Raw genomic sequence first — 57,671 nt, forward strand, 5'->3', positions numbered from 1 at the left:
TCGCTCCTTCCAATATGTCTTTTGCTGCCTGTGAGGTACAATAGGTAATTCCGGTAGCATTTAAAGTGATACTCACTGGGATTGTTTCTGATCCTCCATTATCATCCGCCCAGCCAATCAGTGTTGCATCATAGTTTCCAGTCGAAAGTCCGGAATTATCAAGCATCCCATTCATAAACTGTACCATGCCAATGTCCCAATTTCCTAAAGACTGATTGAATGATGTCGCATTATTGAACAGATTAGTCATATCAACAATAGAACTTACATCCCAACTACTCAAGTCCTGGTTGAAGGCAACTGCCCCTTCAAACATTTGACGAAAAGCGCTTACACCACTGATGTCCCAGTTACTAATATTTCCATTAAAATTTCCAGTTGCGGCAAACATGAGTTCCATATTGCCAACTGTGCTCACGTTCCACGCGTCACCTCCACCATTTCCGGCACCTGCCTGAAAGATTAAATCTTGGTTAAAATTTGATGCACCCCAAAACATGCGATTCATTGTGTTAACTATGGAGACATCCCATAAACCAATGTCCTGATTAAAGGCACTCGCATCTCGAAACATCTCTGACATATCAGTAACAAGACTTGTTTCCCAGGATGTAATATTTCCATTGAAGTCTGTAGCACCGTTAAACATTCCCGCCATATTATTCACAGTACTGACATCCCATGAATTCAGGTTTTGATTGAACGCAGAAGCAAGTGCAAACATGTTGGACATATCTTGTACAAGACTGGTATTCGTGCTCCAGGAGTCAATGGGTTGATCAAATGCAATAGCACCCTGAAACATGCCGGTCATAGTGTTTACGTTTGAAACATCCCAGTTCGTTATATTACCATTGAATTGTGTAGCTCCGGAAAATGTGTTCGCCATATTAGTGACGCTACTTACATCCCAGGCGATTCCTCCATTGTTACCTCCACCAGGTGTTGTAATAAGATCTCTATTGAATGGTGATCCAGAGAAGGTGCCAGCCAGGGTATTTACATTCGAAGTTTCCCAACCGCTGATATCCTGATCAAAAGCCAATGCCGACAAAAACAAGTTCGACATATCAGTCACAGTGCTGACATCCCAGGAAGAAATGTTTCCATCGAAAATGATAGCCTCTCGAAACATTCCACTCATATTATCAAGTACCCCGAATGTCCAGCCGTTTAGCGATTGATTGAGGGCATAGGCTTGATAAAAAGTTTCAACAGCTGTAGTAAGATTTGGCATATTCCATCCATCAATGTTTCCATTGAATGAGATGGCTGTCTGGAACATCCGGCTGATATCGGTCACCGCCGTAGGTGTCCAAGTGTTCAAATGTTGATTGAAGCTTTGAGCACCCCAGAACATACCGAACATGGTAGTTACATTGCTCACATCCCACATATCCACGTTTCCATTGAACGCTGTGCTGAACGCAAATACCTGGGTCATGTTCTGCACATTGCTGACATTCCAGTTATTGAAATTCTCAGTAGTTAAAGCCGGACATGACTGGAACATGGATGTCATATCAATCACGTTGGACAGATCGGGTGCATCTGTTGCAGGTACAGTGAGATTGTCGCAAGACAGAAATGCCTGAGCCATGGAAGTCCATGCAACATCACCCCATTGCTCAACGGTTTGAATTTTTAATCGCTCCGTACCCGCATTAAAATAAATTCTAGGGAAGGCTCCAGAAATTTCAACCTGATAGGTATCGCCATTTTGTAGTCCGGTAATATTGTAAGGCACATCAGACATCACCGTTGCTGAACCATCACCTAGGCCGCCATTGTCCAGGTTGGTCCAGGTTATACTATAGTTATACGTCTCTCCTGCAAAAGTTGGAATGGTTATTTCTCCAGTTGCATCTACGAGCCATGTGGTGACAAAAGGACAATTACTTCCCGCATCAGTTATAGTCCAGTTGTAGGTCGCTCCTTCCAATATGTCTTTTGCAGCCTGTGATGTACAATAAGTAAGTCCTGTAGCATTTAAAGTGATACCTGATGGGATTGTCTCCAATCCTCCATTATCATCCGCCCATCCAATTAACGTTCCATCGTAATTGTCGGTAGATAAACCTGAATTATCAAGCATGAAGGCCATATTGCCAACACTTCCGATATCCCAACTTCCTAAATCCTGATTGAAGACAGTCGCTCCGGAAAACATCTCCTGCATAATAGTTACTCCGCTTACATTCCAACCTGATATGTCCTGATTGAAGCTAGTTGCCCCGGCGAAAGTCCCTTGCATGAAATCCACTTCAGCGACATTCCATCCGGTAATATCGCTATTGAATGAGGTCGCATTTTCGAACATATAGGACATTCGATCCAGACTAGTAAGCGTCCATGAGGAGATGTCTCCGGTAAAATCTGTTGCTCCCGAAAACATCCACTCCATGTTTGTCACATTCGAAACATCCCAACTTAGATTCTGATTAAAATCAGCAGCATTTTGAAACATGCGGGTCATTGTATTGACATTGGAAGTGGTCCACGAACCGATATTCGAATTGAACAATGCCGCATTCTGAAACATCGAATTCATCTCAGTGACATTTCCCACCTGCCAGGAACTCAAGTCTCCGGTAAATACCGATGCAGCCATAAACATATTGCTCATATCTGTAACCTGACTCACGTTCCATCCGCTGATATCTCCGTTGAATGAGGAGGCTCCATTGAACATTCCCTCCATCGTCACCGGCACGGAAGAATTGATCGTCCAAGCCAAATTCTGATTGAAGCTATTAGCTCCGGCAAACATGTTGGTGAAGTTGGTGACTGTGGAAACATCCCATGTAGAATTGAGGGTGGTCAACGAGGTGGCATTTCCAAACATAAAACTCAGGTCCGTTACTGCACTCAAGTCAGGGGAATCAGTTGCAGTTATTGTCAAATTTGTGCAACCAGAGAACGCATTTGCCATGCTGGTCCACGCAATATCTCCCCATTGCTCTACAGTTTGAATCTTTAGACGATCCCCTCCTCCATTAAAGTAAATTCTTGGAAAAATTCCCGAGATTTCGACACGATATGTTTGGCCATCGGTTAGGCCAGTAAGTACTGCATCTCCAGTTTGATTAATAAGGGAACCATTGTCTAAAGTGTTCAATGTATTTTCCCAGTAAACATCATAATTATATGTTCCGGTTGTGGTTGGGATGGTGATTAGACCTGTTCCATCAGCTAGCCACGTGGTAATGAAAGGACACGCTTGTCCAGCATCATTGATGTTCCAGGTATGATTGTCAATCAAGTCCTGCCGACCAGTATCGTCACAGTAATTGACCCCAGTAGCATTCATAGTAACATTAGCAGGGATGGCGGTTTCTAAACCTGTAATTTGAGACCAGCCCAAAAGGGTAGCATCATAGTTTGATGCCGACATGCGGGTATTAGTAAAGATGGACCCAATTCCTCCAGAAGTAACGCTACTAAGGTCCCATGCTCCAAGATTCTGATTGAATGCAGAGGCATCTTGGAACATATTACCCATGTTCGTAACTGTTGACACATCCCAGGATCCAATCGGCTGATTGAACGCATCTGCAAAGGCGAACATGTTGAAAAGGTTGGTTATGCCTGTCAGTGTCCATGAACTAATGTCCTGATTGAAATCTTGTGACTGGTAGAACATTGAGGATAAGTTTGCCGATGGATTTAGGTTCCACGTATCTAAAGGCTGATTGAACAATTCCGTCCAGCTGAACATACCAGAGAGATTTGTGACTGTGCTCACATCCCAGCTATTCAAATTTTGGTTAAATGCATCAGCATTCTCAAACATGCTTTGCATAGACGTCACCGTGGTGAAGTCCCATGAACTGATATTGGAATTGAAAAGGCTGGCATCTTTAAACATTGATGACATGGTGATTGAACTGCTACTAAACGTACCTGTCCAAGAAGAAAGATCTCCCTGAAAGGCTGAAGCGCCTTCGAACATGCCACTGAAAGTCGTAGCGCTTGACACGTTCCAATTCAGGTCTTGATTGAAGGATGTGGCTAAGCGAAACATACCACTCAGATTTACCACATTAGAAACGTTCCAGTTGGTAATGTTTCCATTGAAGGCATCATTCAGGCTAAACATTAATGTCATATTCGTTACATTATCCGTATCCCAAGCACTAATGTCTCCTGTGAACGAATCTGCATTGGAAAAAAGGCGGGCCATATTCGTAACACCGATCACATTCCAGGAACTGATGTTCCCATTGAAAGCAGAAGCAGTATTGAACATGCTCTCCATATTCACTCCGGGAGTGGTGTTGATCGTCCAGGAATTAAGATCCTGATTGAAAATATCCGTATTCTGGAACATTCCAAAGAAGCTGGTGATGGTGCTTACATCCCAATGATCCATGGGATTATTCAATGCATCACAGTTATAAAACATGCTTTGCAGGCTGGTTACCCCGGATAAATCTGGAGCATCTGTTGCTGGTACAGTTAGATTTGGACAATTGTAAAAGGCTTCATGCATGCTTGCCCAGGCTATATCACCCCATTGCTCCACCGATAAGATCTTCTCTCTTTCAGCAGCTCCATCTGCCCTGGCCCAGAACCTTGGAAAAGTACCTGTTATTTCTACTCGGTAGGTTTGTCCATCCGTCAATCCTGTTAATAGCGCTCCTCCTGTTTGACTACTCAACGAACCATTGTCTAGAGCATTCAGCGTATTTTCCCAGTATACATCGTAATTATAAGTTCCGGTTGCAATTGGAATGGTAATTTGACCGGATGCATCAGCTAGCCATGTGGTGATGAAAGCACCTAATGACGGTTGTGACGATGGATTATCGGTAGCACTTGATGTTAAATATTCTTCGAGACCCTGAATACCATTGTATTCATAAACCATCACATGGTAAGTTGTACTATGATCCAATCCGGTTAGACTGACGCTAGACCCTGTCCCATTGTAAACCACATAGTTACCTGTTCCAATTTCAGATCCTGCTCCAAACAGCGTATTGGCGGTATAAGTTGTTGTATTTACCGGGTTAGCATCAACGATACTTCCCTCCTTCACCACCACAAGTCGTGCTGAACCATCGCCGTTAGTCCAGCTTATATCCATGTCAAAGAAATCTACATTGGAAAAGTTGATATTAGATGCCTGAGTAGTAGGAACAGAAAAGGTTAGTGGCGAAGTAGCAAACTCAGATGAGTTATTAGAAGCAGTCTGATTAACTGAGATATTAAACAGCCCTGATCCGATAGTATTCACGTCTACCTGATGACTATAAGTGCCTCCACCAGTCACTGTTGTAGATGCGAGGTATTGTTCTCCCTCATCGGCAACATCAGCAAAAATCTGAATCGTGGCACCAGCTGTGCCTGTTCCAGTAATAAGTCCGTCTAGTGTTGAAGTTATGGTTGGAGGTAAAACACCATTTTGGGCGCCATTCGTTATTAGAATTGCTTCTCCCGTATTGGTGTGAATGGAATTCTGGGAAAGGCTATTATTTATAATTCCACCGGCAAAGGGATCTCCCATTTCTACACCATCCGATGTATTAAAAGCTATTGTGTTGCTCATCAGTGAGGTTCCATTAGCTCCTCCCTCGATTTTGATACCATTGGCACCATTCCCAAGTGCAGAAGTGCCATTAGCTTGTATACCGATCAGATTGCTATTGACGTTGTTGCCTGTAGTTGTTCCTCCCTCTATAAGTATTCCATCCAATGTGTTTCCAGAAATGACATTGTTGGTAATGCTAGTGCCGGTACCAACACTCAGTCGTATTCCTTCATTGTCATTTGGTATTGCAGATGTACCAGCAGCATTTGTCCCGATGTAATTTTCTGTTATCGTAAAGCCGCCAACACTGACACCTATTCCGTAGCTATTGCCAGAAATAACGTTTCCCAGTCCGGAACCTCCTATAGTTCCTGAGCCTCCTGCCAGACTAATTCCGGCACCTCCATTACCTCTATCCAAATTACCTGCTGCGTCGGTTCCGATGTAATTGTCAACGATGGTGGTGTTTGCAGCTGAAACAAGTATGCCTGCACTTGATGCACCTCCGGCCGCTGAAATTACATTCGGGGGATTGGTACCTGTTACATCTCCTATCCTAGTATTGTTGGAAGTGCCCTGAACCCTAATGTTTGGATTTCCGTTTGTTCCATTCGCAATTGCTGTGGACCCGTCTGACCCCAAGCTTAAATAGTTTCCTGTAATTGTGACACTGTTTGAGTTATTTACATCAATCCCATATCCTGTATTTCCAGATATAATGTTTCGAGCTGTAACATTTCCCCCAATCGTAACACCAGTGCTCGCATTTCCAACTTCAATTCCAAATCCATTTCCTCTATCTAGAAGACCTGTAATGTCAACGCCAATATAGTTGTTAAGAATATCTGTATTTGTGGCTGCACTTAAACGAATTCCCTCACTACTGTTGTTTGAAATAACATTTACAAGATCCCCACTAACACCTATCGTGGTTCCATCACTATTTAGGACATCAATTCCAATTGAATTGGCAACAGCTGAAGATCCATCCAAACCAATACCAATTCTATTTCCAGAAATAATTGTGTTATCGGATGAATTATTAATTCTGATTCCGAAAGAATTTCCTCCAATTATGTTAGCTCCGGAAAGTGTGCCATCTCCGATGATCGTGCCTGTAGCTCCATTATTAATTGAAATACCCGAATAATTGGCTACATCCGTAGCATTACCATTTGGTGCGACCCCTAGTTTACAACCATAGATTTCATTGTTTGTAGCACCTGAGCCATCTACTAAGATTGCCGCATTAGGAGAACCTGAAAATCCACGCATATGTAGTCCTCGAATAACACAGCTTCCACCATTAATCTCTATCCCAGAGATGGCATTACCAGTTTGAATTGTTATGTCTGGCTCAAAGTCACCATCAATGTCGCCATTTATGGTTGTAGCATTTCCATCTCCGCTGGTTAATACCAGACTATTGTCAATCGTAATTATCCCACCATCAATTGACGGGTCAAAAGTAATACTATTAGCTCCTGCAGTGTTATTGGCATTGTCAATACACCAGCGAAGAGAACCAACTCCTGTATCATTTGTATTGGTAACAGTATAGGTATCAACAACGTTGGACAGGACACCAATATCTGTGGAGGTTAAAGCCCGATTATAGATTCTTACCTCATCAATTATACCGGTAAAATAACTATTTAAGTCTGGCCAGTAACCAATCCTAACCCCGGTGTTACTCGTATTTAGTGTCCGAGCAGTATTATCGGTTTGTACACCATCAAAATATGTAATGACGTTAGTTCCTGTGTAAACGACTGCAATATGGTGCCAACTAGATGTCTGTGGAGTGAAAGCCCCACTTATATCGCATCCTCCACTACTTCCTAGCTGTATAGAGCCATTCCCCATAGCAGCAAACTCATTGCAAGAGCCTAAAGAGCCTGTATGAAAAATTGTTCTGTGAGTTGTATTTGTTTGATTCACCCAAGCCGATATAGTTCTTTGTTGTGCGCCATTAATGGCTGAGGCATCCGACAACAGATCAATTCTTGCATTTGTCCCATTAAAGAAATATGCACTATTTGCACTTCCTGACTGATCTGTAGTCAGCGTTGCGTTAAAGACCGTTCCATTATTGTTATTTCCTGAGACATCATTAGCATTACCAGAAAAGGGGTAATAAGCAATTAGGTTTGAGCTAATATCTTGACCAATCGAGACCAGAGTAAACCCGCAAAGGAAGATTGCTAAAGCAAGATTTTTCATATAAAAAATGATTGGTGGTGAATAAGATTATTGTAGGGAATAAATCTTTCTTGCAACTAACCATTCAAGATACAAAAAAGTACTGTAATATTCCAAAACTAAACACCACTTATCGATGAATCGAAAATATGAAACTATATATCTACTAGTCCACCAAAAAACCCTATTTTCGAGGGTTCGAGAACTAACCCAAAATGACAACAAAACGCGAACCCACTTTATTCGAATCTCTTATTCCCATCATTTTCCTTATTCTACTCCTCGTAATAAACGTTGGAATTTTTGGTAGTGAGGCATTAGGAGGATCCAACCAAATCGTACTCATCCTTTCAGCAGGTGTAGCTGCCATTGTAGCCTTTAAGGTCGGGAATAAATGGGAAGACATTCAGAATGGAATCGTCAAGAGCATCAGTTCAGCTATGGCTTCCATTCTTATACTTTTATTGATTGGATCGCTTGCGGGTACCTGGATGCTCAGCGGAGTAGTTCCTGCCATGATCTATTATGGATTGCAAATTCTCAATCCCACTATCTTTTTGGTGGCAGCCTGTATTGTATGTTCCATCGTTTCAGTCGCGACCGGTAGTTCCTGGACAACAGCAGCGACTGTTGGTATTGCTTTGATTGGCATAGGTCAGGCGCTAGGAATCTCAGAGGGACTTGTTGCGGGCGCTATACTTTCAGGGGCATACTTCGGAGATAAAATGTCTCCACTTTCTGACACAACCAACCTGGCACCAGCCATGGCAGGAACGGATCTGTTTACACACATTCGATACATGACGATCACCACCGTGCCATCAATTTTGTTGTCGCTCACTATCTTCCTTATCATCGGCTTATCCAACTCTTCAGATGGTGCTATAGAAGGAAAAGAAGCTATCCTATCTGCCATTGATGGTGCATTCAATATTAATGGGTGGTTATTCATAGTTCCCGTTGTTGTAGTGGTGCTAATCGTTAAAAAAATGCCGGCACTTCCGGCTTTACTAATTGGGACCTTACTGGGTGCTGTCTTCGCACTCATCTTCCAGCCAGATTTAGTAGCACTGGTTGCTGCAACTGCTAGCAGAGATGGCGAGCTTTATAAATATTTACCACGAGGATTCAGCAACCCCTTTATCGGCACCATGCAGGCCATGTTTGGTGACATATCTTTTACCACTGGGAATGCGGTACTGGATGATCAAGGATTATTAAGTGCCTCGGGCATGGCCGGAATGCTTGGCACCATTTGGCTGATTATTTCGGCCATGATTTTTGGTGGAGTAATGGAAGGAGCCGGTATGTTGAAAAGAATAGCATCAGCAATAATATCCAAAGTAAACTCTACAGGCTCTCTTGTTACATCCACTGTTGGAACATGTATCTTCTTTAATGGGACAGCTTCAGATCAGTACCTGGCCCTCGTTGTACCCGGTAGAATGTATGCAGACACCTACAAAAAGAAAGGCCTTGCTCCTGAGAATCTCAGTCGTACACTGGAAGATTCAGGAACTGTAACATCCGTATTGATTCCATGGAATACATGTGGTGCTTATCACGCCAGTGTTTTAGGTGTGGCCACAGGTACTTATTTTATGTATTGTTTTTTCAATATCATTAGCCCATTTATGACTATCCTGGTAGCGTATACCGGATACAAAATCAAGAAACTGAAAGGAAAAGGTGAATAGCCGATTTGCGGAACATATCACTAAGGAAGACATGCGTGCGCTTCCGTTGCTTGCATTTGAAGGCAAAATCCATGTCATTGACACAAAGGAAGAATGCATCAAAGCAGTAGATGAACTGCGGAAATTTGATGTATTGGGGTTTGATACAGAAAAGAAACCCACCTTCGTTAAAGGCGAGTACAACCACACAGCAATGGTACAGCTATCCACCATGGAGGATGCCTACCTTTTCCGACTGAATAACATGGGGTACCCTACTTCTCTCTTCGACTTTATGGCTGATCCATCTATTCTAAAATTAGGCATTAGCATTGACGATGACCTGAAGGATTTGATTCGTGCAAGAAAGTTCAAACCAAAGAATTTTACAGACCTTAATGATGTCGTTCGAGAGCTGGGAGTAAAGCACATGGGTGTGAAGAAGCTTGCGGCAGTTTTTCTTGAATCTCGCATCTCCAAAAACCAGCAGGTATCAAACTGGGAGGCAGAAACACTCTCACCACCCCAGCAAAAGTATGCGGCCACAGATGCATGGATTTGTCTGGCTATCCATGAGGAAATGAAACGAAAGGGGTATATCTAATCTCCAATTTTCCTACCTTTCAATATGGCGCAAAGCATCTGAAGAAACACTTCGGCTTTATTCCGAATTACTGGCTACTGTGGGGCTAGAGCAAAAGGGCAAAAACATGCCCTACACATCCATGAATGGCAACATGTATTCCTTTGTAGCAAAAGAAGGATATGTGGCCATCCGGCTTCCTGAGGAAGAAAAGCAAGCGTTTATGGATACGTACAATGCAGGACCAGCCATCTCCTATGGAGCTACCATGCAAGGCTATGTGCATGTCCCTGAAGATGTTTTGAAAAACACGAAAGAACTTGCTGCGTATATGAATAAGAGTCATGAATTTGCCAAGACTTTAAAACCAAAACCAACCAAGAAAAAATGAGATTTTTTATCATATTACTGCTTTCTTTCGCGTGCGCTACACAACCAGAACGAACTTTTTCAGAGCAGGACAAAAGTTCTATTAATCAAATCAGAGAAAATTATGTCTCAGGATGGCTCGCTAGGGATAGTGAAACGATTCTTGGACTTTTTTCAAAGGATGCGACCATCATTCCAGATGGAATGTCGCCAATTAATGGCCTGAAAGCCATAGAAGGATACTGGTTTCCTAATGACAGTTCAAGTACCACGATTCACTCCTATGAAGTAGAGCTACTTGATTTAGCCGGAACGGAAACTATGGCCTATTCATTAGAAAAGGGCACCTTGAATTTCACTTATACGAAAGGTGATTTCACAATGACCAAATCATCAACTTCACATGCATCCACTATTTACCAGAAAGGTAATGATGGATCATGGAAAATTATTTCTAGAATGTGGACCCAACTCAAATGATATTTTTAGCTACAATAATTCCAAAATAAAGGCGATTTGTTAATCAAATCGCCTTTTTTATTTCAAAATCATTTAATTACTGCGCAGGCCAGTTGCCTTCGGCTGTCACATTGCCTTCACTATCATAGTAAATATACGTGCCAGCAGTTCCAGTAGCGTTCCAGGTTGCTTCATAGCTGAGATTACCACTTACGACGTAATCTAATGATCCGGACTGGTCACTATTCACATTGATAGTTAGCTGAAACTCTCCGCTATTATCTGTCACAATAAACTCGAAAGTACCGTCAGTGCTTTCCTCCCAGGTATACTTGATGAACGGTGTACTTCCTGTTCCAGCATCTGATATATCTGCAGCGTATATTTCCATAAATCCTTGCCTTCGCTCACCTTTGGTTTCCTCCGCATACATGAACTCATTAAAATCAGATCCATTTTCTGAAATGAATAACTGGAAAATGTACTTATCGGAGGTTTCGCAAATTTGATATGCAATACTTATTGTTTGCCCTTCCACACTGGATGTATAGGTGTATACAAGTGCATCACCTCCACAAGAACCAATGGGTGTATTGGATTGTGCTGCATTCGGCTGTGATTGAAAAAATCCAAGGTAAGCAGTCATGGCGTTGGCAGTACTCAAATGACTACCAATAGTAATTCCATTGTTATCATTAGAACCAAGAAGATTATTAATAATCTCCTGATCGATAGGTGGATTTGACGCATCAAATGAAAATTCTACATCGCTTAAGTCAACTGTAACTTCTTCACTACTTCCACATGAAAGGACAAAGAGCAGTGAGGAAAATGAGAGCAGTAGGAAAATGTTTTTTAGGTGTTTCATAATAATTTCCATTAAAAGTCTAAGAATTTATGACTATAATCCAAAAATAAAAATCTAATAGCTCAAAATTGCATTTTTAGCTACTTTCGAATATGGAAGTCGATGAAATACGTAAAAAGATCGAAGAGGAAATAAGTAAAACCACTCAACTAATCACCGATTACAAAGACCAATCAAAACCTATCACATTAGACAACTCTATAGGAAGAATTTCTCGAATGGATGCAATTAACAATAAAAGCATCACTGAGTCAGCACTACGGCAAGCTGAATCCAAGCTTTCTAAGCTTCATCAGGCAATGGATAACATTGGAAAACCAGACTTTGGATTGTGTATCAAATGCAAGCAACAAATACCCATAGGAAGAATTTTGTTGATGCCGGAAAGTAACAAATGTGTGAACTGTGCCAGATAAGACTGCATTCTTTTGGAGCTCGGGTAAAGATTCGGCATTTGCACTTCATCAAATTCTCAATAACACAGCATATAAAGTTGAACACCTGATCACCACCATCAACAAAGATCTGAATAGAGTGACCATGCACGGAACTCCCATTGAATTATTGAAGAAACAACTTGACTCCATAGGCCTACCCTATTCATTCATGAAGTTATCAACATCAGCAACCATGGAGGAATATGAAGCAATGATCCAGTCATCAATGCACATGATCAGTAACAAGGGAATAACCAATGCTGCATTCGGAGATATATTTCTGGAAGACTTGCGTGATTATCGGATAAACCAAATGAATAGTTTGGGATTCCAATCCCTGTTTCCTATCTGGAAACGTGATACAAAAGAATTGATCAATGAATTTATAAATCACGGCTTTAAGGCAGTAGTTGTTTGTGTAAACGAGGTGATGGGGCCGGACTTCCTTGGACGAGAAATCGATCATTCATTTTTGAAAGACCTGCCAAAAGGAATTGACCCATGTGGTGAGAATGGCGAGTTTCACACTTTTTGCTACGATGGCCCTATTTTCCGAGAACCCATCAATTTTCATTTGGGAGAGAAAGTAAAACGCTACTACCCTAACCCAACTGGTGAAGGTGAGGTTGACTTTTGGTTTCAGGATTTAATGGCATAAAGAACCATTTCATTAAATCTCAGGTTTAGCATTTCGATGAGCAAAAATAAAAATGTCACCTTTGCCTGGGCTGTCAGAAATATTATCTGGCCAAGACGCAAAACCATCCTTATCGGATTATTACTAATCGTCATAAGCAGACCGGCAGGTCTCGTTCTTCCTGCAGCCACCAAGTATCTCCTGGATGATGCAGTGCCCAACAAAGACTTTGAGATGTTGAAACTCATCGTGATTGTGATTGTAATCTCATTAGCAATTCAAGCCGTCTCCTCCTTCCTACTCACTCGCATACTTAGTGTTGAAGCTCAGTTCCTGATCTCGGAACTCCGTGTGAAAGTGCAGAAGAAGATCCTCTCCCTCCCAATCAATTTCTTTGACAATAACAAGTCAGGTGCACTGGTATCACGAATCATGACAGACGTGGAAGGGGTTAGAAATCTGGTGGGAACAGGTCTTGTTCAACTCATTGGAGGTACGATTACTTCTGTTTTGGCCCTGATCCTACTCATCAACATCAGCCCTTCTATGACCGTTTTCACCTTAGTACCTGTTGGGTTATTTGCTATTATCGCGTTAAAGGCATTCGGAAGGATTCGACCGATTTTCCGTGAGCGCGGAAAACTCAATGCAGAAGTGACCGGCCGATTGACAGAAACCCTAAATGGCGTACGAGTCATCAAAGGATTTAATGCGGAAGAATCCGAAAATAAGACATTTGAAGATGGAGCTAGGCGTCTTTATGAAAATGTAAAATCCAGTCTAACCGCCACCGCTGTGGTCACCAGCTCAGGCACATTTCTGATTGGTTTCGCCAGTGCTGGCATCCTGGCTATGGGCGGCTATTTCATGATTGAAAATGAACTGACCTCCGGTGAATTGATTTCATTCATTTCGCTTCTCGCTTTCATGATTGCTCCAATTGTGCAGATGAGCAACATTGGATCTCAACTAACAGAAGCTTTTGCAGGCCTGGACCGTACTGAGGAGATCATGAAAATGGATCCGGAAGATATGATGGATGATCGTCCGATAATGCTGGATGAGGTTAAAGGAGATATCAAATTCATCGATGTATCCTTTGCCTACGAAGAAGGGAAAGAAGTTCTCAAGAATATTTCCTTCCACGCCCCACCGGGTTCCGTTACTGCATTGGTGGGCAGCTCAGGTTCAGGCAAGTCAACCACCGCTAGTTTGGCAGCTACATTTTTAAGTGCTCAAAAGGGAATCGTTTCTATTGATGGATATGACATCACCAAAGTGAACCTTTCTAGCTATCGAAAGCATCTGGGCGTTGTGCTTCAGGATGACTTTCTGTTTGAAGGGACCATCCGTGAAAACATCCTTTTCCCCAGGCCTGATGCCACCGAAGCTGAATTGCTTGATGCCGTGAAAGGTGCTTATGTAAATGAATTCACGGACCGATTTGAGGACGGACTGGATACCGTGATTGGCGAACGTGGAGTGAAACTTTCCGGTGGACAAAAACAGCGTATCTCCATTGCACGAGCATTGTTAGCTAATCCAAAAGTCATAATCCTGGATGAGGCGACTTCCAACCTGGATACCGAAAGTGAAACGTACATTCAGAAGAGTTTAGATGGCCTGATGAAAGACCGAACCACTTTTGTGATTGCACACCGATTAAGTACCATCAAAAAAGCAGATCAGATTTTGGTTATTGAAGACGGTGAAATCGTCGAGCGAGGTACCCATGGTGAGTTGATTGCTAAAGAAGGACGCTACTTCGATCTATATACGTATCAAAGCAGGATTTAATTAGCTTCTGACCTGACATAAATCAGATTTTTAAATGCATTTCCTGTCTACGTTTGAATTGTGAACAGGGAGAAAATTGCAAAGCTTATCGGTGTATGCATTTTATGCGTCAGTATCGTTTATGGCATTACCCTGATCATAGAATTTTTATCTAACTAAACATCAATGAGATGAAAAAGAACATGGGATCAATGGATCGGATTATCAGAGTAATACTTGCCGCGATTATGGCATACCTCTACTTCACAAATGTAATCACAGGCACATTAGGCTTAGTATTGATCATATTGGCAGGCGTATTTGTGCTTACCAGCTTTATCAGTTTCTGCCCGTTATATGCTCCGTTTGGAATTAAAACCTGTAAGACACAGTAGAGATTAATTTGAAAATTTCTCTAAGACTTCCTTTCGATATGATGATCCTATCGGAATAGTCTTGTCACCTATCCGTAGTTGATGTGCCTCCACTTTATTCACTTTTGAAGTGGCTACCGCATAGGATCGGTGTGTTTGAATGAACCGATCGTCAACTTTGCTCAAAGCGTCTTTCATCGTGCACAAGACCATGATAGACTCCTTATCGGTCACAAACTTTGTGTAGTTGCCATCCGCTTCCAGGTACAAAAGATCATTCAGGTTAATCCGATGAATGGTGGTGCCACTTTTCACCGAGATCACTCTTTCTTGGTTTGCTATCTGATCTGTCGATGAGGATTCCATGCTCTTTCCACCAGTATCCGCTTTATTCACTGCCTTCAGAAATCGACTAAAGGATATCGGCTTCATCAGGTAATCCAGTGCATCTACTGAGTAGCTTTTCACTGCATATTCGCTGTAAGCGGTAGTAAAAATCACCTGTGGCTTTTGCGTGAGAGATTCCAATAATTCAAAGCCATTCAAACTCTGCATATTGATATCCAAAAAGATCAAATCCACCCGATTCTTTTCGAGGAAGTCAGCCGCCTGTACCGGGTCGGTAAACGTTGCTGCCATTTCCAGCTTCTCAACTTTTTCAGCATGCAACTCAATGACCTTGAGCGCATGTACTTCGTCATCTATGGCAACACACTTCATAATGAATTCAAAATAACTAATCTAACCCGAAATAAGTCATCGCTCTCGTTCACACTCAGTGAATGTTTATCATTGTAAATCAGGTTCAATCGCTTTTTCACATTACTCAATCCTACCCCACTGGAAGGGATCGTTTCTGTTCGCTCAGCCTTTTGATTCTTTACTTCAAACACAAAATGACCTTCCTCAAATGCGATTCGAATATCAATCGTGGTTTTGGCATGATTGGAAACACCATATTTAAAAGCATTCTCTACAAACGGAATCAATAGCATCGGTGCAATGTAAAAACTGGAAACGGTCTCAGGATGATCGAATTGAACCTTAACCTGCTTATTGAAGCGAAGCTGCTGCAGATAGATGTAATCACTGATGTATTGAACCTCTTCCTGTAGCGCAACCTTATCCTCTCCTGTTTTATCAAAAACATAGCGCATCATTTCGGACAATACGCTGATCCCTTCGGCAGTTTTCTCATCTCCCGCCTGTAGCGACATGGAGTAGAGGTTATTAAGTGCATTGAACAGAAAATGCGGATTGATCTGACTTTTCAATACATCCAATTCCGAACGCAGCTGATGTTCATTGATCTTTCGCTTGGTACGTTCATTGGCAAACCAGTCTTTGGAAAACCGATAGGCAAAAGCAACAATCACAACCAAAACATGTGTGAATAGCACCATCACCACCAACTCAGACCAAATACCACTATCTATCGAATTTCCACTTGAACGATAAAAAGTAGAGTCAATCAATACCTCCACTGTAGAAACGAATGAAAATAAAACGATCAGCCGGATGCTAAATATCCCAGTGCCCCTTTTCAATGTGATCGGTATCAGGTAGAACGCAATGCCATAGAATAGAATCAGATTAAACGCCGTACCCAAAACGGATGGCCACAGCAATGAGCCATCACCTGAGTTGAAGACACCAAACGTCAGGTCAAATGCAGGATAATTGAGGAGCAATAGTCCCAGTACAATCACCAGCGCATGGATTAGCCACTCAAACGGTTTGATTTCTTTCATTTCCAGCCAAAAATAAGCGGTATCTACTTCTGAATAGTCTTTGGTTGATCAGCACTTACTCACACTTGACGAACACCCTTAAAAACTACACGAACGCTTCTATCAATTCCTTTTCAATGTTCATCACGAATACTTGATGGCTGGTGTATCTCATTTTATTGGGTCAGGAATTCAACCGAACCTTGGATTAAACTCATAAAAACGATGAAAAAATCCATCCTATTCTTATTGCTCATTGCTTCACAGATGTTTCTACAGGCACAGTCTGATTTGGAAGCCATCCGTTCAGAATTTAAAGAGCGAATCACCAAAACCATGAAAAAAAGTAAAGTGGTTGGCGCCTCGGTTGCTGTAGTCTCCTCAGAAGGAATTCTTTGGATAGACAACTTCGGATATGAAGATGTCGAAGACGAAAAACCAGTCACTAGTGAAACCATCTTTGGAATTGGATCAGTAACCAAAGTATTGACTTCCGCTGCGGTCATGCAACTAGCTGAGCGTGATAAGCTTGACATTGACAACCCGCTAAGTCAGTACCTGCCTTCTTTCCAGATGCAGGATTACAGTGATGGAGTGACCCCACAAAATGTGATGACGCACCATTCCGGCCTACCGTCTGACATCTTCAAAGGTATGTTCAGTGAACAGCCGGAAGATTACAAGTGCCTGGTCAATTACATCAATGATGAGTACATGGCCGGAACACCCAACCAGATTCGGGCTTATTCCAATCCTGGTTATACCCTACTCGGGCATATGATTGCTGAGGTAAGTGGTATGGAGTATCCGAAATATATTGAAACAAACATCCTTCAACCGCTCGGAATGAACAACACCGAATTCAACGCATTGGAAAAAGCAAGCAAGACCTACGATGGCAAAGGAAAGTTCCAATCAGATGTGAATTTGAGGGACACACCTGCTGGTGGATTGTTCACTTCCTCAAAGGACCTTTCTAAATTCCTGCAGGCATTCCTGAGTCAATCTCAAGATTTGCTGAAGTCAAACACGTATCAACAGATTTTAGAGTATCAACACATCAACACCCCGTTGAATTTTGGTGATCGATATGCGCTCGGGTGGAGCATGACGAGCCGTCCTCATGCCGGTGACATCTATTACCACACAGGTACCACGCTTTACTTCAATGCCGCGATGGCGTTTTCTCCAAAAGCAGATGTAGGCGTCATCATTTTGACCAATTCTGCCAGAGGTAGAAGTGTATACAAAGAAGTTCACACCATCATTGATAAGGTGGCTGAGAGCAAAGGATTACCAAAAATTGAGAGCGAACAGGAAGAGGCCATGGGATCGAAAGACCGAATCAAAGTAGCTCCTGAATCATTGGATCAATACACAGGCATCTATGCTGCCCCAGGGGCTTACATTGATGTGTATCGCAAAAACAAAAAATTGTTTATGAAGCTTCAGGGTTTGCGGTTGGAGTTGATTCCTGTAGAGAACAACCAATTCATTCCGAAGGTAATTCTTCTGCATCTCATCCCAATTCGGTTGGGCGATCAGCGAGTGATGTTTGAGGAAGTGGACGGCTACCCGCTCATGACCAGCCTGGAAGAAGGTAATCCTAAAGAGCTGATTGCCGCTCGATTTGAAAAGCAAGAAATCCCCCAAGCATGGAAATCAAGAACCGGGGACTATGAAATCGTCAATCCACTGCCGGGCGAAATTCCATTTTTCGGAAGCTTCAGTATTACCGAGAAAGATGATTTACTGGTCTTCTCTTTCAAAACCACAACAGATGGTCAGAATATTGAAATGGTGATGGATTTCATCAATGATGATCGAGCGAAAGTAGCTGGGTTGGGGCGATATGGTGGGCAGTCTATCATCTATAAAGATGGAATCATCAATGCATTTGGAAACGAACTAAAGAAGATCAATGAATAAGCTTAAACAACTCAGTAATAAAGGATGGCAGTTTGTAGCGCTCACAGTGGTGCTATCTGCCATCCCCTACTTCTTCATCATCAGCGGTGGAGATACCGGCTCTAGTTGGACCCTGCTCCTAATGTGGATGCCCGGACTGGCAGCCATCATCCTTCGACTGGTTCATAAAGAAGGACTGTTTAGTAATTTGGTTTGGAATCCGTTGAAAGGATGGAAATGGATTCTACTAGCCGCATTCATTCCATTTACCATCGAGATTCTAACTATCGTACTCAGTGTGTTGACAGGTGTAGCTCAACTACAGGAAGGATTCATCACTATTGAAAATGGTCAGGTAGCTTTGAAGGGGATGGCCATGCTATTGGGGGCTTCCGGTCAACCCTGGTATATCTTTATTCCCAATTTCATCCTCTCCTATTTTGTAGGCATGCTTCTGTACAGCTTATTTATTGCCTTTGGTGAAGAGTTGGGTTGGAGAGGCTACCTGCAAAAAGAATGGGCATCTAATAACTCGTTATTTGGATTTCTAATGATCGGTGTAATCTGGGGCTGGTGGCACTTGCCAGGTATTCTGTTAGGGCATAATTACCCGGATTATCCGGTCCTTGGAGGAATCGTGCTGATGCCTATGGTGACGATCTTATTCTCGATCGCTTTTGGTGTGGCTTTCAATAAACAACGTGTGATCTGGGTACCGGTTATCTTCCATGGAGCTGTCAACATCAGCGCGGAGATTTCTAATGTTGGATTAGTAGAAGAAACCATGAACCGGCCATTGAACGATGTGATATGGACCGGACTTTGGGTAGTCGCTACATTAGTAGTTTGGGTTAAAAGGAGGTGACGGAGGTCACCTCTTTGATTTTCGGCAGTAAATTATTGCTATGTGTCGTTTGAAAATGTTCATTACATTATACGAAGTAAACTGGATAACAATTGTTATTCACTGATCATCCTTATGCAGAAATCAGTCCAGCTTTCATTAGATGGGTCAGAAAATATAGCAGGATTCTTGCCATAATAACAAACATTCTCAACACCCACTTCATCTGCTTTTTCCTTCAGTGCTCTTGCATGGAAAGGATGGTGATATAAAGACAAACCAGAAGTTAATGGGTGGTTTAAGCTCTCCAATGTATTATTTACCCAAAGAGGAGGATCATCGTGAGTCAATAATTCTAACATATCAACAGATTTGCGATATTCATCAATCTCGACAGTTTCATATTCTTCCATGTCTGAAACGCCATAAAATTTTAAAAACCTAAACCTGATTAAATTGAATATCTCATCAAAAGAAATGTCGTAATCACCAAAAACATCAAAAGTCCACCGATCTTCGATATTGAAACTAGCCTGCGTTTCTCTAACCACAACACCTTGAACACGAGTTGATTCTCTCAATATTTGATCATCACTATTTTCGTTGGCAGACTCATCATTCAAAGCAATCAACAATGAAATTGACGCGCCTGCTGAGTTACCAATTAAAACAACTCTGTTCTTGGCAAGATTTAGCAATTCATCATGATGTCTTATGAATTGCAACGCTCTCTGTACATCATTAATTGACTTCTTTATCCCCTCTGTTTCTACTGAGTCTAACAAGGAATACCTTATAGTAGCAAAAGCTATCTTATTTTTAAGTAGATAGCGAATATCTTTTGGCCAATCCCAAAGACCATTTTTCTTCGGACTGTAAACAGTACCCTTGTTTCCACTAGTAAAACCGCCCCCATGTGTATACAATACTAATCCGGTTGGCACATCTGATTCCGGAATCCAAATATCAAACTGAGTTCTGACTTTACTGTCATATGGAATTTCCTGATAAAACTTAGCTTGAACATCCCCAAGATCAAAGGGAGATTCTTTTCTAAACGAACTGAGAGCTAATGAGTCTGTAATCAATGAATCAATCGATGGAGGATCTATAGATGTATTTGTCAGGTTGGCTTCTTCACCACAGCCATATGCTGTATAAGCTAAAAATAGAAATGTGATGAATCTAAATAACTTATTAGAGATTATTAAGTTCAAATGCATCTTGTTTACAGATAATAGCACTAGTTAAAATAAAGTAGCTAGAATCCAATTTAAATCATAAAATCACATCCAAGCATCTTTAAGCCCTAAAGAAATAAGATGGATTTCCTTTTTCAAAAATGCAAAAATATCCAATATAGACATTGATAAAAATTTGTTTTGTTTCGAGAATTTAAGATTTAAAAAAGTAGCCGTTTCTCATTTTTTGAGTCAAAAAAAGCATTTAACAATCTAATCTATTCACATTACCAAAGCTTAGATTAAGCTTAGAAACACTACTTCAACTCACCTCTTTGCAGATGCTTTATGTTTAGCTAAGTATCGGATCAGGTAGCAGTAATATCCAGCTTTGTTCTCTTTCAATTAACTCTTGAAGCAATGATCAACTCTCCACCCATATCATTCAACCACATTGTAAGTGATGTAAAAGCCATTGCATCGTTTGTGCGGTAAGCCAGTTCCTAATTTATTTCGGATGATACTTCTTTAGTAATATTATGAGATTATCGCTGAATCAGACCTTATTGTACACTACTATAATATCGCAATCTTGTTCTTGCCAATAGGTAACGATGGTTAGCAAATCGTTATTTACTGTGTATTCAACTTCGGGATTGCAATTAGTATTGTTTTCATCACAGAACTGGAGTGTGGTGGCTGTAACTCGTAGTTCTCCATCCATGGAAGTTCCTTCTACATAATTATTGAACGAAAAGTCCGGATCATCCCTAATAGTCAATTGATAACAAGGAGTTCCTTCACAATTTAAAGTACCTTCATTTGCTGAATCAGAACAGTTAGTCGTCACTAAACTATATGATTCCCACGTTCCAACTAAAGGGGTTATAAAATCTTCAATATCAGGTTCTCCTTCTGAACAGGATAATATAATAACTAATAGCCCTATAGAACTAAATGCACATATGGTTTTAAGGGTTCGCACAATAGAATAGCATAGATATTAACATAAAAGTTACATATTATTTTATTTTTTTGCAAAGCCTCTTCAGAATTTCGGTTGGGTATTAAATAATCACCATTTTCCCTAGCCATGGTTTGTGTCCTCACGAAACAGATCATGTGCACCGAAGACAAACAATCCAATGATTTGCAAAGATTCTTCACCGCTGCGCTCCGTTCAGAATGACAAGTTCCATAAAATAAAAGAGTGCGTGTCATCCTGAGCCTGTCGAAGGGTTACTCATTCCTTATACTCTCCGTAGGATCAGAAATGGCAGCACCATAGGTTTTGAAAGCAACTGTGATCAACGCAATTACTACTGCCAGAACGCCTCCCACAACAAACACATACCAGTAGTCAAGGATATCAATGCGATACGCATATCCTCCTAACCACTGACTGATGAAGTACCAGGCTACCGGAATAGCTACCACAGAAGCAACAATCACCAACCAAACAAACTCTCTGGAAATCAAACCAATGATCTGTTGTGCAGTGGCACCAAGTACCTTCCTAATGCCTAGCTCCTTCTGTCTTCGCTGAGCTGAGTAGGTGGCCAGACCAAATATTCCAAGACAAGCAAGAAAGATCGAAAGCCCTGAAAATGTACTGAAGACCCGTGCTTGTTTCTGCTCATTTTCATACAATTCCGCTAATCGATCGTCCATAAACTGGTAGGACATAGGAAATCCGGATGCCAGCTCTTCAAATGTCTCGTCAATCAACAGCAACCCATCTTTGACGTTATGCATATTCATTTTCACCAGCATCTTCCGGTGAAATCCCCCAGACAAAATGGCTAATGGCTCTATTGCATCTTTCAATGTATTGAAATGATAGTCTGCGGCCACACCTATCACTGGAACATCAGTAATGTCCCAACCCGGCATGGTTATTTTTCTACCTATTACTTCTTCTGGTGAAATCCCCAACTCCTGCACAGCACGCTCATTGATGATCACTCTAAACTCCTCATCCGTAGCAAGTTCTTTTGAAAAATTTCGGCCGGCAATAATATCGATGTTAAGAAGATCAATATACTCCGTATCTGTAAACAGCGTTCGCATACGGGTAGGAGCATCAATACCAGTCACACGAAAGCTTGATGCATCATGAAAACCACCCGGCTCACCCGAAACCATGCTTGCTCCTATAATATTTGAATTTGCAAGTAATTTTTCTTTAAACCGTTCACGATTCTCGCGTATTTCACTGTTATTGAGATCTACCAGTACCAGCGCTTCTTTGTTAAAACCGAGATCCTTCGCATTGAGGTATTGGGTTTGAACCCCAATAAGAATGGACGCAACAATCAAAAAGATGGAAATAGAAAACTGCGTTACTACCAGCGCCTTTCTTAGCCCAACTCTCTTACCTGAAGAAAGCTTCCCTCCTCTTAGAATGCTTACAGGTTTAAACCCCGAAAGTAGCATGGCCGGATATACACCTGCGCACAGTAGAATAATAGATGTTAGACCCATGAAGAACAGAATGACATTTATATCGAACCATTGAAGTGTGACATCCAGTCCGAAGTAGCTATTAAAGACCGGGTTGAGCAGTTCGCATAATCCTACAGACAAAATCAGTGATAGCAGTAAAATCAAAAATGACTCGGACAAAAACTGTATGATCAATCGTGATTTACCACCTCCTAACACTTTCCTCACCCCTACTTCTTTGGCCCTCATAAATGACTGGGCAATGGAAAGGTTGACATAGTTGAAACAGGCAATGAACAAAATGGCAATGGCTACTGCTGCAAGCGTAAGAATAGATGAGAGATTCCCATGTCTGGCCGGATCATAGCGCGTCTCATCGTTGAAGTAGATTTCTGTGAGAGGTTCCAGTACCACGTCAATTCGCTTACCTGACCGGGCAAAATCCTCACCCATGTATTTATCAATGAATGGAACCAGATTGTTAGTTACATTTTGTGCTTGCTGAGGGGTTGGAATTTTAACATAGGTCATCAGGCCATTATTCCACCATCCATCAAACCATTCGAATCGTTCCATTAAACCAATGGAGAAAATCATACTAAAATCTATGTGGGTTTCTCCCGGCAACTCATCCATAATGCCGGATACAATAAACTCAAACTCATTATCAACTTCAATTACCTGTCCCATTGGGTCCTCATCCCCGAAGTATTTTTTAGCTGAAGCCTGTGTTAGAACCACTGCATTTACAGTCGAAAGAACCGTTTCCGGATTTCCTGTTTTCAACGGATAAGAAAAGAATTCAAAGAAGTTTTGATCAGCAAACAATAGATTGTCCTCAACAAATCGCTTTTCACCCACAACAACCAACCCATCTTCCGGTAAGGCCCGAGCGGTTGCTTCTATATCCGAAGGAAAATCCGTTTTCAATGCTTCAGCATAAGGCCCTGAAGTAACACCAATCCGATAAGGAGTGCCGTTCATTTCTGACACTCTCAAGACACGATAGATTTGATTCTTATTAGTATGGAAATCGTCTGTAGTCACCTCACCTGACAGATAGAAATACAGAAAAATGGTCGCGACCAGACCTAGTGTAAACCCGAAAATGCTGATTAGTGAGGTTGATTTATTTCGATAAAGGTTCCGAAATGTGAGAACGGGATTGAAAATAAACATAGATCCTGAGTTTGAGTTTTTGAATGATTTGAGAGTAGATGGTCGCAGGTAGTTCAATACCTGGTACCAGTATTTTAGTCCTTTAAAATTCGATTGGCTGTGAATTGCATAATACTCATGAAGGTTACCTTCCAGTTCCTCTACCAGCTCCTGTTTGCACAGCCATCGAACCAGTTTCAATGATAGTCTTGGTGGTAGATCCTTAGGCATGACTGAACTTTAAGTCTACAGCAGGTACCTGATTCCACAAACTGGCCCGCATTTCCTTTACTTCATTGAGCGCAGCTTTACCGTCTGCCGTCAGTTCATAAATGCGTTTTCTTCTGCCTCCTCTTTCATTGGTGGCTCCACCCATCTCTGATTTCAAGAAATCCTTTTGCTCAAGCCGAGCAAGCGTGGTGTGCAGTGCCCCCATAGAAATGGAGCGATCCACCTGATTTTTAATCTCATCCTTGATACGAAGCATGTAAGCCTCTTCTTGTAGGATCAGAACCACCAATAAAAGTAGCTCTTCAAATTCACCCAGATTAGTACCTTTCATTGTATTAGTTTCTATTTTGCAAACTAATATACGAGGAGGTGGTTTTATTTGTTTCGATAAAGTAGAAAGAAATAAGAAATCGCGAGAAAGAACTTAAAGTGAGGTAAGCATTTCCTTGATCGAATGAATGATGTATTGCATTTCTTCATCTGTCATCGTAGGATGAATGGAAAGTCTGACCCAGCCCGGTTTTTGAGTGACGTCTCCCTGGTCGATCAAGTCTGTGATACGTTTAGACTCTTTTCTGTCTATGTCAAGTAAGAAGTGTCCATAAGTACCGGCACATGAACAGCCTCCCCTTACCTGGATGCCATAATGATCATTGAGGTATTGAACTACATCGTTGTAATGAACACCCTCTATGTAAAAGGAAATAATTCCAAGTCGTTCACGTACATGATCTGCTAGTACTACCAGCTCAGACATATCATCTAAACCTTCCCAAAGGATCTCCATGAGCTCTTTTTCACGCTGCAACATCAATTCTGATCCCATTTGCTCTTTTAGCTCTACGGCCTTTGCTGCTCTGATGGTTTGAAGGATGGCAGGTGTCCCACCATCTTCCCTCGCTTCGATATCAGCTACATATTTTCGTCCGCCCCATGGATTGGTCCAATCAACCGTACCACCTCCACTCACGTCAGGGACGGCATTATTGATCAGTTTCTTATTGACAATTAAGATACCTGAAGCACCCGGACCACCTAAAAACTTGTGAGGTGAAAACATAATGGCATCCAAATATGACGCTTCATCAGGATGCATATCCATGTCAACATACGGAGCGGAACAAGCAAAATCCACAAAACAATATCCTCCACTCTCATGCATCAGCTTAGCGATTTCATGATAGGGTGTTTCAATCCCAGTTACATTGGAACATGCAGTAATAGAAGCAATCCGTACTCTTCCAGAAAATTGCTCGATGGCTTCTTTGAAATTATCAACCGATACACATCCGCATTCATCAGGAGGAACCACGATCACCTCACAAATCGTCTCCAGCCAGCTGGTATGATTGGAGTGATGCTCCATATGAGTAATAAAAACAACTGGAGGTTTATCAGTCACAGATTGTGTTACCCAGTGATTTGATTCAGGTATTCTTAATCCAAGAATTCTTTGCAGCTTGTTTATGCCATCTGTCATTCCGGACCCGGATGAGATCAGTACATCATCCTCATTGGCATTGACATGACGTTTGATTTGCTCTCGGGCCGATAAATACTGGTCAGTAATGTATGAACCCACATAATTGGTCTCTGTATGCGTATTTCCAATGAATGGGAGTACCTCACTTTGAATGCTATCTTCAATAGGCTTATAGCATCGGCCACTGGCCGTCCAGTCGGCGTATAGCATTTTTACGACCTTTTCATCCGTTTCGATGTATTGGTTTTGACCAATGATTCCTTTTCGAAAAGTTTCGAAATAAGATTCAAGTGAGGTCACTGTGGTAATAGGTGAATCTGCGATCAGCATCCTTTTCGAATTAATCCCCCGGAACGTTGTACTTTGGGCCAGGAGGCGCTGGACAGGTCTTTCTCATAATACTCCATCAAATCAGGATCATTTTCAAAATCCGAAAAGCCACCATAGAATTGACACAAGTCGTGAATTTGATTTACCAGCTTCTTGTTCTTAATCTCATTGCCAAACGGAAGCTTTGGATATAGTAACCGATCAAACCAGTCATGAACACCTCCGTACACAATGACAGTTCGACTTCTTATTGAATCAGGAAGCTCATTCCAAAGTCTCCGGGTCAACAAATCATCGCCCGAATAAACAATGGTTGGCTCCTTAATCGAGTTGGGGTCAAATTGATCCAATGGGGTATTTATTGCTGTTGGGATATGGAATTCTTCGAATGCCTCCTCATCTCTCAGGTCAACGATACGCATCTTTTCGCGATTCTTAATTTTCTGTGCCAGCTCAACCACTCCAATGAATTGAGGCTGCCTGTTGACTCCCTTGAGTCCGTCTGGAAAAGCCAGTGCCATCACCAGTCCTGCCAGAACTATTCCAAACCCAATCAAGGCCAGGCGTTTATTGATAGATATATCATTCATTTGATTGCATTTTTTGATTCGATCCATTCAGAAGCCCAAAAGCCTGCAAGTGCTGTAAGTACCAGGATAAACACCATCAGTCCGCTAGGCAAGCCGAAGTACTTGGGAAATGTGATCTGCCCCATACTTCCGGCCGTATAAAACCCTTCAATCCACGGGTATATTTCACCGAAGACAAGGATTCCCAACAACAGTCCAACCACATTCATCATGCCGTCCAGACTTCCGGTTGCCGATGCAACACATGAGGTTCCTGGACAATAACCACCCACGATAAAGCCCACACCGAAAACCAATCCTCCGATTACTTGGGGCCAAACGTAGGTGGGTGTCAGGTAGATCATGTCTGCATGCAGCATGCCAAACCAATTCAGCCAAAACACCCCAATCATTGCGGTAATGATGGCAGTAAACATCATCTTAAAGACCGTCATGTCTTTCAGATAAAACTGGGCAGAAAGTTTCTTGGCACTACCCAAACCAGCTCGTTCCAGGAAGAACCCAAAAGCAACACCAATGAATAAAGCAAAAGCTAAGCTTGCTTCTTCACCTATCCATCCAAAGTCATAAAATGGTCCATTCATATCCACAGTCGTTTTACAAATCCAGCCATCGCATAAGCTCCGGCAAACAAAGCAATCATAAAGAGCCAGCTACCAACATTCATCATCGCACCTCCGGTCAGTGCCTGACCACTGGTGCAGCCTCTTGCAAGCTTCGTCCCAAAAGCCATGATAATTCCACCAACAAAAGCGAATAGAAACCTTCGATTGTTTGTTATTAAAGGCCCTTTTTCAATTTTGATTTTGTTTCGACCAGCCAGCCTTCCCGAAATAAACCCTCCGATTAAAACACCTAAAACTTCGAAAACCAGCCAATCTTTCAGTGGGTGAACAGTCCCATCCCCCAGATACCCCATGTAGAAAGTGTTCGCTTCCGCATGAGATTTCGAGACGGTCTGCACTCCGGTAGCAACTACAGAGGTCATGGCTCCTGAGGCTCCTATCCCTCTGCCCATCACAAGAAATGTGGCAAGCAATACAAGTCCAAGTCCTATGCCACAGATGTATGGATTCCAGTAAGGTTTTGGATTATTAATCTGCTCTTTCATTAGTCCAATTCAATTGGTAAATCTTCGTTAGGTCCCCACTCATGGAATGAGCCGTCATACATTCGCACATCTTCGTACCCCAACAATTTAGCTGCCGTGTAAACCACCGTAAGCTGCATCCCAATGTGGCAGTAGAGAACCAGTGGCTCTTCTTTGTTTAGTCCTTGTGCTTTGAAAATGTTTCCTAGCTCTTCGATAGATTTGAATGTGTATGCACCAATATCAGATGGTTCGTATAAGCTTGTGTATGGGATATTTTTGGCTGTGGGGATTCTGCCCAACCTTGCGCCATGGGTTGGCTCAATACCTTTGTAGTAAACCTCTGATCGGCAATCGACAATGGTATTGTCTTCATTTTCAATGCTTGCCAACATATAATCCTCATCTGCAAGCATTGATTTATTAGGCTTTATTTTGAAATTTCCCTTTTCAGGAGTTACCACTTCGGTGCTTATATCACTTCCTCCATTTTTCCAGGCAACTATGCCACCATCTAATATGTAGGTTTTATGTCCATGCCCCAGGTAATCCAGGGTGAAGTACAAGCGAGTCACCAATGGAATCCAATTTGCAGGAGTATAAATGACGATATCCGTTTCATTACTTACACCATTTTTCTCCAGGAGTGACTGAAGATCTTCATTGGTCGGCAGGTCAAAAACAATGCTTCTATCCTCTGTTCCAATCGTGTAGTCATCTGAGCTCAGATAAATCGCTCCCGGAATGTGTTCTTCCTTAAAGTCCTTCTCCCTTCCGATGTGAAATATGACAAGGTTGTCCTCTTGCATTCGTTTCTCCAGCCACTCCGGCCCAACTAAAATGGAAGCGTTTTGAGCGACTCCCAAGCCGGGAAGGAGCACTAGAAATAAGATGAGTATTTTGAATTTTTGCATAATGATTGTGATTTTTCATGCAGTTTACAAAACACCCAGATATCATTGCGTTAAGTCCTCGTTAAAGAGACTTAAGCAAGTGTTAAAAGCGTTAAGAAAAAGTTAAAATCTCCGTAAAAAGTATCAATTAGGGTTAATTTCGACCAAGGTTTTGTCCTATGAAAATCAATAAATACACACTTGCGGCTCTTTTCATTGTGGTGCTTAGTTCCCTGGGAGTGCTACTGGTTATTCAATTTCAAATTCTTGAAAAAGACATCAAGAATAACCAAAACATGATGGGATTTGCTATTCCGGGTATTCTTTCAGACCTGTATGACAACATGATGTTTAATCGGGAACTGGACAGGCTGGTGAGAATCTATCAGGGAACCGAATCCTTCCAATTTTCATCTGATTCTAATCCTACAGACCCGCTTCAATTCGTATTAAAAAACGGTCTGGATGAAGTGATTTCATTAAACTATCCTGATCTAAAATACCAGGTAGATGGGTTCGTCTCCGATGAATATGGCTGTATGATCCACCGAGGACACAGGCCGGAATTACCTAAAGCACAAAAAGTGATGGACGCAGATAATCACATGTGTTTTTGCATGATCCTGCCTAACACACTGGACATCTCCATGACCTATACCAACAAGGAGGAAACGGTTTTAGGTGAATCGGCAAATATTTTAAAAGCCAGCTTTCTCCTTATAGCTATTATCCTGATTGCCTTCTGGTTTACGATCCGTACCATCGGCAAGCAAAAGAAGCTATCAGACTTAAAACGTGATTTCATTAATAACCTGACTCATGAATTCAAGACACCCATCTTTTCAATTTCTTTAGCTTCAAAATCGCTCAGAGGATTGGAAGAAGTAAAAAAGGCACCAAAAGCCGATTCTTATCTCAATCTCATCTCCAATGAGACCAAGCGACTTCAAACCCAGGTGGATAAAATCCTTCAAATGGCATTGCTTGATTCCGGCAATCTCACCTTAGATAAAAAAGTGATTGACCTGCATGAATCCATACAAAATGTTGCCGAAGGATTTCAAATGATTATTTCTGAAAAAGAAGGATCCATCAAGTTCAACCTGAATGCTACTAAACATCAAATTGTGGCTGATGAAACACACTTAAACAATGTGTTATTCAACCTGATTGATAATGCCCAAAAGTATTCGGACAAAAATCCAGAGATTGAGATTATCACTGAAGACGCAGAGAATAATGGGGTTATTCTAACGATCAAAGATCACGGCATTGGAATGGATCAGACAACCCAGAAGTATGTCTTCGATCAGTTTTATCGTGCCCAATCAGGCAATCTGCATACAGTCAAAGGATTTGGATTAGGCTTGAGTTACGTTAAAAAGATCATTGAATTCCATAAAGGAACGATTAGTCTAAACAGTGAGCCCGGCAAGGGCAGTATGTTTAAAATATTTTTACCTATCTCCTCATGAACCGAATCTTACTCGTAGAAGATGATGCAAACCTGGGGTACATTTTAAAAGAGTATCTCCAAATGAATGACTTGATCGTGGAGTGGGTCAAAGATGGAGAGGAAGGAATGAAGGTGTTTGAATCTTCGAAATTTGACCTATGCATCCTGGATATCATGATGCCTAAAAAAGATGGGTTTGAAGTTGCTCATGAGATAAAAGCTAAAAGCCCTGAAATCCCACTTATTTTCCTTACGGCTAAATCATTAAAGATTGATAAACTCAAAGGCTTCAAGGCCGGATGTGATGATTATATCGTAAAACCGGTGGATGAGGAAGAATTGATTGCCAGAATTCATGCAGTTCTGCGCAGAAGTAACAACCTGAGGGAGGTGAAGCAGCAATACAACATTGGAAGCTTCCATTTTGATCCTAAGATCCAAAAATTGGAAAGAGAGGGCAAATCCATTCATTTAACGCAGAAGGAATCCAGGGTATTACATATGCTATGTATCTCCTATGGGGAGTTGGTTGAGAGCGATCATATCCTGAAGGAGCTTTGGGGTCAAAATGACTACTTCAAACGCAGAAGCATGGATGTATTTATTTCTAAAATCCGTAAGTACCTGAGTGTTGATTCGTCTGTTCAAATTACCAACGTACATGGTAAAGGATACATATTAGAGGGATGACTTGCAGATAGCTTTTAGCCACACTACTTTAGGATTATGGATGTAATGGAAGTCGTAATCCGATCCGTATCACTTAATCTATTCCGGTACTTTGGAGTAGCAGGCTTTGCGTTTTTACTTTTCTATGTGATTTTTAAATCCAGATGGTCGTACTGGAAAATCCAGCAAACATTTCCAAAACCTAACGATTACTGGCGTGAGATCATCTTTTCGCTCATTACGGTTATCATCTTCATGATAGTCGCCGTTATCATCTTCGCCTCTCCACTTCGCAATTACACCCTGCTATATGAAAGTATTGATGTGTATGGAATGGGCTATTGGTGGCTAAGTATTTTCTTGATGATACTACTCCACGATACCTATTTCTATTGGATGCACCGGATGATGCATCATCCAAAGATTTTTAAGTGGGTACATCGAACGCACCATCAATCAACTAATCCATCACCCTGGGCAGCCTATGCCTTCCACCCGATTGAAGCCTTTGTTGAAGCAAGTATCATTTTTCCGATTGCGTTCATCATTCCTTTTCATCGCACCGCTCTGCTTGCATTCCTGGTGTTTATGATCGTTTACAATGTCTACGGGCATCTCGGGTATGAATTATACCCGAAGGGTTTCAATAAACATTGGCTTGGAAAATGGATTAATACCTCCGTGAATCACAATCAGCACCATAAACAATTCACGGGCAATTATGGACTGTATTTCTTGTTTTGGGATCGCATAATGGGTACCATTCGTTCAGATTATGATGATGCCTATCAGCATAGTGATAGTAGGCGAACGGGATCATGAAACCAACTTTAAGCAAGCTTAAGTCAGAAATTCAAATAGCAACAGCCAGAAGTGGAGGGCCGGGAGGACAGCATGTAAACAAAGTAGAAACGAAGGTCATTCTTCGATTGAATGTATTCCAATCGCAAGTTCTAACGGAATATCAAAAATCGATACTCAAAGAAAAACTGGCTGCTAAGCTCACTAATGACGGAGAGTTGCTTGTCAGTGCTGATAGCGCTCGTTCTCAGGTCAAGAACAAGGAATTAGCATTTAAAAAGCTGGATCGGATATTGACAAAAGCTTTTGCAAGGAAGAAAATGCGAAAGGAAACAAAACCTACCAAAGCCTCTAAAAAGAAAAGGCTGGACAGCAAGAAAAAGCAGGGAGAGAAGAAGAAATGGAGGCAAAAACCTATTTAGAAAAAATCATCAAATGATCGCTTAGGACAATTATTATCAATTGATAAGCATTTTACCTATCCAATTTTAGTACAATACACCAGCTAAATCACCTCAATTCCTGCCGTATCATTGTATTATAACAATTTAGTTATGATGACATTAATTTTCTCATTGATATTAGTTGCTGTATTTGTAGTCACAGAACAAGTATGGTTTAAACGTAAAAGCAAACGATTAGGGTGATTATTTGTAGAAATTGTTTTCGGTCCAGGTGGCCGAAAACTTTTCTGCAATTACATTTGAACCCTGATGAAAAATCTTCTCACAGCTTTTTTACTTCTCGCCAGTACAGCTACACAAGCTCAAAACTTTCTTTCGTGGCAATTTTCTGATCGATATTTTTCTTTCTCACTGGGAACCGGGACTTCAACCTATTTCGGTGAATTAAATGCAAATAACACGATCAGTGATGATCCTTCGCAGATCAGTCTTGGAATTGAAGCACGATTGCTAAACCGAATCGGAGCGAGAATCGAAGGCTCCTACTTCACGCTTAAAGGCAATGATGCAAATGCGCCTGATAGCTCTTTTCAACGCCAACGCAATCTATCATTTCAATCCAAAAATCTTCACGGCCAACTTCATATAATCTATTACCTCAAGCCTTACCAAGGCGATTACTATAAGCGCTGGACTTTTGATCCCTACTTATTCGGAGGAGTTGGATATATGAGATTTGAACCTACAACTGAGTTGGGTAGTGAACGATATTCTCTCAGAGAAGCGCAAACGGAAGGGGTAGAATATAAAAAATGGGTCACTACCATCCCTGCAGGAGTTGGTGGGAAGTTTAAAATCAATGAGTTTCTGAATGTAAACATTGAAGCATCCTATCATTTCGCATTTACTGACTATCTGGATGATGTCTCCAACACCTATGCGACTGAGTTTTCGAGCACGACAGCACGATTACTAAGTGATCGGAAAGATGAAATCGGGGTAACCAATCCTGATTTTTATGACCAGATCCAGCCAGGTGCATCAAGAGGAAATCCCAACAATAATGACAGTTTCTTACAACTAAGCGTTAAAGCAGAAATTTTCCTCCCTTCTGATCTATTTACGGGGAAAAATAAAGCGATCATAAAAAAGCCATCGGCTTATTGATCAAAGAATTGTTTAATTTTTTCAATGACCAATTCCTGCTGCTGGTAGCTTAAGCCCGTTCCGGATGGCAGGCAAATTCCTTTTTCATACATATCTTCACAAAGTCTACCTCCAACATATGGAGCTTCTGAAAAAGCACTATGCAAATGCAATGGCTTCCAGAATCGTCTTGATTCAATGTTTTCTTTTTCTAACCGATAAATCAAATCCATCACCTCTATATTTTCCCTAATCAACCCGGCTGTTAACCATCTATTACTAAAAATGCCTTTCGGTTCATCGGTAAAAGATATGTACTCACTTAAGGCCTCTTTATAGGTATCAAATATTTCACGCTTTCTTCGAATGAACTCATCAAGTTTTGAAAATTGTGCTATGCCAATTCCTGCCAGCACATTACTCATCCGATAGTTGTAGCCAGCTTCTTTGTGGTCGTATCTATGATCTCCTACGTTTGCCTGTGTTGCCAGATGAAGTCCCCTTTTCTTCATTTCCGGAGTGCAGATTAAAGCGCCTCCTGAACTTGTGGTGATTATTTTGTTTCCATTGAATGAAACGACACCAAAATCACCAAATGATCCGACGGGCTTACCATTCACTGTTGACCCAAGTGCTTCTGCAGCATCTTCAATTACGATAACGCCGTACTTCTTTGCTACTTCACACACCCGTTCGATCTGGGCAGGCATTCCATATATATGTGTTACAATTATCGCTTTTGGTATTTGGTCAGTGCTTTGCAAATACTCCACCAGCAAATCAGGATCAATATTTCCGGTGGTATTTTCACTATCAATGAAAATGGGAATAGCCCGTTCATACAGTACAACATTTGCGCAAGCTGCAAAGGTGTGATTCCCAACAATCACATGATCCCCATCCTTAACTCCACATAGAATCAAAGCCAGATGCAACGCTGAGGTTCCAGAATTAAGGGCTAGAACCTCACCATCAACATATGAAGAAAGTTGAGTTTCGAAGGCATCTATTGCAGGTCCTACCGGAGCAACCCACCCCGTATCCATAATTCCGGAAAGTCCATCCACTTCTTCCTTACCAGTATTGGGTGGCGATAGATATATGCGTTCGTTTTTCATCTTTTGGAGGCGTAATCGCTAAACTTAACAGTTCTTTCGTTTTTGTAGGTTGCTTTATCCCTTTTCAAAACTTCTATTATGGTTTTACAAAGGATTTTGCAGTCCAGCCAAAATGAAACATTTTCAACATAATAAAGGTCAAACTTCATTCGCTTTGCCCAATCAATTTGATTTCTACCATTAACCTGCGCCCAACCTGTGATGCCCGGCTTTACAAGATGTCTTTTTTTCTCTGCTGAATTATAAAATGAGAGATACTCTTTCAACAAAGGTCTTGGACCAACAATAGACATCTCTCCTCTTAGCACGTTGATGAGTTGAGGCAACTCATCCAATGAGCATGAGCGTAAGAATTTACCCAATCTAGATGTGCTACTTTCATCACCTTCCACTTTCATTGTCCTAAATTTTATTACCGAAAATAGATGCTCCTCTTTACCTGGCCTCTTTTGACTGAAAAGTGGATTTCCATAAAAGTGCGAAGTGATTATAAGACTTAAAATGAAAATTACAGGAAGCAGAATAATGAATAGAATGAAAGCAACAACACGGTCCCCAAGCGGTTTTACTACGTTCAAATAAAATTTACCTCCCCTCATTGCTTTAAAAATAGGCATTACCCTATTTATTTGATATTTTTCACCTCCAAATAAGTTTCATTATTCAATCAGCATTTGAAATAGCCGAAAAGGCTGTGATCAGCACATGAAAACCTTTCGCTTCGTCCTATCATTAAGCATTACTCTAGCGCTAGGTATTGCACTCAATTCCAAAATTGAATCGATACCCCCACTCGGTAAATTTCTTAGCCCATTTCATGGATTCTGGCAAAATGCTGAGAATGAAGCAATCGACATCCAATCCGCTTCGCAAGATAGTCTTACCGATAGCGTCAATGTATATTTTGATGAAATTCTCATCCCTCACGTATTTGCGAAAAATGAAAAAGACCTCTTCTTCACACAAGGATATGTCACGGCCTATCACAGATTATGGCAAATGGAGTTTCAGCTATATTCTGCAGCTGGCAGGCTGGCAGAAATCCTTGGACCAAGCATAGGCAATACAAGTCTTGTTGAAATTGACAGAAGAATGAGACGCATTGGATTGATGTATGGTGCCAAAAAATCTGAGGAGCTTTTCAAGAAAGAAGAGCCAGAAGTATATGCCCTTATAGAAGCATACACCGCTGGAGTGAATGCGTACATTCAATCGCTTGACTATAAAGATTATCCCATAGAGTATAAGCTGCTTGACTATAAACCGGAAGATTGGACAACACTAAAGTGTTTTCTCCTCATTTCCAATATGAATAATATGCTCTCACGAAGAGAGAGAGATTTGGAGCATACCAATGCAATAAAAAAATGGGGACGAGAAGTATTCAACACCTTGTATCCTGAACGGCCTGACACCATAGATCCTGTTATTCCAGCAGGCACTGAATTTAATTTTGAACCCATACAAGTTGAAAAACCGGATGTCACATTTCCGTTGGAATTTACAGAACCGCTTGTTGAAGGATCAAATGAGGATAATGGTAGCAATAGTTTTGTGGTCAATGGAGAAAAAACAGCGAATGGACGTGTTATACTCACCAATGAACCGGATCTTAGTTTGAACCTTCCAAGTATATGGTATGTAATGCACCTGAATAGTCCATCCCTAAATGTAATGGGAGCCACTTTACCAGGAGGACCAGGAGTAATCATAGGTTTTAATGATTCAATCGCCTGGGGAAATACGAATGCAAAAAGAGACTTGGTTGATTGGTACAAAATTCAATTTAAGGATCAATCACGCGAAGAGTACCTGTACAATGACAACTGGGTGCCTACGAAAAAAGTCATTGAGGAAATAAAGGTCAGGGGATCCTTTAGCTATTATGATACCATCGTTTACACTCATCATGGTCCGGTGGTTTACGATCGAAATTTAACTAGTGAAAAAAGTACGGCTACCAACCTTGCAATGAAGTGGACAGCACATGAAGGCAGTAAAGAGATTAAAGCATTGTATTTGGGCAATAAAGCTGAGAATTATGATGAATTTGTTGAAGCATTCAGTTACTTCAGTGGCCCACCCCAAAACTATTCATACGCATCTGTCAATGGCGATATCGCGCTGTGGATTAATGGAAAGTTTCCGGTGAAATGGGAAGAACAAGGTAAATTCTTAATGGATGGAAGTAATATCGATCATGAATGGAAAGCTTACATGCCGCAATCACACAACCTGCATGTAAAAAATCCACCTCAAAATTTTGTGAGCTCTGCCAACCAACACCCAGCTGACTCGCTGTACCCCTACTATCAGTACGACTATCATTATGAATATTATCGGGGCAGAAGAATCAATGACAGATTGAGAGTGATGGATAACATTGAGGTTCAGGATATGATGGATCTTCAGCATGATAATTTTAATTACAATGCATTCGAAGCACTTCCAATGATGATGGATAGTCTGGACTCATCGTCGTTCACCGATCTGGAATGGGAATATTATAAAAAACTAAATAACTGGGATTACTTTAATGAACCTGACCGACAAGCCCCAACCATCTATGAAGTTTGGTGGAAAAAACTAAACAATAAGTTGTGGGATGAAATCGATAGCAGTGATGTTGCTTTATATCGACCCAATTGGTTCAATACGGTTGAGATTCTAAAGAAGGAATCCGATTTCTTTATGATTGATAATCAATCGACCAGTATACGAGAAACGAGTGGAGACCTCTATAGGCTGACATTTAAAGAAACGATTGAATACCTTGAAGATTACCTTGAAACTGAGGGAAACACCCTGCTTTGGTACACATTTAAAAACACCACGATCAGACACCTACTTCGTATAAGTCCATTCAACAGAAACAAGGTTAAAATTGGCGGCAACAGATCGATTGTAAATGCCGCTTCCAGTAGTCATGGTCCATCCTGGCGGATGGTAGTTGAGCTGGGTGATGGTGAGGTTAATGCCTGGGGAATTTATCCGGGAAGTCAGTCAGGTAATCCAGGCAATCCAACGTATGGTCATATGATTGATGGCTGGGCTAGTGGAGTGTATCATCCACTACTCTTTGAACCCAAAATCGATCAGAAAAATGATAAAATCATTCATAATATCACTTTAAAACCAGCAAAATGAAACTAATCATCCGATTGATTGTCATAGGAGCATTGACCTATTTTCTGTCCCCATTTACCATGTGGTGGGTTGTTATGTTGATTGCTTTTTTAGTTTGTTATGTCTCTCCTTCTTCTGGTTTAAATGCCTTTGTTGCAGGTTTTCTGGGAGTAGGACTGGTGTGGATGGGACATGCATGGAATCTTGATGTACAGAATGACTCTGCCTTCAGTTCCATTACTGCTGAGATTATGCAAATTGGTGACCCAATACTTTTAGTTTTCGCAACAGGGTTGATTGGTGGTCTTGCAGGAGGTTTTGCTGCATTATCCGGAACAACCTTCCGTCAGCTGTTTATCAAACCAAAGCAGAGAAGCCTATACAGCTAGCTTTCTTTTATCAATACCCCTTTTGCCACGAATGAAATAGTTTTTCTCATGGATTCATCATATTCTTTGCCTCCATCCTCAGCATAATGCCGTGCTACATCTTCATCTAGTATTTCTTTGCTGGCCTCTCCTTCTATAACCACTTCCCTGCCATTCACATCTTTAGGTACAAAAAAACCATAATCCTTAAATGTGATCCGAATGTTTTCACCGGATTCATTTTTAAGTGTCATCCAGCATCCTTTCATCTGGCAAACCTCTTCTATTGTACCCTGAACTTTGAATGATTTTTTTTCTTCCCCTACCATTCCCAAAAATTCATCTGTAGAAATGGCATTTTCAGCACTTATTTCATCGCCGTGACTTGAAAACTTTTCACTAGGCGCTGCACATGCAATGGCCACAAGTAGTATGATAATGAACCGCATAATATTTTTCTTTTCTGCGAAGATAGTTCGCTACTAATTATTTCGATTAATCAATTGGTAAATAATTTGATTTATTGTCTATAACTGTATTAATATCAGACAATTAACTGCAATAAAATAAATAATAAAAAAAATCCTTTAGTTATGTGTAATTTAAAATAAATAACTATATTTGAATCATCATTAAAACCAGATTGAGTTATGAAAAGAAAACTATTTACAGCTCTTCTCTTAGTAGGAGCATTTGCGTTTACATCATGCCAGGAAGACGCAGCTATGGATGAAATTGTAGAAGATATTGAATTGAATCAGACATCTGATCCTGACGATCATACCGATCCCCCGGGTGGTGGTGGCTAAAATTGGTCAGTTCATCTAATTCATAAAGACGCCAGCATTAGTGTTGGCGTTTTTTTTTATATTGCAACAAGAAACAGTTAAGTTCTAATGCGGATAATCTCAACCGTTCTAATACTCCTATCATTTTTTGGAACTTCATCAGCTGCTGATAAGGTGGAAGAATCAATAAGTTCCATTATTGAGATAATGAAATCGCATACCGATTCAGCTATTACATTAAGTCATAAGCTTTTAGATGAGGCGAAATCTGATAATCACGAGTATGGTATTGTTCAGTCAAACTTCATTTTGGGATATATACATGATAAGTTGCAGGTGGATTACGGTAAAGCCATAGTTTATTATCTAGAAGCTATCCGATATGCAGAAGATTCATCGTATCCAGATGTGCAGAAAAATCTTATCTCGCTTTATAAAAATTGCGGTGTAATCTATAGAAAGTTCAAAGCCTTTGATTTATCAATAGAATATTATCAAAAAGGACTCGATCTTGCCAAGTATGTTGACAATCATAAACAGATTATTAGCATTTCATACAATATGGCAGGATTATTTAACGAAATGCGTAATGATGAAATGGCAATTAAACTTTTAAACCAGGTTTCTGAATTAGTTTCACCGGAACATCCATATTTTTTTGATATTAATAACAGGCTTTCTCAAATATACCTTGACAACAAAAAATATTCAGAAGCGTATGTTCTTGCTTTAAAAATTTTAAATCAAGGATCTCCATCTCAGAAAGAATTAATTGATACCTATCAGATTTTAGGCAGAGTAGAATTGTCTGCAAAAAATTTCACTAATGCTGACAAGTGGTTTAATCGGGCAATCGATACTGCTAAAACTATTAATGATAGGTTTTATAAAGAAAAAGCACTTTTTGAAACATTCGTAGATAAAGGAAATTTATATACAGCTCAAGAAAACACAAATGCTGCCTTAGCATTTTACCATCACGCAGAAGATTTAATCCCCCAGCTTGATCAAAAACCACAAACTTTTAGTGTCCTGAAATTAATAGCTAATTTATATTTTGATGAAGGCAATTATAATGTGTCAAAAAAATATGAAGATCTGTATTCTGCAAACCTCAACAACTACTTGAATCTACAAGAAGAAATCCAGAGCATTGACAAACGCTATAATATGGATTTGATTACCAAGCGCTATTTTGATGAGGTTGCTAAACAAGAAAAAATTGCTTCTATATTGTTTTATTCAAGACTAATTTCAGGTAGTCTCCTGGCCCTCCTTTTGTTTACAATAGGTTTCAATTGGTACCAGAAAGTACGCCTTAGAAGAAGCATCATTAAGGATTTAGTAGACCTACAAGTCCTGAAGTAATCAGACTTTCAGTTTTAACTTTTGTTTAAGAACATTCAGCATGCCCTCTTGTCTTTCGTGAAGTAGAATGAGTTTATTCTTTTGTTCCGTGGTTTCATCCATCATAAAATTAACCAACTCCTCAAGTTCAGACACTTCGTGAGATTCAGGTTGTTCCAGGCGCATTTTAACAAATAACTCCCGTATTCTGGCTTGAAGATTCACATGAGTAGGAGCGATTTCCGCGGAAGTTACGATATCATCATTCCACATAGAACCTTCACCCTTGATCAGCCATTCGGCGTTTAACTTGTCATACGTTTTCAGGATGTTGAGGATGAGGTCAAAGCTTGGCTTGCTTCTTCTCCCTTTAATAATATTGAAAATGACCGTTACACTTACCTCCAAACTTTCTGAGAAAGATGTGGGGTTCATATCTAGCACCCTAATCAATTTATGGATACGGTCATTTATCATAAGATAAAAGTAATAAATAGTTTTTAAAGCAAAAAAAAAGAAGGGTTGCTTAGGGCAACCCTTCATCATTAAGAACCAGCTATGGAAAATAGATACTCACTATCTATGTTTCGAATTTATAAGGTTTTGACAACCTAACAAAGGATTTTGTATTTTTTTTTATCAAATGATAATGTAAAAGAGTTGTCAGAGATAAAAATCAACTTTCGTTAAATAACTATAATTTGACGACTAACTTCCCAGTAGATTGACGTGATTCCATGAATGCATGCGCTTCCGGTAACTCTGAAAAATCAAAAATTCGACCAACTACCGGCCGCAAATCATGATCTTTTGTAAATAAAAATAACTCTTCCCATATATCTGATGTTAGCTCTTTATTAGCGGTTAAATAACCTATATGGGAGGCAAATACGCCCTTACTTTCAGTCGCCATCTTCATCATATTTACTTTAGGAGCATCTCTGTAAGTTTTGATCCATGAAAAAGGATTCCAGATTTTCAGATTCATACTGGCAAAGCCAATTACAACCAACCGCCCAAACGGGGCAAGTAATTTCATACTCTTTTTGAAAACTTCCCCTCCCACTGTCTCCAAAACACAATCTACCTGACCACCATCAGCTATTATCTCTTGATAAAAATCTTTTTCACGGTAGTTGATGGGTTTACCACCCAGGCTTTCTATTAACTTGAGCTTATCATCTTTACTTGCGGTTCCATAAACCTCACACCCCAATGCGCTTGCAATCTGAACCGCGGCAGTGCCTACTCCACCTGCTGCCGCCTGGATCAACACTCTCTCCCCTCGCTCAACCCGACACATTTTCTTCAAACCAACCCATGCAGTCATAAAGTTGACAAGGTAGGCTGCATTTTCCTCTGGTGTAAATCCATCAAATGCAGGGAAGCACAAATGCTCAGGAGCGCAGGTATATTCTGCATAAGAACCATGCTGCTGACCAACGATTACCTTGTCTCCTACTTTGAAACTGCTTACACCCTCTCCTACCTGAGTCACCTCTCCATAGCATTCCATTCCCATTACATATGGTTTTTTAGGTGCCCAGCTATATTGCCCTTTTCTGGATAAAATTTCAGCGTAATTAATTCCAATCGCTTCTACTTTCACCTTTACTTCTCCGGCTGCTGCAGTAGGCTCATTAATTTCTTCGATTTTTAAAATCTTAGGCTTCCCTGTTCTTCGTAGTTGGTATACTTTCATTCGTAACTTGTCTGACGTTTCGTATGATTGAATAATGAGCTGGCAATTTAATGCTTTAACTTCACGACAATAACAAACTGGAAAATGAAAGAGACTTATTACAACAAAGAGGACTTAAAAAAATTTGGCGAAATAACTGAATGGCAAAAAGAACTGGGCGACAAGTTTTTTGATTATTACAATAGCGTATTTAAAGAAGGAGCTCTGACCGCAAGAGAAAAATCACTTATCGCACTGGCAGTTTCTCATGCAGTCCAGTGCCCGTATTGTATTGATGCATACACTACTGATCTTCTGAAAAAAGGAGTAGATGAAGAGCAAATGATGGAGGCCGTGCATGTTACCGCTGCAATTAAAGGTGGTGCTGCTTTGGTTCATGGTGTTCAAATGATGAACCAGGTGAATGATAAATTAATGTAAGAATGCTTAAATCTCTTAAACGACAAAATCACAAACTATCTTCTCCGGAGGGACAAATTGAAGTACTTGATGATGCGGAATCAATCAACATTCCAAGTTTCGAGGACAAAATGGCCGACATTGGCTTTTCACAATTTAAGCCTACCGGAATAGAAATATTTCAGGTGAATGTTGGTAAGATGTGTAACCAGGTGTGTGCACATTGTCATGTAGATGCAGGTCCGGACAGAAAGGAAATCATGACAAAAGAGACAATGCAGCAGTGTCTGGATGCAATTGAAGGTACTGATATTAAGATTGTAGACCTAACTGGTGGGGCTCCCGAAATGAATCCACATTTCAGGTGGTTTGTTGAAGAGCTAAGAGCTATTGGTAAAGATGTGATTGTAAGATGTAATCTGACTATCATTCTTGCAAATCCAAAATACAATGACCTACCTGAGTTTTTCAAAAAGCACAAAGTAAATGTAGTATCAAGCCTGCCCTACTTTACTGCAAAACGCACCGATGCTCAACGTGGTGATGGTGTGTTTGACAAATCAATTAAAGCACTTCAAATGCTCAATGCAGTTGGGTACGGCAAGGAAGGCACAGACCTTAAATTGGATCTCGTTTATAATCCGGCCGGTGCATTTCTACCAGGTGATCAGGAGACGCTAACTGCACAATTTAAGCGTAAACTCCTGGAATATGATATTGAGTTCAATGACCTCTTTGCGATTACAAACCTTCCGGTTAGTCGTTTTCTGGAGTACTTGGTCAAAACTGAAAAATATGAAGACTATATGCATGAGCTAGTAAACGCATTTAATCCTGCGGCAGCAGCCGGAGTAATGTGTCGAAACACTTTGAGCGTAAGCTGGGATGGCTATCTTTACGACTGTGATTTCAATCAGATGCTGGAGCTAAAAGTAAATGCTCCAAGTCACATAAGTGAGTTTGATTTGAAAGCTCTGTCTAACAGAGAAATTATCCTAAACCAACACTGTTACGGTTGCACCGCTGGAGCAGGGTCTAGCTGTGGTGGAGCGACTACATAATATCTGAGTTCATAAATGAAGACAATCAGAATTGGGGGAGTGCCAGAACACTTCAACCTGCCTATTCATTTAGCCATTGAAAATGAATGGTTCAGTAAAGAGGACATTCAATTAACCTGGAAAGACTTTCCGGGCGGGTCCGGATACATGAAGGAGGCTTTAAGAAAAGATGAAGTGGACATTTGTATTCTCTTGACTGAGGGAATTGTCACTGATATTCTAAAAGGAAACCCTTCCAAAATTGTAAGCGGCTATGTGAAGACCTCTTTGACCTGGGGAATCCATACACACACACGCATTCCTATGCCAGAATCAGAATCCATATTTGACAAGAAGATTGCCATCAGCCGATTTGGTTCCGGATCACACCTCATGCCGATTGTGAATGCTATGATGAAAGATCAGCGCATTGAAGAAGAACAATTTGTACAGGTGAAAGATGTGAATGGTGGAATCGATGCACTTGAAAATGGGGATGCAGAAATTTTCTACTGGGAAAAATTTACCACGAAACCTTACGTGGAAAAAGGTCTGCTAAAAAAAGTAGATGAGTTTATTTCTCCCTGGCCATGTTTCATGATAGCTGCTACCAATAAGATCATTGAATCAGATCCAGCTACTTTAAGCAGAGTCTTAAAAATCATTCACAATGCCAATCAAAATTTCATGAATCTCGAAAATGCTGTTCAGCTGGTCTCTGACCGATATGGCCTTACTACTAAGGATGCAGAAAGATGGTATCATGCTACGGAGTGGTCCACAAATGGATGGGTAAGCAACAAAATGCTTGAAGGTGTGCTTTACTCGCTACGCGAAGCTAAAATTGTGGAGGATGCAAAAACCACAAGAGGTATTATTTGGGAACGAAACGCAAAAAATTAAAAAAAGCCTCTGCTGCAAGCAACAAAGACTTTTATGAGTCACGAGTTGGTATCGTGGTATATATAAATATGAAGAGAATTAGTTTCTGGTTTCTAACAAGAAGCTCGTAAAACTCTTGCCATTTATTTTGGTGTATTTGGAATCAATATCATCACGAACGTCTAATCCATCGATATCAAACTCACCTCTGGCCTTCATGTACTTGATGTTCCATGATTCCTGAAAAACCGCATCCTTAAACGATGCTCCTTCATCAAATTGGGCATATTTAAAAGTGGCATCATCATCAAAGTTTGTGCTGGAAAAGTCAGCTCGCTCATCAAATTCTGCATATTTAAAAGTAGATTCTCGTAAAAATGATGATCCTGAAAAGTCTGTCAATCCATCGAAATCAGAGTACTTAAACATTGCATCCTTTTTAAACTCACAGTCGCTAAATGTTACACGTTTGTCAAAATCTGCAATAAACGTATATTCAGACATATCCTCATGGATGTATGCTAGCACATCCCCTTCGAAAGTACAATTCACAAATGAAATTGCTACGTCAATTGACTCCTCAACCGTATTTCCATCACCCCACCATTTTGACTTCTTTGGAAGATCCGGCAATTTATCAGCCATATATGTGAAATCAAGATTGCCAATGACAGTGACATTTTCATAACTAATGTCCTTGCCTTCTCTTATGTCCATCATTATTTTCCGGGCATTAACTTGTTCTTGAGCGAAAGCTCTAAAAACAAAAGCACTAAATAAAACCAGTATTGCAATTCGCAGTTTAGTAGATAAAGATGTAGATATTTCCATGATTGTAATTTCCAGGTGTCTAATATATAGATGCAGCAAAAGCTAAAAAGTTGCATCTATCATAAATACCTAGCAGAAAGCAATTGGTTACAGTTACAAAGAGATCGGTTGAAAAAAGGAGTTGAATGGCGCTTTACTCCGTATAAAATCCAAAAGGCGAGGGTTACTCGCCTTTGGGTTGGTGTGGCCTATGTAACCCGTGGATTACAAGGTCCAATCTAACCTCCTGATGGACTTAGTCAGGACTGACTAAACCCGTAATGAATTTACCTTTTTTTATAATGGAATCAAAGTAGAAATCTATTTTTCTTAATTGTCTTTTTCTGATAAAGATTTCCCAACCTCTTTAATTACATCATCTAAACTATTGGCTGAGACTTTAACAATATTCAAGAGTTCCGTTCGCTCACTACTGTCACAACTACTGTCCAGATGATTTACAGCTCCGAGTATATTAGCCAATGGCGCTCTAACAAGATGAGAGTTCATGAAAGCATATCGCTTTAACTTCTTATTCTGCAATTCGATATCCTTTGTCCTTTCTTTCACAATCTTTTCAAGCGAATCATTCATTTCTTTTAACTGACCAATAAGCGTTACTACTTCCCTATTCTTTGAACGTAACCTACTGTAAGACCTCCCAAGTAGATTGTGAAGTAAAGAGAAACAAGCAACAAATGTGATGGTAAAAATGCTTGCGGCAAAAGCATAAGGCATGTAAGGAATTTCAGCCGTATATGACTGCCCCATTACACTATTTCCATACACTGTATCTAAAACCAGTGTTATCAATATTATAACCAACCAAATGTGCGAGGTTCTTAAATTACCAAACATGAATGCCAGAAGTGGTATAGTCGGCATCCAATATATTATCACATGAAATACATTTGGTAAGGTGATAAAGGTAAGCTGAAACATGAGGTAAAGCACAAATAATTGGAGGTTGCCAACGATCACACTCTTACCGAATCTTTTAGCCGCACCTAACAAAATCAGGTTGGCACCAAAAAGTGAAAGGATAAGGGGTAGTGTTGTTGCCTTTAGGTCTACCAAGTATTCACCGATAGCAAGCATACCAATAAGTATGGTAAGCATTAAGATGGTTATGAACTGTACTCCTTCAGACTTTGGTACGTTATAGTCTTTTAGGAGCCAATCCTTGAATAGCTCTCGCATTAAATTATTGTCCTTAGCTGATGATCAATGCCAAGATATGGATAAAACTCTAAGGGAACAATAAAAAAATCCCCACTTTTAACCAATGAGGATTTAAAATTGTATGTATGAAGAGGGTCTTTAATAACGTCTTTACAAAAGAATAGATGTTAATTGATGTTTTTAAATCAAAGCAATACGTCTAGCAAATCAATTGTAGGTACCGTTCACTGTCAAGTCTTCAGGGCTTCTTAACTCTAAAGCAACTTCTTTAATCACATTATCAAGATTAGTGGCAGATAATGCGATCATATTCATTATTTGCTCATATTCTTCCATGCTTTCTGTTTCTCCCAATATCTCAATGGCACCTAAAATGTTTGCCAAAGGAGCTCGCACTAAATGTGAATTCATAAAGGCATATTTTGTTAATCGTTGATTTTTATTTTTGATCATTGATGTTCTGGTACGAACAATCTTTTCAAGATTTTTATTTAGTGAAATCAATTCCAGATTTAGCTGATTGATCTCTTGATTCTTATTCTCAAGCTTTTGGATTGCCTTACCTAGAAGATTATGAATGATATAAAAACAAGAAACGATGGTAAGGCAAAAAATTGTTCCTCGTATAGCAAAAGCCACATATGATATATTGATTTGGTAGGTGCCCACTGTTTTTTGACCATATACAATGCCGCAAATCATCCCAATCAGTGTAATAGCAAGCCAGATCCTTGACGACTTTACATCACCAAACATTAAGGCAATAAGCGGAATAACACTCATCCAAAATACCATTACATGAAAACTTTCCGGCACCAGGAAACAATGAGCCAGAAAAGCGAGCAACAATATCAAAAGCTGAGCTGTTCCCAACCAACTCTTAAAATTCGTGTAAGCAATGATGGTTATAATTACATTGGTCAATAGCAAAGGAATGAGAATATTGAATGATGTTGTATTCAAGTCCATGAACCATTCAGCGAGAACCAGGAAGAAGATTAGAATGGAAAAAATCAGGATAGACTGACGTTGAACCAGTGCGGGTTTTGGCACGGTAAAGTTTCCAATTAACCAATTGAGTAAGCGGCTTTTCATCTCTTCTATAAATTAGATAACAAAGGTGGACAAGAAAATACGCTTAACGGGCTGATAATCTTACCTATTTAATTATAGGCATTATTATTAAAAACACCATGTGCAATAAAAAGCCCTCACCTTCCGGCGAGGGCCATCACTCAAACTACTCTACCACTAACTAAAATCTTACAATACCTTGAAACTGGTTTAAGTCATTAGTTTCAACAAACTCACCTATAAAGGTGGTGTACAACCCAAAGTTTCCTCTAAGGTTTGCCTGAGCATTTCCATTGGCACTGACCGTGAGATAGACATTAAAATTTCCAAGAATTACCGATGAGACCGTCATCACTACATTGACACCATTATCTACCGGCTGAATCTCATGCGTCAACAGCCTTCCTCTCACGGTAAGACCACCAAGACTATTGGCACCAACTCGTGTAGCATTGGCCGACTGTATGATCACCTCATCACCCATAACCTTGATGAAGTTATTATCCTGAAAAATATTGTAGGTATCATATCTTCCTCTCAGCATGTCGGCCTCAAGTGCGTATGTTTTGTTTTCAATAAGAGTCTTTATTGTATCAAGGTTTTGTTGTAAAAACTCCTTCCTCGATTCCTTCTTATCTTTTTTGGTTTCTTCCTCCTCACTATTATTTGGGGGTTGTTGTGAGAAGGTCATCAGTCCCAAAAAAACGAATCCTAAGTACATTCCTATCTTCTTCATTTCTTTCTCCTTTCTTGCTTATACAACAAGAAAAAGACAATAAGAATGCCAATAAATCTTAAAAAGTGTTAAAAGTGGTGTATACCTTGTTTATCTACCACAGATACCCTTAAAATCGCAGAATTTGCAGGTTCGTTCATCTTCTGTTTGATCGAAAGGCACATCCCTACTGAAAATATCCTTTAGCAAATCACCAAGCTTTGACTCAAATGCCTCCAGGTGAGGTCTTGCATCTGTCAATGGCTCCCCCCCCTCTGTGAGGCGGTAGTCAAAATCTTTCTGAAAGAGCTCCTGCATGTTGAGCAACCCGGGAATCACCGCATCATTGCTTCCATGCTTGGATGTATACAGCCAGGCATAAAAGAGGGTCTGGAAGCCCGCTTTGTTTCTGCCCTTTTTCCAGGTAGTACCCGGCGTGGTATCGAATACTTTATCTACATTCTCAATTTCCCTGGCATCTTTTCCACTCTTATAGTCGATCACCCGAACAGCGCCATCCTTCTTATCCACCCTATCAATATCTGCTCCCAACCGTATGTTATATACAGATCCATTGGGCTGAACGCGAAAGGTTCGTTCATACTTATCTTCTTTTTCCAGGCTGACAATGGAAAAGGGAGCATACTCCTCATCCAGATCAATGATCTTATTCACAAATTTTCGAATGAGATCCGCCATTACCACATTCCGGTCCTTAAGAACAAACTTCCGCTTGTCACCCATCCCAAAGTGCTTGCGAAAGGCCTTTTCAATGGCTCCATCAACCGAATTCCGAATCTTGAAAAAATCATTTTCAGTGATTGATCGATCAGGCTTCCCGTCTATCGCATCGAGGTAGAGGTACTCCAGCGCCATGTGGAGTACGTTACCAAAGTTCCGCTTATCCAACTCATCACTCAGCTCGTCACCGGAAAAAAGACGGAGCACATATTTAAAGTAAAACTGAAGCTTGCAATTGAAATACACATTGAGTGCCGATGCGGAAAGACGCTTTTGATCTTTGGGTGACACCTTATCTGTATAGATGGACAGATTCTCTAATACATCATCCGTCTTATCTATGGATATTGGGAGTCGCTCCTTTACCTGGATGGAGTTTGACAGTTTCTTCCGTCTGATCGTTAATTTGCTCTCCTGCTCTAGCTGACGAATGAAGCGACTCACTTCCCCACTCATGCCAAAATCTGCATACATGTTGTAATAGAAAGACAACCGCTCTGACCGCTGGAACAGTCGATAAAACAAATAAGCATAAATAGCATCCTGTACCTCAAACGTCGGAAGATCAAAGGCTTTACGAATACGGTATGGAACAAATGAACCATTACGCTGTGCGGCTGGAAAAATATCCTCATTCATGTTGAGCATGAAGACATGCTTAAAGTCAAGGTTTCGTGTTTCCAGCACTCCCATAACCTGCAGTCCCTCGACTGGCTCACCACTAAAAGGTATTTTTATAGACCGGGTAGCTTTTCTAAAAAGCCCTTTAAATGTTTTTAAATCAACCTGAGTGGATTGTGCTGCCAGTATCTGGTTCAACCTCGCAAGCATCTGCTGAAAGTGGTACAGGTATTCCCGCTCCAGGCCAAACCGCTCGACCACTTGCTGACCCAGTACTTCTACCACATGTTGTAGATAAGTCGCGTAGTTTTCTTCGGTTTTAATTTGTCGGAAAATCGTGTTGAGTACAGTCGAGCCGACCTCCTGGATGTCATCATGAAAAACCCTCACCTGATTTTTCTTCTTAATGTCCTTGATGAGTTTATCCAGTGGGTTCTTTTCTTCTTTATATAAATACGGATGGCTTAGTACATCAAGTGTAGGCTTATGATAAAATGAAAGCCCGTTTGTCGCAGAGAGCTGTGAGTGCTCCTGCACCTCCAGTGCAGCCTCAAGTAATCCAAAAAGCGGCGTTTCTTTCAATGGATACCCCATGGTGACATTGAGCTTATCCACCTGCTCCGGTATGGCATTGAGCACAGGAAACAACATGTAATCCTGCGGCAGGATAATGACGATTTCCTCAAGTGGCACACCATCATCCAGCAGCTCGCCTATTTGTTCTCCTATTGCTTTTGCCTGGCCAATTTCCAATGACACACCGGTTACATCCACATGTTTTTCGGTATTGATAGCAGATGGTATTGTTTCCGGGAAGCTCTTTCTAAGAATATTATCTTTTTGATATTGACGTAAAAAACCACCTGCCTCCTGCACATCATTCTCGAGGTAGTAAGCATCGATATCCCAAAGCACCTCAGATTGATTTTCACTTACGAAGTGTTTGATCAGCAGCTCCTCCACAGGTGTCAGGGCATTGAATCCTGCAAAGATCACTGGTCCTTTTACAGAAAGTTGCTCGCCATCTATTTTCTCGGCAAGCTGACGGTAAATGTGAGATGTGTAGCCGATTCCATTTTTTTGGAGACGCTCCTTAAATGTTTCATATACAGGAGCGAGTATCTTCCATGTCTCCACAAACTGTTCCTGGGATTTGGTGGCGGACGGAAAAAACTCCTGCCAGAATTTTTGAATGAGCTTTTCCTGCTCTTCATCCAGAAAGTAAAAATCTTCGGCAATCTGTCGGTCACTCTTGATGTGATGAAACAGCTGCTTGGGGTTAACAAGGTAATGATCTACCTCCTCAAAATCCCTGAGCAACATCTCGCCCCAGAAATAAAACGACTCAAACCCTTCGCTTCCCGGGTGATGTGTCTTGAATGCTTCAAACAACTCAAACACTAATGCGAGCGTGTCTGTCTTTTTTACATTGGAATAGCGAAATAGAAAATCTTCCAGACTATAAACCGTGGGTGACCACACAGGCTTATCTACCTTTTTGGAAAGATGCTTTTTCAGGAAAAGTCCGGCCCTTCGGTTAGGAAACACCACCGTAACATCACCCAGATTTTCCTTGTGATTTGTGATCAGATGGTCGGCAACTTGAGAGAGAAAGGTCATGGGGCAAGGTTAGCAAATTCCCTCATATTTTCCTGTTGATTCGATTCATGGTTTACGAGATGTTTAAATGTGTTATATAAGAAAAAAATACTTATAACTTGACCTCTTCAAATTCCTCAATCAACAAGCCTGTTGATTAAAGTTCAAGTCTACTAATTACCTAGCTATGAAATCCAAAACCAAAATATCGCCATAAGTATGTGTGACATGTGGCTTTTGTTGTATTGCCTCAGCAACTACCAAATAGCAACTGCTTTTAGTAGGCTGAAATTGAGATTTGTCTAAAACAATAAACCGAATAGAATTGCCGATTTCCTGATCATAAGAATTGCAGTTATATTTTGAACCAATATTGACTACATGTAACCTTAATCGGTAATCATATGGATAAGTCTTCCAAATAACATTAAGGCCTTCACTAGATCGACCCACAGTAAGGTAATTACCATTTTTAATATCATTGGTTTTCGCAATTTGATCTGCAACCAATCCTAATTGAGTGTGATTATCATTATGATAAGGAATAAAAAAATCTAGAAAACCTATAAGGATAAGTAATACATAAACCTTAATGAGATTTAATTTATGAATCTTAAGAAATCGGAATGAGTAGCTAACCCAAATAGCCAGGAAGCTCATAAAAGTCAATAAATCCCTATTCCCGGATTCCAAATTTAGAAGAAGCACAAAGAAAAAAGTGATTATCAATAATTCATCAAAATACCCGTTTGAAAAAATTTTCCATTTGTATTGCTTAAAACGAAATAGCAGGGAAGCTAAAAAACCAGTTAATGCGAGAATAAAAAATAATAAATCCCAAACATATTTTTGATAAAATGGATAGGTTAGGAATTTGAATGGTGAAAAGTTTCGTTCTTCAGTAGCCCACACAAACCGGTCAATTATTGCGGTTTGAATAAAATCCTGAAGCTGCCCGCTAGATAAAAGATAAGTTATTGGTAAAATTGAAGCTAATAAAGTCCCTGCTGCCAGGTAATAAAAGCAGTTAATTACACTTACCTTGCGGAGTACCAAAAGTATCAACCCTAGTAATATAATAATTGATGGCTGCCACACCCAAACTGCACATGATGCCAGGAAGAAACTAAGTACCACCCTTTTATTTAGGTGGGCATAATAAGCAGATACAAATAAAGTACTCAACAAAACCTTTGGATCAAGTATGACAGTAGAAATCTTTCCCACAATTCCCACTCCCAAAAACAATAACAGTGAGTAAGTGGCTATATCATTCCTTTTATGAATTTTTTTGACTGTTGAATAAATAAGCCAACAAAGCATTAAGTAATTAATCATACCAAGCGCACTCATCACATACTCAAATGGAATGATTCCTTCAAAAAGTTTGGCGGTATAACCAGAAATTATAATAGATAAAGGTGTGTAACCAAAGCTACTTAGTGTGTAAGGGCTTAAGCCGTTTTTCACCATCAAATTGTAATAGCTAAAATATGCAAGATCCCCTGTAACCGGTGCGTTAAAATTGTAATAAGAAATTTGAGCTATTATTACAATAAAAATCAGGACCCACTTATTGCTGGAAATAAGGTTATGCATCTTAAGTCTAAATTCACTAAAAATCTGATAATCCTCCTGTTTACCGGATTAATTTCTCTGATATTTATTTATTTATATTGGTTTTTATCTATCTCTCCAGTAACTGAAAAAGTAGAAACTAAAGATGGAATTTTTACGCTTGGACCACCTTTAGAAAGAAAGCGGACCGAATCAGGAGGCACTGCAATTGGGAATAACTTTTATATCCTTGGTGGAATCAATTCGCTAGCACAGACGCTGAACGATTTTCATGTTTTCAATAGGGAAAAAAATGAATGGAATCGGCTTCCTGATGTCCCTTACTACGTCAATCATCCAGGAGTTGTAACGGATGGTGAATATGTTTATGTAGTTGGTGGAATCAAGCCATTAGGTATCAGGATTCGTGGTTTTATGTTTGCAAAATGGGATCCTTACAATATACTCATTAGGTACCACCCACAAACTGAATCCTGGGAAGAGTTGGCCTCTATGCCAGAAGCGAGAGGAGCAGGCGGGGTGTGCTATGGCGAGGGAAAGATCTGGTATGTGGGAGGAATAAACTCACAAAGAGAAATTTCCAATTCACTTTTTGAATATGATATTGAATCTAATATGTGGACAGAACGAGCGCCTATGAAATACGCTCGAGACCACATGAGAATGGAATATTATAAAGGAAATCTTTATGCCATTTCAGGGAGGGAAGACGACTTAAGGTTTAATCTGGACCATTTAGAAAAGTATAATATTGAATCTGAAAGTTGGAGTTTACTGCAACCTATTCCGACTCCAAGAGGTGGTTTCTCCAGTGTTGTGTTCGACGATAAGATTTTCACATTTGGAGGTGAGAACGTATGGAGTTGCTATAGCGAAATTGAGGTTTTTGACTTAATAGAAGAAAAGTGGATGCAGCATGAAAGTTTACCTGAAGGACGCCATGGAATAGTAGGTGGAGTCATCAATAATGAAATCCATTTAATATCCGGTGGCAAGCACCCAAGAGTCTCTGTCAGTGGATTACACAGAATCTACTCTCCAAAGCAATGAATATCTCATTTATCATTCTAGTCTATAATGATTCAGGTTCACTTCCTTCTTTACTAGCTCAACTCGATCAAACGCTAAAATCCAATTTCAATAACTATGAAATAATTGCTGTGAATGATTGTAGTACTGATAAATCTGAAGAAGTACTAAAGTCTCTACAAAGTCACTATCCATTTTTACGTATACATACCAACCAAAAGAACCTGAATGTTGGAGGTGCTTTCCAACAAGGTGTTGCCATTTGCAAATACGAATATATAGGCTATACCGATGGTGACTTTCAATATGACATGCGAGATATCACGAAATATTGTGAATATCTTCCTGAATATCACATTTTAACAGGCTATCGATTCAACCGTAAAGATTCCGTATATCGAAAAATTGCTTCAACCTTTTTTAATCATCTGATTACAACATTTTTTCAGTTAAAACTAAAAGATGTCAATTCCGGACTCAAAATATTTGATTCACAAAAGTTAAAGGCTATAGGTAGCTGGAGCACTGGCGCTTCTTATGATTTAGAGATTATAGTCAAAATGAAATATCAGCAATCTGCTAAGTTTAAGGAGGTTAAAATTAATCATAAGCCAAGGGTGCATGGAAAAGCAATGGGCCTTTCAGGTGCTAATGTGGCTAATATAATTGAGAGCTTACTTTATACACTATCAATTTTTCACAAGAAGTCCTTTCGGAATCATGTGTATAAAAAATTACTTACCCTCGTTTTGTTTTCAATAAGCAACAAGCATAAGCAATAGCCATCCAATGATAAATTGATTTGGTCATTAACTTTTTGTTAGATCTAAAAATATGATGTCAACAAGAATTCTAATTTAATTTATGTGGTGTTTACCTCGAAACCACTTTGCCTGAATAGTAATAATCCTCATCCTTTAACTCGTAGATATAGGTGCCTTGTGGTAAACGTTTGATATTCAATTGCAAGAAATTTCCATTGATACCTTCCATTTGATAGACTAACCTTCCGTCAAGCTGGTATAATTTCAAGGAAGCGTTTTTAAGGTTAACTGCTGTTCTAATCGAAAGCTCATCAATGAAAGGGTTGGGATAAACTTCAATTTTGTGTAGATCTGATTCTGACTCAGCTGACATGACCACTGGTGGTATGGCATAATCATCCGAGCTTACAATTTCCCATGCTATCGATTGCATCATAGCCGCCTGCGCTGTTGTTGGAGGGTCAAACTGCCAGCCTGCTGCAGCGAATGTTTCATTGGTGAGCCCTACGGGAGACTGCTCAAAAAGTGTAGCAAAGTGCACACATGCAGCCAGGTAGTAAGTCATCTCTGTTGGATGTATGGTCGCTTCCGGAGCATCATTTGGATCAAACAAATCTAACCAATCTGTAATGCCTGGAAACACGCCTGCGTTCACACTATCTACCATGGCCTGAAATGCGGCAGCTACCGGAACAATGCGAATATTGCGTCCATTATTTATCTCACTGACAGAGTCTGCCACTTGTTCCCAAAGCGGACGCATGGCTGCATTTAATTCGATCCAGTCGTCATAGGGATTAGCTGACGTCAGATTTATTTCATTGTGAAACTCCATCAGGTAAACCTGGGTGGATGCATTGGCTTCTATTGCCAGGTCATAAAATTCATCTACCGATTGATAAGAGGTGATCACATTCTCATGACAAAATTGACTACCAAGTAAGACCTCCTGAATAGGGATTTGCTCCGCCAAAACAAGGATATCATATTCTCCTGATGACAACTCAACATGTGAGTCCGTTCCCCCTTGCGGGCTTGCATGACTATACCATTGATTCGCTAAACACGTCCCTCCTATAAATTGAAATCCATAATCGTAGGTGTTGATTCCCGCATCTGCAGCAAGGTCATTGACCATTTCTCCCACAATCAAATCCCAACCAAAGCCACTATGACCGATGTAGTAGGTATTGTGTTGAGAGAAACTTAAAAATGGAACGAGAAGCAAAAAGAGTTTCAATGTTTTCATGACGACAGGCTTTATGTTTAGTACCTATAAGAATCGTCAAGCCCTATATTTTCCCGATTGATTCGATTGTTTGCGAAACACACTCGATGAAATGCGCTGCATTTGAGTTGAAGACTAGGTGACCGGGTTTTGAAGTACTGATGTATGAGTAAGATCCCGGACTAGGCGTCCCCGAATAATTCCGGCATAGTCTATCTACACATCCCGGCCCTGTGCCAGGATCTTCCAAAAATCAGATTCCACAGCCTTGATTCATTTCCTCATGAAACGCTCTTTATGAAGACACAAACCATGGCAAGAGATTACCCTCTTCACAATACGCATTAAGAAAAAACTCCTTCTCAGAAATGGGAAGGAGTTTTTTAGTTAGATTTAATAGACAAATCACAAAATCTTGAAGTATAAAATCTGGCATGCAGCAAATGCTACTATCCTTTCTCTGCTAGTTGCTTTTTTCACACTTGATGTAGTGTCCTATGTCCCCTATTTGGATTCCTTTGTTGATCCTGTATTGGATTGGGATTTTACGGACCATTACTATGACGATTTTGATGATAGCAAAGTACCGATTGATACCAGTTTAGTTATCGTAAATATCGGTTACCTGGATAGAGCTGGTATTGCTGATCTAATCACCAAAGTCAACAAGGAAGAGCCCTTGGCTATCGGACTCCATCTGTTTTTTAATGAAAGACGAGATTCTTTACAAGATAAAAAACTTAAGAATGCCATTGATAATACCGGGGACCTTATAATGATTAAAGGATACAACAGTTCAACAAATGCTTCCAGAGATTCGCACCCCTACTTTACAGAAAATGCAATAATAACTTACTCAGATATTCAAGATGATAAACTGGGTATAATGCGATCATTTCGTCCAAAAATCAAAATTGCAGATAATGATTATTGGCATATAGCAGTGGAAATGGCATCACTCATAAATCCCTCATCAAAAAACACCATCTCAGAGAGAAATAAGGAGATAGAATTTATCAAATTTCATGGGCGTGAATTCAATTTCTCCATTCTGGATCATGATATTACAGATTTTTCATCTGTTAAGAATAAGGTTGTTTTGCTTGGCTTTCTGGGTGGTCCATCGATTTATGACTATAGCTTCGAAGATAATTTTTTTACTCCACTAAAGTTTGAGATAATGGGCAATCGCATACCAGACATGTATGCTACAACTATTATTGCGAATTCTGTCAAAATGATTATCGAGGAGGATTTCATTGACTACAGTCAACATTTAGACATTTATGGGTCGTTGATTTTATGCTTCCTCATCACGCTAGGATACGCTTATCTTCATAATCACACAAAGCATAACCTACTATTGGCACGATTCATATCACTGGGATTAATTGTTCTGCTCATTTACTCAACACTTACATTGTTCACTTATTACAACTTTAAATTTGACATAAGTGCGGTAATACTATTCTTACTTATCGGATCTGACATGTATGAGTTTTACTTCCGCTATTATCAGCAAAGCCTTGATGGCTATTCAATACGTAGCATGCGAGTTGCTTTCCTAAGCTTTATTGGATTAGTAGGAATCATAATTTTAGCCGTCTTTTTTGGGTGGCATATGATGTTTAGCTTACTCTCCTTTGCGTTCGTGATTTACTTTGTCTCTCTCAAAATCTGGCTGCATTTGAACGCTCCTACGGATAGCTAAGCCGTCTCATCATTTTACCCAAAATTGGGTATTGCACTTCCCCACCGTTTTCCAGAATTTAGGCGCTGTATTTATATCTCACCTAATGCAACCACCCACCTACCAGAAAAAAATCAGGGCTACCGACCTGCAAACGACAGCTACGGCCCACAGATCACAGCTACCACCTGATGAGTCACAGCTACCAGCAAAAAACGGCAGCTACCACCTCAGGAACGACAGCTACCACCAAAAAATCGCAGCTACCAGGTCAGGAATGACAGCTACCAACCAAGATATGACAGCTACCATCTGCGGAAAGCAGCTACCAGGCATTTACTATTTTTTTAATCATAACTCACTTTCTTATTATGAAAAACAACACAATTGACGCGAAACTTCTTAGTGCTCAAGTGGCCATAGACAATGCCCTGAGCAACGAAACCATCAAAGCAGCCGTGGCGCTCTTTGGGTACAGCGAAACCAAGCTCCTGGCCGGAAAGTCCCTGCTGGACGAGGCGCAAAACAAGCAGGCCAACCAGAAGAAGGAGTACGGAGAGCAGTTTGCCGCTACCGACGAGCTGGACCAGGCTGTGA

52 protein-coding genes (2 of these 52 running past the window's edge) are annotated in these 57,671 nt (G+C 40.4%); 27 read left to right on the plus strand and 25 right to left on the minus strand.

From position 1 onward, the window contains the following. Positions 1-7,756, minus strand: partial view of a BspA family leucine-rich repeat surface protein gene (locus CHB71_RS06850; protein ID WP_089356152.1) — the 5' portion only. Its footprint begins 7,046 nt before the window's first position; 7,756 of the gene's 14,802 nt are visible here — the first part of the coding sequence; it begins with the start codon at positions 7,754-7,756; its stop codon lies beyond the left edge, outside the window. Between the two features lie 194 nt (positions 7,757-7,950). Between CHB71_RS06850 and nhaC the strand changes: the two genes are divergently transcribed. The 4 genes from nhaC (at position 7,951) to CHB71_RS06870 (ending at position 10,843) form a co-directional block, all read left to right on the plus strand. Beyond that, positions 7,951-9,432 carry a Na+/H+ antiporter NhaC gene (gene nhaC, locus CHB71_RS06855; RefSeq protein ID WP_089356153.1) on the plus strand — a complete coding sequence of 494 codons (1,482 nt, stop codon included), beginning with the start codon at positions 7,951-7,953 and terminating at the stop codon, positions 9,430-9,432. Further along, a complete protein-coding gene (locus CHB71_RS06860) occupies positions 9,425-10,015 on the plus strand; it encodes a 3'-5' exonuclease (protein WP_144017349.1) in 591 nt (196 codons plus the stop codon). The genes nhaC and CHB71_RS06860 overlap by 8 nt, the downstream gene beginning before the upstream one ends. A 106-nt stretch (positions 10,016-10,121) precedes the next feature. Then, positions 10,122-10,385 (plus strand): hypothetical protein, encoded by a 264-nt coding sequence (locus tag CHB71_RS06865; protein WP_144017350.1) that lies wholly within the window; start codon positions 10,122-10,124, stop codon positions 10,383-10,385. Beyond that, complete coding sequence (locus CHB71_RS06870) at positions 10,382-10,843, plus strand: YybH family protein (RefSeq protein WP_089356156.1); 462 nt, start codon at positions 10,382-10,384, stop codon at positions 10,841-10,843. The genes CHB71_RS06865 and CHB71_RS06870 overlap by 4 nt, the downstream gene beginning before the upstream one ends. Positions 10,844-10,919: 76 nt before the next feature. On the opposite strand, the gene CHB71_RS06875 is transcribed toward CHB71_RS06870, so the two are convergent. Beyond that, a complete protein-coding gene (locus tag CHB71_RS06875) occupies positions 10,920-11,690 on the minus strand; it encodes a hypothetical protein (protein WP_144017351.1) in 771 nt (256 codons plus the stop codon). A 92-nt stretch (positions 11,691-11,782) separates the two neighbouring features. Between CHB71_RS06875 and CHB71_RS06880 the strand changes: the two genes are divergently transcribed. From CHB71_RS06880 to CHB71_RS06895, 4 genes are all read left to right on the plus strand, one after another. After that, positions 11,783-12,106, plus strand: a complete 324-nt coding sequence (locus tag CHB71_RS06880) for a TraR/DksA C4-type zinc finger protein (protein WP_089356158.1) — start codon at positions 11,783-11,785, stop codon at positions 12,104-12,106. After that, positions 12,096-12,785 (plus strand): Dph6-related ATP pyrophosphatase, encoded by a 690-nt coding sequence (locus tag CHB71_RS06885; RefSeq protein WP_089356159.1) that lies wholly within the window; start codon positions 12,096-12,098, stop codon positions 12,783-12,785. Before CHB71_RS06880 ends, CHB71_RS06885 begins: the two co-directional genes overlap by 11 nt. A 36-nt stretch (positions 12,786-12,821) precedes the next feature. Further along, positions 12,822-14,561: an ABC transporter ATP-binding protein gene (locus tag CHB71_RS06890; RefSeq protein WP_089356160.1), complete on the plus strand. Its 1,740-nt coding sequence runs from the start codon at positions 12,822-12,824 to the stop codon at positions 14,559-14,561. Positions 14,562-14,731: 170 nt separating this feature from the next. After that, positions 14,732-14,935, plus strand: coding sequence for a YgaP family membrane protein (locus CHB71_RS06895; protein WP_089356161.1), 204 nt, complete (start codon positions 14,732-14,734; stop codon positions 14,933-14,935). A 3-nt stretch (positions 14,936-14,938) separates the two neighbouring features. Here the strand turns inward: CHB71_RS06895 and CHB71_RS06900 are convergent, their stop codons facing one another. Both CHB71_RS06900 and CHB71_RS06905 read right to left on the minus strand, forming a co-directional pair. Continuing rightward, complete coding sequence (locus CHB71_RS06900; RefSeq protein WP_089356162.1) at positions 14,939-15,634, minus strand: LytR/AlgR family response regulator transcription factor; 696 nt, start codon at positions 15,632-15,634, stop codon at positions 14,939-14,941. Further along, positions 15,631-16,665, minus strand: coding sequence for a sensor histidine kinase (locus CHB71_RS06905; protein ID WP_089356163.1), 1,035 nt, complete (start codon positions 16,663-16,665; stop codon positions 15,631-15,633). The genes CHB71_RS06900 and CHB71_RS06905 overlap by 4 nt, the downstream gene beginning before the upstream one ends. A 204-nt stretch (positions 16,666-16,869) precedes the next feature. Between CHB71_RS06905 and CHB71_RS06910 the strand changes: the two genes are divergently transcribed. Together CHB71_RS06910 and CHB71_RS06915 are read left to right on the plus strand one after the other, a co-directional pair. Continuing rightward, the gene (locus tag CHB71_RS06910) at positions 16,870-18,573 is read left to right on the plus strand and encodes a serine hydrolase domain-containing protein (protein WP_089356164.1); all 1,704 of its coding nucleotides are present in this window, start codon (positions 16,870-16,872) and stop codon (positions 18,571-18,573) included. Further along, a complete protein-coding gene (locus CHB71_RS06915; RefSeq protein WP_089356165.1) occupies positions 18,566-19,417 on the plus strand; it encodes a CPBP family intramembrane glutamic endopeptidase in 852 nt (283 codons plus the stop codon). Before CHB71_RS06910 ends, CHB71_RS06915 begins: the two co-directional genes overlap by 8 nt. 95 nt (positions 19,418-19,512) lie before the next feature. Here CHB71_RS06915 and CHB71_RS06920 read toward each other — a convergent pair whose 3' ends face one another. The 9 genes from CHB71_RS06920 to CHB71_RS06960 form a co-directional block, all read right to left on the minus strand. Continuing rightward, the gene (locus tag CHB71_RS06920) at positions 19,513-20,619 is read right to left on the minus strand and encodes an alpha/beta hydrolase (RefSeq protein WP_089356166.1); all 1,107 of its coding nucleotides are present in this window, start codon (positions 20,617-20,619) and stop codon (positions 19,513-19,515) included. 514 nt (positions 20,620-21,133) lie between these two features. Continuing rightward, on the minus strand, positions 21,134-21,427 hold the full coding sequence (locus CHB71_RS06925; RefSeq protein WP_144017353.1) for a hypothetical protein: 294 nt from the start codon (positions 21,425-21,427) through the stop codon (positions 21,134-21,136). Between the two features lie 389 nt (positions 21,428-21,816). Next, positions 21,817-24,411, minus strand: coding sequence for an ABC transporter permease (locus CHB71_RS06930; protein WP_089356168.1), 2,595 nt, complete (start codon positions 24,409-24,411; stop codon positions 21,817-21,819). Next, positions 24,404-24,742 carry a PadR family transcriptional regulator gene (locus CHB71_RS06935; RefSeq protein ID WP_089356169.1) on the minus strand — a complete coding sequence of 113 codons (339 nt, stop codon included), beginning with the start codon at positions 24,740-24,742 and terminating at the stop codon, positions 24,404-24,406. The genes CHB71_RS06930 and CHB71_RS06935 overlap by 8 nt, the downstream gene beginning before the upstream one ends. A 93-nt stretch (positions 24,743-24,835) precedes the next feature. After that, a complete protein-coding gene (locus CHB71_RS06940) occupies positions 24,836-26,224 on the minus strand; it encodes an aminotransferase class V-fold PLP-dependent enzyme (RefSeq protein WP_089356170.1) in 1,389 nt (462 codons plus the stop codon). Next, positions 26,218-26,814 (minus strand): rhodanese-like domain-containing protein, encoded by a 597-nt coding sequence (locus tag CHB71_RS06945; protein WP_179213329.1) that lies wholly within the window; start codon positions 26,812-26,814, stop codon positions 26,218-26,220. The genes CHB71_RS06940 and CHB71_RS06945 overlap by 7 nt, the downstream gene beginning before the upstream one ends. Then, entirely contained in the window at positions 26,811-27,398 is a 588-nt protein-coding gene (locus CHB71_RS06950) for a YeeE/YedE thiosulfate transporter family protein (RefSeq protein WP_089356172.1), read from the minus strand. Before CHB71_RS06950 ends, CHB71_RS06945 begins: the two co-directional genes overlap by 4 nt. Then, positions 27,395-27,925, minus strand: a complete 531-nt coding sequence (locus tag CHB71_RS06955) for a YeeE/YedE thiosulfate transporter family protein (RefSeq protein ID WP_089356173.1) — start codon at positions 27,923-27,925, stop codon at positions 27,395-27,397. The genes CHB71_RS06950 and CHB71_RS06955 overlap by 4 nt, the downstream gene beginning before the upstream one ends. Then, a complete protein-coding gene (locus CHB71_RS06960; protein WP_089356174.1) occupies positions 27,925-28,818 on the minus strand; it encodes a sulfurtransferase in 894 nt (297 codons plus the stop codon). The genes CHB71_RS06955 and CHB71_RS06960 overlap by 1 nt, the downstream gene beginning before the upstream one ends. Positions 28,819-28,976: 158 nt before the next feature. Between CHB71_RS06960 and CHB71_RS06965 the strand changes: the two genes are divergently transcribed. From CHB71_RS06965 to CHB71_RS06985, 5 genes are all read left to right on the plus strand, one after another. Continuing rightward, positions 28,977-30,272 carry a sensor histidine kinase gene (locus CHB71_RS06965; protein WP_089356175.1) on the plus strand — a complete coding sequence of 432 codons (1,296 nt, stop codon included), beginning with the start codon at positions 28,977-28,979 and terminating at the stop codon, positions 30,270-30,272. Further along, on the plus strand, positions 30,269-30,943 hold the full coding sequence (locus CHB71_RS06970; protein ID WP_089356176.1) for a response regulator transcription factor: 675 nt from the start codon (positions 30,269-30,271) through the stop codon (positions 30,941-30,943). Before CHB71_RS06965 ends, CHB71_RS06970 begins: the two co-directional genes overlap by 4 nt. Before the next feature lie 45 nt (positions 30,944-30,988). Next, entirely contained in the window at positions 30,989-31,744 is a 756-nt protein-coding gene (locus tag CHB71_RS06975) for a sterol desaturase family protein (protein ID WP_245811227.1), read from the plus strand. After that, positions 31,741-32,145, plus strand: coding sequence for an alternative ribosome rescue aminoacyl-tRNA hydrolase ArfB (gene arfB, locus CHB71_RS06980; protein WP_089356178.1), 405 nt, complete (start codon positions 31,741-31,743; stop codon positions 32,143-32,145). The genes CHB71_RS06975 and arfB overlap by 4 nt, the downstream gene beginning before the upstream one ends. A gap of 291 nt (positions 32,146-32,436) precedes the next feature. After that, positions 32,437-33,294, plus strand: a complete 858-nt coding sequence (locus CHB71_RS06985) for a DUF6089 family protein (protein WP_089356179.1) — start codon at positions 32,437-32,439, stop codon at positions 33,292-33,294. On the opposite strand, the gene CHB71_RS06990 is transcribed toward CHB71_RS06985, so the two are convergent. Both CHB71_RS06990 and CHB71_RS06995 read right to left on the minus strand, forming a co-directional pair. Beyond that, the gene (locus CHB71_RS06990; protein WP_089356180.1) at positions 33,288-34,391 is read right to left on the minus strand and encodes a DegT/DnrJ/EryC1/StrS family aminotransferase; all 1,104 of its coding nucleotides are present in this window, start codon (positions 34,389-34,391) and stop codon (positions 33,288-33,290) included. The two genes, CHB71_RS06985 and CHB71_RS06990, sit on opposite strands and share 7 nt — an antisense overlap. Further along, a complete protein-coding gene (locus tag CHB71_RS06995; protein WP_317043974.1) occupies positions 34,388-35,008 on the minus strand; it encodes a sugar transferase in 621 nt (206 codons plus the stop codon). Before CHB71_RS06995 ends, CHB71_RS06990 begins: the two co-directional genes overlap by 4 nt. Positions 35,009-35,096: 88 nt before the next feature. Between CHB71_RS06995 and CHB71_RS07000 the strand changes: the two genes are divergently transcribed. Together CHB71_RS07000 and CHB71_RS07005 are read left to right on the plus strand one after the other, a co-directional pair. Continuing rightward, entirely contained in the window at positions 35,097-37,538 is a 2,442-nt protein-coding gene (locus CHB71_RS07000; protein ID WP_089356181.1) for a penicillin acylase family protein, read from the plus strand. Next, positions 37,535-37,906, plus strand: coding sequence for a hypothetical protein (locus tag CHB71_RS07005; RefSeq protein ID WP_089356182.1), 372 nt, complete (start codon positions 37,535-37,537; stop codon positions 37,904-37,906). The genes CHB71_RS07000 and CHB71_RS07005 overlap by 4 nt, the downstream gene beginning before the upstream one ends. Here the strand turns inward: CHB71_RS07005 and CHB71_RS07010 are convergent. Next, positions 37,903-38,334 (minus strand): DUF4920 domain-containing protein, encoded by a 432-nt coding sequence (locus CHB71_RS07010; RefSeq protein ID WP_089356183.1) that lies wholly within the window; start codon positions 38,332-38,334, stop codon positions 37,903-37,905. The two genes, CHB71_RS07005 and CHB71_RS07010, sit on opposite strands and share 4 nt — an antisense overlap. Positions 38,335-38,535: 201 nt before the next feature. On the opposite strand from CHB71_RS07010, the gene CHB71_RS18795 reads away from it, so the two are divergent. Both CHB71_RS18795 and CHB71_RS07015 read left to right on the plus strand, forming a co-directional pair. Further along, positions 38,536-38,694, plus strand: coding sequence for a hypothetical protein (locus CHB71_RS18795; protein ID WP_179213330.1), 159 nt, complete (start codon positions 38,536-38,538; stop codon positions 38,692-38,694). An 87-nt stretch (positions 38,695-38,781) separates the two neighbouring features. Further along, a complete protein-coding gene (locus CHB71_RS07015) occupies positions 38,782-40,041 on the plus strand; it encodes a tetratricopeptide repeat protein (protein WP_089356184.1) in 1,260 nt (419 codons plus the stop codon). On the opposite strand, the gene CHB71_RS07020 is transcribed toward CHB71_RS07015, so the two are convergent. Together CHB71_RS07020 and CHB71_RS07025 are read right to left on the minus strand one after the other, a co-directional pair. Continuing rightward, positions 40,042-40,455 (minus strand): hypothetical protein, encoded by a 414-nt coding sequence (locus CHB71_RS07020; RefSeq protein ID WP_144017354.1) that lies wholly within the window; start codon positions 40,453-40,455, stop codon positions 40,042-40,044. Between the two features lie 259 nt (positions 40,456-40,714). Beyond that, on the minus strand, positions 40,715-41,722 hold the full coding sequence (locus CHB71_RS07025) for a quinone oxidoreductase family protein (protein WP_089356186.1): 1,008 nt from the start codon (positions 41,720-41,722) through the stop codon (positions 40,715-40,717). 84 nt (positions 41,723-41,806) lie between these two features. On the opposite strand from CHB71_RS07025, the gene CHB71_RS07030 reads away from it, so the two are divergent. The 3 genes from CHB71_RS07030 to CHB71_RS07040 are packed head-to-tail and all read left to right on the plus strand — an operon-like array spanning position 41,807 to position 44,064. After that, positions 41,807-42,142: an arsenosugar biosynthesis-associated peroxidase-like protein gene (locus tag CHB71_RS07030; RefSeq protein WP_089356187.1), complete on the plus strand. Its 336-nt coding sequence runs from the start codon at positions 41,807-41,809 to the stop codon at positions 42,140-42,142. A 2-nt stretch (positions 42,143-42,144) separates the two neighbouring features. Continuing rightward, positions 42,145-43,182 carry an arsenosugar biosynthesis radical SAM (seleno)protein ArsS gene (gene arsS, locus CHB71_RS07035; RefSeq protein ID WP_089356188.1) on the plus strand — a complete coding sequence of 346 codons (1,038 nt, stop codon included), beginning with the start codon at positions 42,145-42,147 and terminating at the stop codon, positions 43,180-43,182. Positions 43,183-43,197: 15 nt separating this feature from the next. After that, positions 43,198-44,064, plus strand: a complete 867-nt coding sequence (locus CHB71_RS07040; RefSeq protein ID WP_089356189.1) for an ABC transporter substrate-binding protein — start codon at positions 43,198-43,200, stop codon at positions 44,062-44,064. Positions 44,065-44,142: 78 nt separating this feature from the next. On the opposite strand, the gene CHB71_RS07045 is transcribed toward CHB71_RS07040, so the two are convergent. From CHB71_RS07045 to CHB71_RS07075, 6 genes are all read right to left on the minus strand, one after another. Beyond that, a complete protein-coding gene (locus CHB71_RS07045) occupies positions 44,143-44,874 on the minus strand; it encodes a pentapeptide repeat-containing protein (RefSeq protein WP_144017355.1) in 732 nt (243 codons plus the stop codon). 309 nt (positions 44,875-45,183) lie between these two features. Continuing rightward, positions 45,184-46,053 (minus strand): hypothetical protein, encoded by an 870-nt coding sequence (locus CHB71_RS07055; RefSeq protein ID WP_089356191.1) that lies wholly within the window; start codon positions 46,051-46,053, stop codon positions 45,184-45,186. Between the two features lie 189 nt (positions 46,054-46,242). Then, positions 46,243-47,130: a hypothetical protein gene (locus tag CHB71_RS07060; protein WP_089356192.1), complete on the minus strand. Its 888-nt coding sequence runs from the start codon at positions 47,128-47,130 to the stop codon at positions 46,243-46,245. 160 nt (positions 47,131-47,290) lie between these two features. Then, positions 47,291-47,845, minus strand: a complete 555-nt coding sequence (locus CHB71_RS07065) for a DUF4251 domain-containing protein (RefSeq protein ID WP_089356193.1) — start codon at positions 47,843-47,845, stop codon at positions 47,291-47,293. A gap of 90 nt (positions 47,846-47,935) precedes the next feature. Beyond that, entirely contained in the window at positions 47,936-50,806 is a 2,871-nt protein-coding gene (locus CHB71_RS07070) for a PD-(D/E)XK nuclease family protein (protein ID WP_089356194.1), read from the minus strand. 156 nt (positions 50,807-50,962) lie between these two features. Next, positions 50,963-52,384: a hypothetical protein gene (locus CHB71_RS07075; RefSeq protein ID WP_089356195.1), complete on the minus strand. Its 1,422-nt coding sequence runs from the start codon at positions 52,382-52,384 to the stop codon at positions 50,963-50,965. Between CHB71_RS07075 and CHB71_RS07080 the strand changes: the two genes are divergently transcribed. Further along, a complete protein-coding gene (locus CHB71_RS07080; RefSeq protein WP_089356196.1) occupies positions 52,379-53,413 on the plus strand; it encodes a Kelch repeat-containing protein in 1,035 nt (344 codons plus the stop codon). The two genes, CHB71_RS07075 and CHB71_RS07080, sit on opposite strands and share 6 nt — an antisense overlap. Beyond that, positions 53,410-54,174: a glycosyltransferase family 2 protein gene (locus CHB71_RS07085; protein WP_089356197.1), complete on the plus strand. Its 765-nt coding sequence runs from the start codon at positions 53,410-53,412 to the stop codon at positions 54,172-54,174. Before CHB71_RS07080 ends, CHB71_RS07085 begins: the two co-directional genes overlap by 4 nt. A 91-nt stretch (positions 54,175-54,265) precedes the next feature. On the opposite strand, the gene CHB71_RS07090 is transcribed toward CHB71_RS07085, so the two are convergent. Beyond that, positions 54,266-55,405 carry a T9SS type A sorting domain-containing protein gene (locus CHB71_RS07090; protein ID WP_089356198.1) on the minus strand — a complete coding sequence of 380 codons (1,140 nt, stop codon included), beginning with the start codon at positions 55,403-55,405 and terminating at the stop codon, positions 54,266-54,268. A 394-nt stretch (positions 55,406-55,799) separates the two neighbouring features. On the opposite strand from CHB71_RS07090, the gene CHB71_RS07095 reads away from it, so the two are divergent. From CHB71_RS07095 to CHB71_RS07105, 3 genes are all read left to right on the plus strand, one after another. Beyond that, positions 55,800-57,095 carry a CHASE2 domain-containing protein gene (locus CHB71_RS07095; protein ID WP_179213331.1) on the plus strand — a complete coding sequence of 432 codons (1,296 nt, stop codon included), beginning with the start codon at positions 55,800-55,802 and terminating at the stop codon, positions 57,093-57,095. Between the two features lie 85 nt (positions 57,096-57,180). Then, the gene (locus CHB71_RS07100; protein WP_089356200.1) at positions 57,181-57,465 is read left to right on the plus strand and encodes a hypothetical protein; all 285 of its coding nucleotides are present in this window, start codon (positions 57,181-57,183) and stop codon (positions 57,463-57,465) included. Then, positions 57,446-57,671, plus strand: partial view of a hypothetical protein gene (locus CHB71_RS07105; protein ID WP_089356201.1) — the start only. 425 nt of this gene lie beyond the right edge of the window; the window shows 226 of its 651 coding nt (coding positions 1-226); its start codon is at positions 57,446-57,448; its stop codon lies off the right edge, out of view. Before CHB71_RS07100 ends, CHB71_RS07105 begins: the two co-directional genes overlap by 20 nt.

The organism is Ekhidna lutea, from assembly GCF_900188325.1.
GTDB classification, from domain to species: domain Bacteria; phylum Bacteroidota; class Bacteroidia; order Cytophagales; family Cyclobacteriaceae; genus Ekhidna; species Ekhidna lutea.

Bases quoted from the DNA above. Each gene is read 5' to 3' on its own strand.
- CHB71_RS06865 (WP_144017350.1), top strand. From the start codon at position 10,122: ATGCCCTACACATCCATGAATGGCAACATGTATTCCTTTGTAGCAAAA.
- CHB71_RS06950 (WP_089356172.1), bottom strand. From the start codon at position 27,398: ATGAATGGACCATTTTATGACTTTGGATGGATAGGTGAAGAAGCAAGC.
- CHB71_RS07010 (WP_089356183.1), bottom strand. From the start codon at position 38,334: ATGCGGTTCATTATCATACTACTTGTGGCCATTGCATGTGCAGCGCCT.
- CHB71_RS07000 (WP_089356181.1), top strand. From the start codon at position 35,097: ATGAAAACCTTTCGCTTCGTCCTATCATTAAGCATTACTCTAGCGCTA.
- CHB71_RS06895 (WP_089356161.1), top strand. From the start codon at position 14,732: ATGAAAAAGAACATGGGATCAATGGATCGGATTATCAGAGTAATACTT.
- CHB71_RS06985 (WP_089356179.1), top strand. From the start codon at position 32,437: ATGAAAAATCTTCTCACAGCTTTTTTACTTCTCGCCAGTACAGCTACA.
- CHB71_RS06990 (WP_089356180.1), bottom strand. From the start codon at position 34,391: ATGAAAAACGAACGCATATATCTATCGCCACCCAATACTGGTAAGGAA.
- CHB71_RS07075 (WP_089356195.1), bottom strand. From the start codon at position 52,384: ATGCATAACCTTATTTCCAGCAATAAGTGGGTCCTGATTTTTATTGTA.
- CHB71_RS06995 (WP_317043974.1), bottom strand. From the start codon at position 35,008: ATGCCTATTTTTAAAGCAATGAGGGGAGGTAAATTTTATTTGAACGTA.
- CHB71_RS06910 (WP_089356164.1), top strand. From the start codon at position 16,870: ATGAAAAAATCCATCCTATTCTTATTGCTCATTGCTTCACAGATGTTT.
- arsS (WP_089356188.1), top strand. From the start codon at position 42,145: ATGCTTAAATCTCTTAAACGACAAAATCACAAACTATCTTCTCCGGAG.
- CHB71_RS06870 (WP_089356156.1), top strand. From the start codon at position 10,382: ATGAGATTTTTTATCATATTACTGCTTTCTTTCGCGTGCGCTACACAA.
- CHB71_RS06945 (WP_179213329.1), bottom strand. From the start codon at position 26,814: ATGAATGATATATCTATCAATAAACGCCTGGCCTTGATTGGGTTTGGA.
- CHB71_RS06930 (WP_089356168.1), bottom strand. From the start codon at position 24,411: ATGCCTAAGGATCTACCACCAAGACTATCATTGAAACTGGTTCGATGG.
- CHB71_RS07025 (WP_089356186.1), bottom strand. From the start codon at position 41,722: ATGAAAGTATACCAACTACGAAGAACAGGGAAGCCTAAGATTTTAAAA.
- CHB71_RS07080 (WP_089356196.1), top strand. From the start codon at position 52,379: ATGCATCTTAAGTCTAAATTCACTAAAAATCTGATAATCCTCCTGTTT.
- arfB (WP_089356178.1), top strand. From the start codon at position 31,741: ATGAAACCAACTTTAAGCAAGCTTAAGTCAGAAATTCAAATAGCAACA.
- CHB71_RS07070 (WP_089356194.1), bottom strand. From the start codon at position 50,806: ATGACCTTTCTCTCTCAAGTTGCCGACCATCTGATCACAAATCACAAG.
- CHB71_RS07020 (WP_144017354.1), bottom strand. From the start codon at position 40,455: ATGAACCCCACATCTTTCTCAGAAAGTTTGGAGGTAAGTGTAACGGTC.
- CHB71_RS06875 (WP_144017351.1), bottom strand. From the start codon at position 11,690: ATGAAACACCTAAAAAACATTTTCCTACTGCTCTCATTTTCCTCACTG.
- CHB71_RS07030 (WP_089356187.1), top strand. From the start codon at position 41,807: ATGAAAGAGACTTATTACAACAAAGAGGACTTAAAAAAATTTGGCGAA.
- CHB71_RS06905 (WP_089356163.1), bottom strand. From the start codon at position 16,665: ATGAAAGAAATCAAACCGTTTGAGTGGCTAATCCATGCGCTGGTGATT.
- CHB71_RS06940 (WP_089356170.1), bottom strand. From the start codon at position 26,224: ATGCTGATCGCAGATTCACCTATTACCACAGTGACCTCACTTGAATCT.
- CHB71_RS06975 (WP_245811227.1), top strand. From the start codon at position 30,989: ATGGAAGTCGTAATCCGATCCGTATCACTTAATCTATTCCGGTACTTT.
- CHB71_RS18795 (WP_179213330.1), top strand. From the start codon at position 38,536: ATGAAAAGAAAACTATTTACAGCTCTTCTCTTAGTAGGAGCATTTGCG.
- CHB71_RS07040 (WP_089356189.1), top strand. From the start codon at position 43,198: ATGAAGACAATCAGAATTGGGGGAGTGCCAGAACACTTCAACCTGCCT.
- CHB71_RS06970 (WP_089356176.1), top strand. From the start codon at position 30,269: ATGAACCGAATCTTACTCGTAGAAGATGATGCAAACCTGGGGTACATT.
- CHB71_RS06880 (WP_089356158.1), top strand. From the start codon at position 11,783: ATGGAAGTCGATGAAATACGTAAAAAGATCGAAGAGGAAATAAGTAAA.
- CHB71_RS06965 (WP_089356175.1), top strand. From the start codon at position 28,977: ATGAAAATCAATAAATACACACTTGCGGCTCTTTTCATTGTGGTGCTT.
- CHB71_RS07055 (WP_089356191.1), bottom strand. From the start codon at position 46,053: ATGCGAGAGCTATTCAAGGATTGGCTCCTAAAAGACTATAACGTACCA.
- CHB71_RS06900 (WP_089356162.1), bottom strand. From the start codon at position 15,634: ATGAAGTGTGTTGCCATAGATGACGAAGTACATGCGCTCAAGGTCATT.
- nhaC (WP_089356153.1), top strand. From the start codon at position 7,951: ATGACAACAAAACGCGAACCCACTTTATTCGAATCTCTTATTCCCATC.
- CHB71_RS06935 (WP_089356169.1), bottom strand. From the start codon at position 24,742: ATGAAAGGTACTAATCTGGGTGAATTTGAAGAGCTACTTTTATTGGTG.
- CHB71_RS06915 (WP_089356165.1), top strand. From the start codon at position 18,566: ATGAATAAGCTTAAACAACTCAGTAATAAAGGATGGCAGTTTGTAGCG.
- CHB71_RS07065 (WP_089356193.1), bottom strand. From the start codon at position 47,845: ATGAAGAAGATAGGAATGTACTTAGGATTCGTTTTTTTGGGACTGATG.
- CHB71_RS06890 (WP_089356160.1), top strand. From the start codon at position 12,822: ATGAGCAAAAATAAAAATGTCACCTTTGCCTGGGCTGTCAGAAATATT.
- CHB71_RS07005 (WP_089356182.1), top strand. From the start codon at position 37,535: ATGAAACTAATCATCCGATTGATTGTCATAGGAGCATTGACCTATTTT.
- CHB71_RS07060 (WP_089356192.1), bottom strand. From the start codon at position 47,130: ATGAAAAGCCGCTTACTCAATTGGTTAATTGGAAACTTTACCGTGCCA.
- CHB71_RS07100 (WP_089356200.1), top strand. From the start codon at position 57,181: ATGCAACCACCCACCTACCAGAAAAAAATCAGGGCTACCGACCTGCAA.
- CHB71_RS06960 (WP_089356174.1), bottom strand. From the start codon at position 28,818: ATGCAAAAATTCAAAATACTCATCTTATTTCTAGTGCTCCTTCCCGGC.
- CHB71_RS06920 (WP_089356166.1), bottom strand. From the start codon at position 20,619: ATGCATTTGAACTTAATAATCTCTAATAAGTTATTTAGATTCATCACA.
- CHB71_RS06955 (WP_089356173.1), bottom strand. From the start codon at position 27,925: ATGAAAGAGCAGATTAATAATCCAAAACCTTACTGGAATCCATACATC.
- CHB71_RS07015 (WP_089356184.1), top strand. From the start codon at position 38,782: ATGCGGATAATCTCAACCGTTCTAATACTCCTATCATTTTTTGGAACT.
- CHB71_RS07045 (WP_144017355.1), bottom strand. From the start codon at position 44,874: ATGGAAATATCTACATCTTTATCTACTAAACTGCGAATTGCAATACTG.
- CHB71_RS07090 (WP_089356198.1), bottom strand. From the start codon at position 55,405: ATGAAAACATTGAAACTCTTTTTGCTTCTCGTTCCATTTTTAAGTTTC.
- CHB71_RS07085 (WP_089356197.1), top strand. From the start codon at position 53,410: ATGAATATCTCATTTATCATTCTAGTCTATAATGATTCAGGTTCACTT.